Below are 48,970 nucleotides of genomic sequence, written 5' to 3'. Positions count from 1 at the left end.
ACGCCTTATGGCGGGCGGCATGGCGCCCGAAGCACTGATCGAAAAGATCGCAACCGACATGGGCCTTCGCGATCCCATACTGGTGCAATTCGGTCGCTATATGGGCGGTGTGGTTCGTGGCGATCTTGGCCAGTCCTTCGTGCGCCCGGCAAACGGCGCCTCGACCGGTGGCGCGACATTCAACGACTCAACTCGCGGCGAACGAGCGAAGGTCTTCGACCTGATTTTCGATGCACTTCCAATGACGCTTCAACTGGCGGCCGTGACGCTGGTGATTGCACTGGTCTTCTCGGCAATCATCGGCATTGCGGGCGGGCTTTCGATCGGCAGATGGCCAGACAAGCTTGCCTTCTACATCTCATCGATATTCATCTCGCTGCCGAATTTCTGGCTCGGCATCGTTCTGGCATTGCTTTTCTCGGTGAAGCTCGGATGGCTTCCTGCCATTGGCTATCAGGGCTTTGCCTACACAATCCTGCCGGCAATCGTGCTGGCGGTCGAATTGTCTCCGGTGCTGATCCGCACGCTGGTCAGTTCCGTATCCAGCCAGATGATGGAGCCCTATGTGGCGGTCGGACGCGTACGTGGCCTGAGCCGTTCGCGGATCATCTCCAACCATGCCCTGCGCAACGCCTCGGTGCCGCTTCTCAACCTGCTCGGTGTGCAATTCTCCAGCCTGCTCGGCGGGGTCATCATCGTCGAATATATCTTCGATTATCCCGGGCTCGGCCTTCTGACCATCAATGCCGTGCTGCAGCGCGACTTTCCGTTGATCCAGGGTATCGCGATCGTCACGAGCGCCATCTTTGTACTGATCAACATTGTCGTCGATCTCGTCGCAACAACCATCGATCCGAGGCTTGAATACTGATGTCCATCACATCCGCACTCGACACCCCGATCATATCGAAAATGGCAAGCCGCTCGATTGCGCGCCGCATATTCGATCGCGCCGCATCGACGCCCGGTTTTCGCATTGGCCTTACGATCTTCCTGCTGCTTGCGATTGCCGCCGCACTTTATCCGGAAATCAGTGGCGTCGACCCGACCAAGATGGATGTGAAGGCCCGCCTTCTGCCGCCACTTTTCTTCGGCGACAACTGGAGCTGGGGCCACCCGCTTGGCACCGATCAGATTGGCCGCGACATGCTGGTGAGGTCGCTTGTCGGCCTGCGTTATTCCTTCCTGATCGGGATTGCATCGGTTGCAGTGACACTCATCATCGGCTGCGCCCTCGGCACGATCGCCGGTTACTTCGGCGGTCGTATCGACATGCTGATCATGCGTCTGACCGATGCGCAGCTGTCTATCCCGATGATCATTCTGGCGATCGCCGTTCTTGGCGTGTCGCGCCCGACAATTCCGGCCATCGTCCTGGTGCTTGGTCTCTCAAGCTGGCCGGTCTATGCGCGCATCATGCGCAGCATTGTAATGACGGAAAGGCAGCGGGAATATGTGCGCGCTGCCAAACTTGGGGGCTCGACCGATTTCCGCATCATCGTCAGCCTGCTTCTGCCGCTGCTCCTGCCGCCGGTGATCTTCACCTCGGTGCTTGATGTGGCACGCATGATGATCTTTGAATCGACACTCGGCTTCCTCGGCCTGGGTGTCCAGCCGCCGACGCCGACCTTCGGCAATATCATTGCCGATGGCCGAAAGTATCTTCTGAACGCCTGGTGGATCGCTACCATGCCCGGCATTTTCCTCGGCCTCACTTTAACCAGCATCAATCTCATAGGCGCTTCGCTGGAACGGGCCCGCAACACCATTCACGGAGGGTCCGAGTGATGATCAAGCCGCTTCTTGAGTTGAAAAACCTCACCGTTAATGCCGGTCGCTCGGATAAGGCGAAGATTATTCTGGACAATATCTCCTTCAGCCTCGCGCCGCGAGAGATCGTCGGTGTGGTCGGGGCCAGCGGAGCCGGCAAGACGGTGCTGTCCAAGGCAGTCGTCAACTGGCTGGAACCGCCGCTTTCCGTGCGTTCCGGCAGCGTCCTCTTCGAAGGCAAGGATATTTACGGCATCTCCGAGAACGAGATGCGTACCCTGCGCCGCCGGGTCGCCTATGTCGGCGCCAATCCGATGGGTGCACTCGATCCGACGCTGCCGGTCGGCGTCCAGATCGTCGAGAAGCTGCGTGCGGTCGTTCCAGGCACCTCGCGGAAAGAGGCGGAAAAGCGCACGATCGAGCTTCTGGAGGCCGTCCGCATTCCCTCGGCTCGCAGCCGTTTCAGCGACTACCCTTCGCAGTTTTCCGGCGGCATGATGCAGCGCGCACTGATCGTTGATGCGTTGGTGACGAACCCGGCGCTGCTGATTGCAGATAACGTCACCCAGCCGCTCGACGTTACCGTCGCAGCCCAGGTCATCCGTCTGATGAAGGAACTGACCGACGGTTTCAATACCGCTGTGCTGTTCGTCTCCTCCTCACTTCCCGTTGCCCGCGAAGCCTGCAACCGGATTTTGGTGATGGAGAAAGGTCGCATCGTCGAGGAACAGGAAACCGAAAAGCTGATCGCTGCCCCTGCATATGCCTATACGAAAGAGCTTGTTGAACAGACGCCGAAGATCTGGATCGAAAAGACCGAGATGCCGCGTCTCAACGACAAACGCGACGTTGTCTTGAGCCTGCGCGACGCCTCACAGGTCTACAGGGTAAAGAAGAAGACCGGCTTCGGTGGCTTCAACCATGTGCGTGCGGTTCGCAACGTCACATTCGATGTCCGGCGCGGCGACAGTTTCGCGATCGTCGGTGAATCCGGTTGTGGCAAGTCGACGCTGATGCGGCTTCTGAGCAGGCTGGAATTGCCGAGCTCCGGCCAGGTTCTGTGCGGTGCCGACGATATCGCCATGCTCGGTGGCAAAGACCTTCTGACCTTCCGCAAGAAGCTGCAAATGGTACTGCAGGATCCGTTCGGCTCCCTGCCGCCACGCACATCGGTCGGGAAGATGCTGGAGGGCCCACTTCGCACGCACGGATGGAAGGAAAGTGCCAAAATTCGTGAGCGGGTGCTCAAGGTCATGGGCGAAGTCGGACTCTCCGCCGATCTCTACGAGGAATTGCCGATCGGCCTGAGTGCCGGCCAGCGCCAGCGCATCAACGTTGCCCGTGCGCTGGTTCTGGAGCCTGAAATACTGATCATGGACGAAACGCTTTCTGCCCTGGACCAGACAGAACAGTTCAAGCTTCTCGATCTTTTCCAGAAGCTGCAGAAGGAATACGGCCTCACTTACATCTTTATCTCCCACGACCTTGCGATGGTCCGCAAGGTCTGCAACCGCGTGGCGGTAATGTATCTCGGCGAGGTCTTCGAACTGGCTGATAACGAGCGGTTGTTCTTCGATCCCGGACATCCTTACACAATGGCGTTGCTCAGCGCGATGCCGACACTTGAAGAACGCCGCTACAAGGCGGAAGACTGCCTTCTGGAAGGTGAACCGCCAAGCCCGATCGATATTCCTCCAGGTTGCAGCTTCAAGTCGCGCTGTCCGCGTGCGATGGAGAAATGCGGCAGCCTGCAGCCCGCGCTTACCGCGCGTGGCAGCCAGGATTTCGCCGCCTGTCATCTCATCCAGCCATTGGCTCTCGATGACGCAACACGTCAAATGGCTTTAGCCTGACCATGGTTGCGGCGCCACAGACGGGGCCGCAACGATCACTAGAATCCAGGGTGCATTCATGAGTTTCACCGAACATCGCCTCAAGCTTATCCTCGACATGCTGAAGCAAACCCAGCGCGTCAATGTGAGGGAGCTTGCCGATTATCTGCAGGTCAGCCAGGAGTCGATCCGGCGCGACCTCAAGGAACTTGAGATGCGCGGTTATGCCCGCCGCGTCTATGGCGGCGCGGTCCTTGACCAGCAGGAAAGCGATCAGCCGTTTACCGACCGACTGCGCGTCAGCTCACGCGAGAAGGCCAAGATTGGCGAGGCGGCAGCGTCGCTAGTCGAGGACGGCATGAAGGTGTTCATCGATACCGGCACCACAACGATTGCCTGCCTGAAACATATCGAGACGCGCAAGGACTTGACCGTTGTCAGCAATTCGCTGGCGGTCGCAGCCCACTTCTTCAATCTGCCGCAGGCAAGTGTGCGGGTTCTTGGCGGTCGCATGCGCCCAGATTATCAGGCGACATACGGCCATGAGACCGTGGCCGCGCTGAAGGAGCATTTCTTCGATATCGCGATCATCGCCATCAGCGCCATTCACGCCGAACGCGGGTTCATGGATTTCGGCGAGGACGAGGCGATCCTGCGCCGCGTCGCCAAGGCCCAGGCAAAACGTTCGATCATTGTTGCCGACAGTTCCAAGTTTGGTCGTCTCGGCTCCATCCACACATTCGGCCTCAGCGAAATCGACGCGGTGGTGACCAGCGGCGTCATCGCGCGGGAATTTTCAGATCAATTCAATCAATCCAAAGTGGAAATCATACATGCCTGACGTCTCCTCCTCCCCTGTCCCGATCAATGCCGAGCGGCTCCAGATGCTGATGGAGACCCTCTCCACTTTTGGCGGCGGCCCCGATGGCTCGATGACCCGCCTGACGCTTTCCAGGGAAGACGGAATGGCGCGCGACTGGCTGGGGCACTGGTTTGCCGAAAACGGCTTCGAGCAGGCCGTGGACTCGATCGGCAACCAGTTCGGCAAGATGACCTTGGCGGGCGCAAATGCGCCCGTCGTCATGGTCGGCTCCCATATCGACAGCCAGCCGAACGGCGGCCGGTTCGACGGAGCGCTTGGTGTCATCGCCGCCTGCGAGGCGGTTTTGTCCGTCAGCGAACGTCTCAAGGCGGAAGGCAGGTTGTCCGCCTGCAACTTCCAGATCGTCAACTGGACCAATGAGGAAGGCGCCCGTTTCCAGCCGAGCCTGCTCGGCAGCAGCGTGTTTACCGGCGCCATTGACCTGGAATGGGCGCTCGAACGGGCCGACGGTGATGGCATTACGGTGCGCCAGTCGCTGGACGAGATCGGTTATGCTGGCAAGGAAAAGGTGGAAATTCCCGACGCATTGATCGAGCTGCATATAGAAGGTGACACGACGCTCAGCCGCGCCGGGGAGCGGTTCGGTATCTTCACGCGGTTCTGGGGCGCGACAAAATATCGGCTCGCCTTCCATGGACGCCAGGCACATACCGGCGCAACCCCGATGGCCGATCGCAAGGATGCGCTGCTTGCTGCTGCCTATCTGATCGCCGATCTCAAGCAGATATCGACCGAACACGGGCTGGACCTGCATACGTCGGTTGGCCGCCTGGAAGTCTTCCCCAATTCACCCAATGTCGTGCCGGCCGAAGCCGTGCTGTTCATCGAGCTGCGCTCGGGATCGCCAGACGTCCTGACGGAGGCGGAACGCAAGATGAAGATCAAGATCGAGGAAGCGGCGATGAAAGCCGGCGTCACCTCGGAGGTCCGCTCCATCGACCGCCGAAAGGCGGGAAGGTTCGCGCCGGGCCTGGTGACGCTTGCGCAAAGTGCTGCGGCGCATCTCGGCCAGAGCGCCCGTCACCTCGATACGATCGGCGGCCATGATGCCGTTGCCGTTTCCGATGTCTGCCCGGCGGTGGTTCTGGCGGTTCAGAGCCGTGACGGCGTCATCCACCACCCGACCGAGTATACCTCGCCTGAAGACCAGGCCCTTGGCACGCAGATAGTGGCGGACATGCTCTACAAGATCGCCTGTGAAGGTTTGAAAGTTGTCGAACTCAGCGAGGCTGCCGAATGAAGAGATCGGGCTCTCCTCAATCACCGATGGAAGCCCGCGCGGAGAAGGCGCTTTCAGTCTTTTCCGCAGTGATTGGCGACACCCCTTCCTATGCGCCGGGGACGGCAGCTGTCGCATCGCCGTCCTATCATGCCGTCGAATCCTGCGGTTTCGTGGTCGCGCCGACAGACGGGGAGGCACGTTATTTCCTGCGTCTCGGTGCCGATGAGGCAACCGATCTCGTGGATGCCGAGACCGCAAATGCTGCGGCACACCGTTTTCACAGCCTTGGTCTTTCGCCAGAGCCGATTGGTTACGATGCCGGGACGGCCAGCATGCTGTTTGCCCGACTTGGCGACGGCTGGCGAGCGGCAAGGATCGACGATCTGATGCAGCCGAAAACTGTTGCCCGCCTGATCGAGATGCAGACGACGATCGCAGGGAGTGTTTCCACTGGCCGAACATGGTCAGTCTTCGACGGCATCGATCAGCTCTGGGCGATCGTGAGTGCCGATGCCACCAGCCTGCCCGGCGATGTCGAATGGATGCTCTCCTGGATGACGCCGATCCGCGAGGCAGTTTCAGCGGCCGGCATGGACCTGAAACCGGCCCATGGTGATCCGCAGGCTTCGAATGTCATGCTGGGCCCAGACGGGAAAATGCAGCTCGTGGACTTCGACATGGCCGCCGACATCGACCCCTACTACCAGCTCGGCGTTCAGATGAACGAACTCTACCAGTTCGAAAGCCAGATGAGGCCCTTGCTGGAAATGCACGATGGAGGTTTCAGCGAAAGAAACTTCAACCGCTGCCGTGTCTATGCGGCGGCAGACGACCTCTACTGGGCGTTGCGCAGCCTCGTACTGGAGCTTCGTTCGCCTCCGCGGGGTGTCGAATTCCTGAAATATGCCGGCTGGCGGTTCCTGCGTTGCCGAATGCTGCTCGGCCAGCCGGATTTCGAGGCTAGGCTCAGAGCGCTCTAGGCATACGAGAACGATAACGGGCTAGAAACAATAACGGGAACAAGCCTATGAATGAACTGGGAATGGCACGATCCGATGCCGAACGGGCAGTTGAGGCTGCAATCATCCAGGTACCACCTTGGGAAGGACGGAGGCTGCGCTACAGTCCGGTTTCCGGCGGAATAAGCAACACCAATTTCCGCATCGAGGTCGAAGGCGAAGAGCGTGGGTATTTTCTAAAGATTCCCGGCCGCGGCACCGAGATGTTCATCGATCGCAAGGCCGCCGCTGCCGCCAGCAAGCAGGCGGAAGTGATCGGCATCGGCCCGAAGACATTCGACTATCTCGATCACCTCGACATCGAAATCGCCGAGTTCATCGACGGTCGCCGCGCCTCGACACATAGGGATTTTGCAGACCCGGCGATCCGCAACGAAGCGGTGCGCGTCTATCGGCAGTTTCACGATGCCCCTGCCCTGCCCCTGACAAAAACCGTCTTCGACATGATCGAGGAACATTTCGACCAAGTGCGCCAGCTTGACGGCCACTGGCCGCTCGACCACGACTGGCTCTTGCGCAACTACAGACAGGCGCGCGCCGCGCTTGAGGCATCCGGGCTCGATCTGGTTCCCTGTTTCAACGACCCGATGCCGGGCAATTTCCTGATCGGTGAAGACAAGTCGATCAAGCTGATCGATTTCGAATATGCGTCGAACAATGAGAGGCTCTACGATCTCGCGATCTGGAGTGGCGAGATGTTCTATTCCGAGGCGACCGACTGCGAGATAATCGAGGAGTATTTCGGTCGTTACGACAAGGCGCATCACGCACGCTTCATCGTCCACAAGGCACTCGCCGACATCAAGTGGAGCACCTGGGCGATGGTACAAAACCGGATATCGACCCTCGATTTCGACTTTTACAAGTACGGAATCTGGAAGCATATGCGCGCCCGCTCGATTATCCACGATCCCCGTTGGCCCCTGTTCCTGAAAGCCCTTTGATGCCCGTCACCGATATCAGCCCGCAAGAAGCTGCGACCTATATCACCTTCGCCGCGGAACTTGCCGACGCCGCGCGTCCGCTGGCGCTCTCCTATTTCCGGACCCCGCTCGACGTTATCTCAAAACTCGACGATAGCCCGGTGACAATCGCCGACCGGGCGATCGAAAAACATCTCCGCGAGATGATCGAGGCGCGCTTTCCCGATCACGGCATCCATGGTGAGGAGTTCGGCGTAAAGGAAGGTAACGCCTTTACATGGGTGCTGGACCCGATCGACGGCACCAAGAGCTTCATCACCGGTTTCCCGCTGTTTGGTACGCTTGTCTCACTGACATTTCAGGAAAAGCCATTCTGTGGTCTGATCGATATTCCAGCCACCGGCGAACGCTGGCAGGGCCGGCCGGGAGAGACACTCTTTGCTGGCAAGCCGGCCCACGCCAGCGGCTGCGAAAACCTCTCCAGCGCGCGTTTTTATACGACTTCGCCGGACATGTTCGTGGACAGCGAAGCTGAAAGCTTCGAGCGTCTCTCCCGCAAAGCCAGGCTGCGGCGTTTCGGTGGAGACTGCTACATCTATGGTCTGATCGCTTCCGGCCATTGCGACATCGCTCTCGAGACGGGACTTCAACCTTACGACTACATGGCTCTCGTGCCCGTTGTGACGGGTGCCGGCGGATGCATTACGGACTGGCGGGGCAATGCGCTTTCGATCCATTCCGACGGACGGGTTCTGGCGTCGGCCACCCCGAGACTTCATGACGAAGCCCTGGCCCTCCTCAACCGGTGACGTGAACAAATGCCCTATACGACGACAATCGAGCAGACTGTCTTCCGCTTTGATGATCTGAAAATGCTGCTGGCGAAAGCAACCCCGGAGCGCTCCGGCGACCAGCTGGCCGGCATTGCGGCGCAAGGCCCGGTCGAGCGCTTGGCAGCCCAGATGGCGCTGGCCGATCTCCCCTTGAAGGCATTTCTCGGCGAGGAGCTCATTTCGTCGGAGGCTGACGAGGTTTCCCGACTGATCGCGCAACGGCACGATCCGGCAGCCTTTTCCGCAGTTTCCTCGCTTACTGTCGGTGAATTGCGCGAATGGTTGCTCAAGCCCGAGACGTCGCATGAGCGGCTGGAGGCGGTGACCTTCGGACTGACGCCGGAAATGGTCGCGGCCGTGTCGAAGATCATGCGCCTGCAGGACATGATAGCTGTTTCTGCCAAGCGACGTGTCGTGACGCGATTCCGAAACACGATCGGGCTCGCCGGGCGGCTTTCCACCCGCAACCAGCCCAACCACCCGACCGATGACAGCCGCGGCATCATAGCGTCTGCCATCGACGGGCTGCTGATGGGGTCGGGAGATGCCGTGATTGGCGTCAATCCCGCGACCGATACGACGGATGACTATATCCGCATCGTTTCCTTGCTCGACGAATTGCGGGAAAAGCTTGCGATCCCGACACAGACCTGTTGCCTTGGCCATGTAACGACGGCGATCCAGGCAATCGAACGGGGTGCGCCGGTCGATCTCGTCTTCCAGTCGGTGGCGGGATCGGAAAAGGCCAATCGCGGCTTCGGCATCGATCTGGCGCTTCTGAAGGAGGCACATGAGGCGGGGCGGTCGCTTGGTCGTGGCATGCCGGGCGCAAACGTCATGTATTTCGAGACTGGACAGGGCGCGGCGCTTTCGGCCGATGCGCATTTCGGCGTCGACCAGCAGACGATGGAGGCACGTGCCTATGCCGTGGCGCGCGAGTTCGATCCACTGCTCGTCAATACGGTCGTCGGTTTCATCGGGCCGGAATACTTGTTCAACGGCAAGCAGATCATCCGTGCCGGCATCGAGGATCATTTCTGCGGCAAGCTCCTTGGCCTGCCGATGGGCGTCGACGTCTGCTACACCAACCATGCCGATGCTGATCAGGAAGATATGGATACGCTGTTGACGCTCCTCTGCGCAGCCAATGTCAATTTCGTCATCACCGTTCCCGGCGCCGACGATATCATGCTGAACTACCAGTCGCTATCGCATCACGATGCCGTCTATTGCCGCGAGACGCTGAAACGGCCACCCGCACCAGAGTTCGAGAAATGGCTTTTCGAAATCGGCCTGACCGATCCAGATGGCGCGCTGGTCGGCGAGCCTGTCGCGCTTTCCAATTATGTCCGCAACAGCGCATTGATCGGAGCCTGACATGGAAGAGGTGAGAGAACCCACTGCTGCCGGAAAAAACCTCACTATCAAGGATATGACCGATGCGCGTGTTTCGCTCGGCCGTCATGGCGCGGGTCTTCCGACACGCGCTCAACTTGCCTTCCTCCTCGACCACGCGCGGGCACGCGAAGCGGTCTGGACGAGCGTCGACCGGCCCTCGCTGGCAGACAGGCTCGATCGTCTCGGCCTTCCGGCTGTCAATGTCGATAGCATGGCAAGTGACCGAAGCACCTATGTGCGGCGGCCGGATCTTGGCCGGCGGCTTGCGGCGGAATCCGAAAAACGGCTGAAACATGAGAGAACGATCAATGGCTATGATGTCGCAATTATCGTCGCGGATGGCCTGTCGTCCCACGCGATCGATCTCAATGCCGTGCCGTTGATCGAGGCGCTTGTTCCGAAGCTCGCTATCCTGAACCTGACCGCTGCACCAATTGTGCTGGCGAGCCAGGCGCGCGTCGCGCTCGGCGATCCTGCCGGTGAGGCATTAGGTGCAAAACTGACGATCGTGCTTGTCGGCGAACGTCCGGGACTTTCAGCTGCCGACAGCCTCGGTGCCCAAGTCGGGAAACCTGGATTCCAGCCGAAATTGTGTCTCCAATATCAGGGATGGTGGTCTGCCGGTCTGCGAAGCTGCCGAGATCATTGCGACGCTGACCAGGGATATGATGAGGACCCGCGTCAGTGGCGTGGCGCTCAAGGCTGCCATGGTGGAGTTTCTCGAAAGACATGACAATTCGCTTCCAGCTAAAGACCTACTGACAATTTGAAGTCTTCGCGGTGCGAAGCCTTCGGGACGTGGCCCATCTGCTTTGGAAGGATTGCGGCCTGTCGTCGAAAGTCCAGTCGACTGCCTTGTGTTGAGTGCGGAGACAATAGTCCCTGCACTCAACATCATCGTTCGCAAGCTGCCGTGCTAGCCGGCAGAGAACTTCTGGACGGCGGTTACGTCGAAATAGTCCCGCCATTCGACAATCTTGTCGCCTTCGAGCTCGAAAATTCCCATGATCATCACGCGCCCGATTTCACTGCCGTCGGCGCGCTCGAACCGGTCAAGCCTTTCGGTGAGAACGCGGGATCCATCGGCGGCAATCGCGAGCATATCGATATGGACTGTCGATATTCCCAGCGATTTCTCCAGTCCGTCGATCATCGCAATGGCCTCGTCGGCGCCCGTCGTGACTGACACGCCTTCATTGACCCAGCGCGTGGCGGGTGTGAACCAGCGGCGCACGGCTGGCCTTCCGCCGTCTTCAACGAACGTGGCGCAAAAAGCCGAAACGGTTTCGATTGGGGTGGGCATGGCAGTTTCTCCTGGGCCATCAGAAGCCCCGTTGGCCTCTGTCTTGCCGCGATAGTAGGAGTTCGACCCCAATGCCACGATGCCGAAACTTCCGGCACTCTTGCCTGATCTTCCGGAATACTTGATAGAACTGGGCAATCGACTTAGGGTGACTCCATGAGCGAACTCGACAAAATACGCGCCATCGCCATGCGCCATGCTGGCCGTCCCAGTCTTAAATTGCCGCGACTGTTTGCGTATACTCTCGACCATACGACCGAGGTCGATCCGCTGATCTACGATCCTGCGGCGTCCCTGGTGATCCAGGGTACGCAGCGCATGTTTATCGGCGACAAGATGTTTGAATACGGACCCGGCCAGAGCATGATCGTCGCAGCCGAGATTGCCGCCTTGGGCCAAGTTTGCGAAGCGTCGCCAGACAGACCGTTTGTCGCAATCGGTTTATATCTGGACCCGCCTATGCTGTCCGACCTCGTCCTTGAGATGGCGGCGATGCCGGAGTTGCCGATGGAATCGGGATACGGCGTCAGCACCGCGAGTGCGTCGCTTCTCGGTGCTTGGGGGAGATTGGTAGAACTGCTCGATCGCCCATCCGAAATCCCGGTCATGGCTCAGTCTCTGGAGCATGAGCTGATGTTTCGGCTGCTGATGGGGCCGCATGGCGGCCTGCTGCGTCAGATTGCCGGGGCTGACTCGCGTCTGATGCACATCCGAAAGGCAATGGCCTGGATACGCGACCACTACGCCGAACGTCTCGATTTCAAGGCGGTCGCGGCACTTGCCGGCATGAGTGTATCCGTCTTTTACGATCGCTTCAAAGCCGTCGCCGCCGTCAGCCCGCTTCAGTATCAGAAATATATCCGGCTCCATGAGGCCCGCCGACGCATGATCGCGAACCAGGCAGGTGCAGCCGAAGTTGCGTTCGCCGTCGGCTATGAGAGCGCCTCGCAGTTCAGCCGTGAGTACAAGCGCCTCTTCGGAGCGCCCCCGGGTCAAGACACCAAGCGAGCAAAGGCTGGGCTGGGGGGCATCAATCCGCCAAAAGCACCCGGTGCGCGGCCAGATGTTGCTTGAACCGCTGACCGTAGTCCTGACTGACCGCTGCGACGACGCTCGCTCGTAGAGCCAAAGCCTCGCGCCATCGCGTGGCGCGCGGGAGACCCTGAAATATCATCTGCGTTATGGCGGGTCGATGAAACCGAAGTACCGGAAAAGAGGCGCGAACACCGCATCTACCCTGTCGAAAATCGCGATGCCAGCGGCATGAGCCGCGCAAGCCTGCATCGCCATTTTCTGGCGATAACAGGGTTCGTTCCTAGTCAGTACCAAAAGCATCTCAGCTTGCAGGAGGCCCGACAATTGTTGCTAGCAGGCGGCCATAGCGCCTCGCAATTCACGACTGGAATGCAGGCGCTTTGCCCAGTTGCCAGAGTCAACTCTGTTACAGTCGAAACTACGGCGTTGCCGTCCACGGAAAGCGGACGTATCAGTCGGCATAGATGATGGAAATGTAGCACCACCGGGAACATGCTGTTGGGACGTCAAGAACATGGCAACCAGCTCGCTCTCGATCTTAAATGCCTGATCGGGTGCAATCGTCGGGCACCGCAACTAACGAAACGTTTGCTCAAGGCGTTAGCCTTATGTGCATATAAAGACAAAAACAGCGGGCTTTCACAGGCGACGGCTCGATGGAACAATGGACGAGCCCATATCTCGGGTGTAAGCTCACAACACACTACACGCATGCGATGAATCTCGAGGGGGACGGGAGGCGGCTATGCAGACGACGGTGTCCACGGCTTCAACTGCAGCACGAGACCCTCCGGGAATAGAGGAAGTCCGGTCGCAACTCGAACGCATCGTCGCGAGCGCGGAGTTTCCCGGCTTGGGGCGAAGTGCCGCATTTCTGCGATATGTTGTCGAGGAAGCCATCGCCGGGCGGGCCGCCCGCATCAAGGGTTACTCCATCGCAATTGAGGTATTCGGCCGCAATGAAAGCTTCACGCAGGACGATCCGGTCGTGCGGATCGAGGCCGCGCGTCTAAGGCGTTCGCTGGAACGTTATTATCTGGTGGAAGGTCACAAGGACCCGGTCAGGATCGACATACCGAAGGGCGGATATGCCCCGGTGTTCTCATTGAATACTGCGGTCGTTTCCAAGAAGGTCGATAATGGGTCCGTTCCGGCATCACAGCTATCGCCGATGGTCCGATGGTGGAGCGTGAGGCGGCTTTCACTTACTTGCCTTGCCCTGCTTACGGCTGCGTCTGCCTATCAATTCTCAAGTCACTCAAGATTGGCGCCAACAGAACAGTTAGCCGAAAGCACGGCTCCCGACAGACCCGCCCTAATTGTGGCTCCTTTCGCCAATTTGGGCGATGGACCAAACGCCCAGTTATACAGCCTCGGGCTTACGGAGGAGCTTCTGACTGCCCTGCCCCGCTTCAAGGAGATCAAGGTCTTTGGTCGCGAGACGTCCAAAGCGCTGCCGTCGGACGTCGATGTATCCAAAGTTAGGGAAGAGCTTGGGGCCCGTTATCTTCTGACCGGGGGTGTGCGAACTGCTGGAAACAGCCTGCGCGTGACAGCCCGTCTTCTTGACACCGACGATGGCGAAATAGTCTGGTCGCGGGATTATGACAACGATCTCGGATCGAAAGACCTGTTTTCCATACAGGCGGACGTGGCCAGAAGAGTCGCCACCGCCATTGCGCAGCCATATGGTGTGATGGCACAGGCCGACACGGCAAATCCTCCACCGCAGGATCTTGGTGCATACGAATGCAGCCTGCGCTTTTACGCATATCGTAGCGAGCTCAGCCCCGAAGAGCATGCACACGTTCGCGAATGCCTGGAAACATCCGTTGCGCGGTATCCGACCTTTTCCACTGCCTGGGCGATGCTATCAATCATCTATCTCGATGAAGACCGCTTCAAATTCAATAGGGGCCAAGGTCCGGAGACACCATTGCAGCGGGCGCTTCGCGCGGCGCGACGGTCGACCCAGCTTGATGCGAGCAACACGCGGGGGCTTCAGGCGTTGATGATGGCCCTGTTTTTCAACCGGGAGCTTACCGAGGCGATTCGAGTAGGCGAAGTGGCCCTCGCTACCAACCCCAACGACACCGAGTTGATGGGCGAGTTCGGCACCAGACTAGCCCTTGGCGGCGAGTGGCAACGGGGTGCCAACTTACTTGATCAGGCTATCGCACTCAACCCAGGCGGCAGCGGCTATTATAACGGCACACGCGCTCTTGCAGCCTACATGCTCCACGACAATTCAACCGCCGTCCGCGAGATCACCAAGGCTGATATGCAAAAATTTCCGCTGTTTCATGCGGTTGCGGCGGTCATATACGCAGATGCCGGAATGATGGATCAAGCCCGGCACGAGGCAGAGATTTTCGTTCGAATGCGCCCGGACTTCCTGCCAAACGTCGTTGAAGAACTGGCGATGCGGAACGTACAGCCAGGTGATAGTGACCGACTGATAGAGGGACTTCGCAAAGCCGGAATGCTGCCTCCCAAGGTTAAAGACCCCGCCGCGATAACCATCAGTGCTTCGGATTTGCAGCCGCGCTAGCGCAGAGGCTTAATACGCTGAAAATCGAAATGCCGCCCGCTGCGACGTACCAAACGGGCAGGTAGGAAAGGTGACGCCAATATCTCTTTCCTTCAGGCCTTCTTCGAACGCCCACGTCTTACGCGGATACTTCCAGATCCACGCACCGCTGTAGAAATCACACTAGCTGCGTTTTCATGGGTTTATCCTTCTCAGGTGTGGCCTTCTGGGCCACAGAATGGTGGCGAGCAACAGAGTGTAGGTCAAAGCTACGGCGATATAGACAATGCGGGTGGCGAAGCTTTCCGCAGCGCTGCCAGGCAGGGGCGACACACCGAGCCCGAACAGGATAAGGAAAATCGTCAGGGCACCGGCAAACATCGGCGCCTCCCTGGTCCGAGCTGCTGCCCGACCTCCCAGAAAGAGGGCAACGACAAGGACAATCAGAAAGATCGAGAACAGGTTGGGGCGAAGCGTGAGGATCGCATAAGCTAAAGATGCGAGGACGCCGCCGAATAGATTGACCATTATAAGCCCAACAGCTGCCCGCGTGCTTGCGGCGACGTCGAGCTGGCCGAGTAAGGATGCAACGGTGATCGGAATGACCGCCGCGGCCGTCAGATTGTCGCTCGTCAGGCAGATCACGACAGATGCCAGCAGGATCAGCGTATTTGCCAATGCTCTCAGCAGAGCCGGCGGCTGGTCGAAGGATGGCGCGGCACTTCCGTCCAGAACTACCGGTTCGGGAAAGATCGCATGGGCGAGCCACGTCAAAAGCGTGCCCGACAACACGCCACCAACAAGGATCGAGAGGATGGAACTGGCCAACTCATCGTCCAAAATACCGAGCAGCGGCACGATGATCGCGACCACCAACACCAGAAAGACCGCAGGCCCGCCCTTTCCCGACGTCTGTAAGGCAAAACACAGGAAATAGGTCAGCCCCAGAAGCAGGAGAAAGGGAACAGGACGATTGCCGAGGCTGCTGGTCAAGATCATCATCGCCATTCCCGAGACCAGAATGACGAGCGCCGCGCCAAGTGTCTTGGCAAGCGGCATCGGTCGAGAGCTTCCCAGCAGAAATTGCGCGGCGAAAAGCGGCCCGAGGAACGGAACAAAGGCCCCCCAATACACCGCCAGCACAAAGCCGATCGAAACCGCAAGAGCGACCCGCAATCCTTTTCGTTTCTGCTCGGCGGCGGTGCTGTCAGTTGACATAGGTGAGCACCGACATGATACGGACCCAGAGTGATCCCCAAGCATTGGTGACCGGATTGTTACCGGTATAGATGATGACGGTCGCCTGCGAACCGTAGCGTACGCCGCCCTTAGGTCTTTGAGCTTCATCGATATTGAGACGGACCGGAAACCGCTGCGCTTCCTTGCCCCAGCCGCTGTCACTGCGCATGGTTGGCAACCCGGTGCTCGGATCCGTGCTCCCTTGCGAGACACCGAAGCCGACGCTTTCTACCGTGGCAGGGAACAGTCGGCCTGGAAGGGCATCAAAAAGGATTTCCGCCCTGTTGCCGACGACGACATTTTCGAGGCTGTTCTCCTTGAACGCGGCATTGATCCAGATGGTGCCCACATCGATAAAGGTCATGGCCGGTTGGCCGGCTGGCAAGACCTTGCCACTGGTGAGCTGAAGGTTTGTCACAACCCCGGACGAAGGCGCCCGCACTGTGGTATGCATCAGGTCCAGCCTGGCCTTCTCCAATCCAGCAAGAGCTGCGCGCAGTTGCGGATTGTCGTTTCCGGAAGGGCCGAGCTGCTCGCGAGCCTTGGTGAGATCAGCCTGCGCACCGGAAACCGAGGCCTCTGCCTGATCGAAGGCAGATTTGGCGGCGTCGAAACGGGCTTTTGAAAACACGCCGTTTTTGAGGAGTTCGGAGGCCCTGGCATATTGGTCGCGAAGGTTGTCCCTGTCGGCACGGATCTGGACAAGCTTTGCCTGGGCGGCATCCACTGCAGCGGTCGATGCGCCGATTGACTGGCCGACACTGGCCAGACCGGCCTCCGCCTCGTTCACGGCGAGTTGGTAGCGCTGGGGATCAATTCGGAACAGGACCTGGTCGGCCTCCACCCGCGTATTGTCGTTAACGCCCACTTCCACGACGCGACCTGTGACTTCAGGCGCAATACCAACGACATACGCCTGGACCTGCGCTTGAGATGTTGATGGTGTCCGCCGCTCCATGAAGACTGACAGCACGAACAGGACCAGCGCCAGACAAACGACAGCGAAAGCGATCCTCCGCAGGGGATTGCGGGGTGGCGGGGTAGTTACAGGCTCGTGTGATATCTCGGAAGCCACGATCTTGTTCCTTCGAAGTTAACTGCCCATCAGGCGGAGTTACACCGGGCGCGGACCGGGTGAGCGATGAAGAGAGACAACGGTGGCTCGGGCGAGAGCATCTTCAATCTCTCTGCCAAGGGCCGCCAACAATTCCTTGTATTCGGCCACACGGTCATCTCGGACCGGATCGGAAGAAGCCGCCTCCCATCTTGCCAACTCCGTCTGGGCTTCGGCAAAATCCTGGCAGATTTCACAGAATATGACGTCCCGCGACGCAAGCTCGTTGATGGCCTGAACTCTTGTGGGAAACCGCAGCCTGACCGCAGCCACACCTTCATCCATTGTCCTCTCCCACCGTCACAGCGTCACGGCGACGCCGAATGTCTCGATGGCATATTCTTTGATGAAGCGCGGCTCGTGCAGTATGTTACCGTAATATACGCTGGTGCGGTCAGCTTACCGGGGTCGGATTGCAGCACCGTCGAGGCCTCGCATGTTTTACCACGCTAGCGAGCGGGCGAGAAAGACGACGGTTACGGGGCCGCGTGTGATTGTCTCTGGCAACTTCCACACTTTCACGCATTCAGATGACGGCATCGTCCGCCGGATGCCCGTAACATACCCGATGTTACGGGAAAACAGCCCGTCATTCGCATAGGTTTTTTGTGCGCCGACGTGGCGAGGACAAAGCTGTGACAAATGGCGGCGGGCGATCTGGTGAACGGCAACGATACAAGGGACCTCCGTAACGGACGCTTTCCATATCGAATGGGAAGGCTCCCTTTTTGTGTGATGTTCGCAGCTCTCGTTGGTTGCGGCGGCCACGCGACAAACGTTCTTGTCCCTGTTGCCGATAGCGCCCCCACATCCACCAAGGTGGACATGCTGATCACAACAACGCGTAGTCGCTCCGCGAACAAAGGCGAGATGTTTACGGGTGAACGCGCAAGGGATGCGGCCTTCGCGGAGATCACCGTGTCCATCCCTCCGGGAAATGTCCGCAAGATTGGTAATGTTGCCTGGCCGAAAAGGATTCCTCCCAATCCAGCCACTGATTTTGCGACGTTAAAGGCACAGGAAATCAGCCGCGACGATGCCCGGAAATGGCTGAGCGCTTCCGTCAGAAAGAGCCGTGACGGCAGCGTGCTGGTCTTCATTCACGGCTTCAACAATCGATTTGAAGACTCGGTCTATCGCTTTGCCCAAATCGTCCAGGATTCCGGCGTAGCGAGCGCTCCCGTACTGGTCACCTGGCCGTCGCGCGGAAGCCTACTTGCGTACGGCTACGACCGCGAGAGCACCAACTATACGCGCAATGCCCTGGAGTTGCTTTTTCAATATCTGGCCAGGGATAAGCAGGTGAAGGAAGTTTCGATCCTTGCTCATTCCATGGGTAACTGGCTCGCGCTCGAGGCGCTTCGTCAAATGGCCATTCGCAATGGAAGCCTTCCGGCCAAGTTCAAGAATGTGATGCTCGCATCTCCCGACGTCGACGTCGACGTCTTCCGGCAACAGATCGCCGACATGGGCAAAAAGCATCCGAAATTCACTTTATTTGTCTCCCGGGATGATCGGGCATTGGCCGTGTCCCGCCGAGTGTGGGGCAACGTCGCGAGGCTTGGCGCTATCGACCCTGAGCAGCCTCCCTACAAGAGTGAATTGGCCGAAAGCCAGATCTCGGTAATCGACCTCACCATGATCAAAGCCGGGGACAGCCTCAACCACGGGAAGTTCGCGGAGTCGCCAGAGATCGTCCGGCTGATTGGAGCCCGGATTTCTGATGGACAGACTTTGACGGACAGCAAGATTGGCCTTGGAGATACGATCCTTGCAGCAACAACCGGCACGGCAGCGGCAGTGGGCAGTACCGCAGGGCTGATCCTTGCCGCTCCGGTTGCCGTCGTCGATGCCGACACCAGAGACAATTATGCCGGGGGCGTTCAGTCCCTTCTTGGTTCAGGTGGCACGACACGGAAATCATCGCACTGCAACACACCGAACACTTCGACTGAAGCATGTCATCACTAGCGGGTCGAGCGTCCTTCGGAAGGGCGCCGAGGTACCACAACAGGGACAGACAATGGTAATGCGCCTGAAATTTTTGCTGATGAAAATATCTCGCACGTCTATTGCGGCGATGCTCATCCTTTTCGTTGGCATCTCAGCCGTAGCAGCGCAAATGCCTGGCGCGCCCGCTCCGGCGGAACAACCACCCAATGTCCAGCACTTCATCACCCTAATGTCGGATCCCGATGTTCAGAAATGGTTGCAGCACGTTGCTCGTGGAGCGAATCCTGAAGCGCCGCCTTCGACCAGCGCAGAGGCGGGTCCCTCGTTTGCCGCATCGACAATGCGTTTCCGCGCCCATGCCGCCGCAATGGTCGACGCTGCACATTCTTTTCCGTCCGAAGCAATGCGTGGCGCCGATTTACTTGAGCAGGACATCAAGACGATTGGCGGGACCCGGCCCATCGTGCTGGTGGTCGCGTTTGTTGTCGCAGGACTTGCCGCTCAATGGGTATTTTGGTGGATCAGTGCTGGCTGGCGGTCATGGATGGCGGAAGCCTCGTTCACGACCGTTTGGCACAGGATTATTGCCATAACCGCCCGGCTGCTCTGGGCGGCTTTTTACGTGCTGTCGTTCGGGCTGGGCAGCATCGGTTTCTTCCTGCTTTTTGAGTGGCCACCGATCGTCAGGGAAATCGTCGTCGGCTTCCTGTTCGCTGTCGTCATTTACCGCCTCGCCAGCGCAGTACTGGATGTGTTTTTGGCGCCACGCTCGAACGAGAAAGGCCATTTCCGCGTGGTTCCGATCTCTGACGAGACGGCAGGTCACTGGGCAAAACGACTGAGCTATCTCGTGGGTTGGTACGCCTTTGGCTGGGTGACCATCCGGCTTCTCGGTACGCTTGGCCTATCGATCCCGGCGCGGCAGCTCGCGGCCTACTTCCTGGGTTTCATTCTTCTCGGCATTGCTATCGAGGCCATATGGCGACGCCCGCCTCATTCCTCCACGTTACAGGGCAGCCGGATTGGATTGAATGGTCGCAACTGGCTTTGGACTGCCTATTTAACCGGTATCTGGTTGCTCTGGGTGGCGGGCGCGACGACGCTTTTCTGGATTATGGTCGTCTGCGCCGCATTGCCAGGCGCGATCGTTCTTACCAAAGCATCTATAAACAACATTCTGCGCCGCTCCGGCGCTGAAGAGGATGGTCATAAACGTGTCACAGTGGTTTCGGTTGTCGTCGAGCGTGGGATAAGGGCAGCCCTGATCGTTGCAGCCATCCTCTTCCTCGCCGATGTCATGGACGTTCGACTGACCGAGATGACGATGCAGGATTCACCCGCGCTACGGCTCTTACGTGGAGTGCTAAGCGCCGGCATCATTCTCCTCGTCGTCGATCTGGCATGGAATGTCGTTAAAGTGCTGATCGATCGGAAAATGGGAGACACGGAAGCCGCGCTTGAGATTGGAAGCGAGCGGGAGCGGCGGCGTACCCGTTTGAGAACTCTTCTACCGATCCTGCGCAACTTCGTCATGATCCTTTTTGCAGCGATTGCGATCATGATGGCCCTGTCTTCACTCGGAATCGAGATCGGACCATTGATCGCCGGTGCTGGCGTCGTAGGCGTCGCCATTGGCTTTGGTGCGCAGACCGTCGTCAAGGACATCATCAGCGGCATGTTCTATCTACTCGACGATGCATTCCGGATTGGTGAATACATTCAGAGCGGCAGTTACAAAGGAACCGTCGAGGCGTTCAGTCTCCGCTCGGTCAAGCTTAGGCACCACAGGGGCCCGATATTCATCGTCCCATTCAGTGAACTGGGTGCCGTCCAGAACATGAGCCGCGACTGGTCAGTGGTCAAATTCCTGCTGTCCGTGTCCTACGAATCCGACGTCGCCCAGGTCAAGGCAATCACCAAAGCCGTGGGCAAAGCCCTGTACGATGACCCCGAATTCCAGCCGTTCATTATTGAGAACCTCAAAATGAAAGGCGTCGAAGAGATCACAGACATTGGAATAAAATTGAGCTTTGGGATGACGTTGAAACCTACCCAACTGCAATCGGCCATCCGTCGCAGAGCTTATGCAATGCTGCGGGAAGCATTCAACGCCCAAGGCATCAAGATCGCCGTTCCGACCGTGCAAGTCGCAGGCGGAAAGGAAGAGGGTCTTGCTGCCGCTGCCCAACAGGCGCTGGCAAAACACAACGCCGTGACCGTGCCCGGGCCAGCTTGATCACGAAGTGAACCAGGCGAAACGCCATCAAAGATCACAAGGAGGATATGAAATGAAAACCTCAAAAATCGTATCACACCTACTCAGCCTGATCGCCGTGCTGATGCTGATCAGCATACCGGTTCTTTTACCCTCGACCGCTGAAGCCCGTCGTGGGGCTGCAGCCTGCGGCCCCCGAGGCTGCGGTGTGGCGGCGTGCGGACCGCGCGGTTGCGCTGCTGCCGGACGTCGTCATGCACCCGCATATCGCCCTGCCCATCGGCCTGCGGCCCCGGCCTACCGGCCAGCGCGGCGCGGCGTTGTCGTTGTTGCTCCCCGCCGCTACTGGCGGCCGGGCGCCGCGATAGCTGCAGGCGCAGCCATTGGCGTCGTCACCGGTGCAGCAGCTGTCGCACTGGCTGGTACACCGCCGCAGCCCGGCCAGTGCTGGTATTACACGTCTCCGGCCAAAACGACCGGCTTCTGGGACGTTTGCCCGCACTGAAACTGCTTGGCTGGGACAATCATGCTGCTCGCGCACGCGCAGATCATCAACGAAGGGGATCTTCCATGGACTTCAACACCATCGACGCCACGCTTGTCGGAAAGCTTCTTCTTTTGCTTTTGATCGGCATGGGTCCAAAAATTGCCCTCGTGCCGTTTCTTGAGAAAACCCATAGTTTCGACACCGCGACCAAAGTGCGCATCGGCCGCCAGATGGTACTGACAGCACTCGTCACAGCACTGATCCTCTTTGCGACCGGCGCGCTTCTGATGCGACTTCTCCACATAACCGGCGGCGCCGTCGCTGTGGCAGGTGGCATCATCCTTGCGCTCATAGCGATCAAGATGGCATCCGGACCGACGGAAAAGCCGCATGACGAGCTTGCCGATCCGATCGATCCGGACAAACTCGCAGTGTTCCCGCTTGCGGTTCCCTATTTGCTCAACCCCGTCGGCATAACCGTCATAATCCTGGCGTCTGGCGAAGTTGTCTCAGTCGCCAGCGCGGTAGTTGTCGCTGTTCTGATCCTGATTGTCGCTGCTTTCGACTATGTCGTTTTTACCAATACCGACAAGCTGTCCAAACACATGAAGCCAGCGAGCATGGTCGTCTCAGAGGTCGTGTTCGGGATTTTGCTGACCGCTGTCGCAGTCCAGCTGATTGTCAGTGGGCTAGGGCGTCTAGGGATCATTGCGCCGGCGGTGGGCCATTGACCCATAGGGCGCAGCCTCTCCAGGCGGCTCGAACGGAATGCGCATGATGACTGATCGAAGGAAAAATGCTCTCGCTTACGGATCACTCATCGTGCTCCAGTCCCTGGCGGTCGCATTCCTGCTCCGGGCTATCTTCCCGATCTTTTACGCCGTCGTCACCCATCTTGGCGAACGCCAACAAGTGCCCGTGTCGACATTGCTCACAATCCTTGCGGTTGCGCTGCTTTTACAGGCAAGCTACTGGACAAGAATGCGTTGGGTCGAGGTCCGCGCACCGTTCCACTCCATATTCGTATCTCACCTCTTATCGTTTGCCGCACGCCTGGCCTTCCTGTTCGGAGGCGTCTTGTTCTCAACGATCTTCTTTCGACACTTGCCGGAATCCAACACGCTGCCTCCGCTTGGTCACACGGTTCTGCAGGGGGCTTTGATCCTGTTGGTACTGTTCAGTTTTTTTTGCTACTCCGTCGAACTTGAACGCCTTGCGAAGGCGATCGAAGATCCAGCTGAGACATAAATTGCCTCCGGTTACAGCTCAGCAATGTGGTGTTGGCCGCCGCTGTCGAAGCCGACTTGGCGGTGGAACCGATGTCCATATCGCGTTCCATCCAGGCTACCGAATAGCGCCGCGCGGATGAAGCGTAGTTAGACATCGCTCGGTGGAGCAAAGAGGGTGTGTGCGTATTCTCGATGCTCAGGCGAACACGCGGAAGAATTTTGATCCCATGATTTTAGATTTGCGAGTGTTTTCAGCTCTCCTCTATGTTGCCACCGGACAAGGAAACTGACATCATCGTTTTGCAGGCTTCAACGGGCCGCTGATATTCCATGAGCAGGGTAGCTCTCGACCGGAAACGGGCGGGAGCTTTTTTATTTTTTGGTGGGCGATGATGCATTCAGAAAGCTGGCGGGTCGGTGTGCTGTTCTCCGAGACGGGTGTGACCGGAGCCGTCGAAAAAACCCAGAGGTTCGCGACCTTGCTGGCGATTGACGAAATCAATGCGGCTGGCGGCGTCCTCGGCCGGATGATCGAGCCTGTCGCCTATGACCCTAAATCGACGCCCAATCTCTATAAGGAACTTGCGGTCAAGCTTTGCGACGAGGATCGGGTCCGGGTCGTTTTCGGTTGCCATATGTCTAGCACCCGCAAAGCCGTACTGCCCGTCATCGAAGCTCGAGATGCCCTGCTATTCTATCCGACACTGTATGAGGGGTTTGAATACTCTCGGCACTGCATCTACACCGGGGCCGCACCCAACCAAAACTCCGTGCAGCTGGTCGACTTCCTCACCAAGCATTATGGAAAGCGGGTTTTCCTTGTGGGTTCGAACTACGTCTACCCTTACGAATCCAACCGGACGATCAGCGATCTCTTTCTTCAGCTGGGCGGTCAGGTGCTGGACGAAATATATGTTCCTCTCAACCTAAAACCCGAAGATGTCGCCAAAATCATCCGGCATATTCGCGCGGCACGGCCGGATGTCATCTATTCGACAATCGTCGGCGACGGTATCATTCCCTTCTACACGGCGTTCAAAGAGGCGGGTTTTGATTCAGCGACGATGCCAATCGCCAGTCAGTCGACAAGCGAGGCCGACGTGATCCGGATGCGGCCGGAAGTGGCCGAGGGGCATATCACCGCGGCCCCGTTTTTCGCCTCCCTGGATACGCCTCGCGCGCGTGCCTTCGTCTTGGCTTACCAACAGCGATACGGCCAGCAGATGCTGCCGACCGCGCCGGCCGAAGCGGCCTATTTCCAGGTCTATCTCTATGCGGGAGCTTTGCAGCGGGCCGGTGGCGACGGGCTGGAGCAGCTTCTTCCAGCCCTTTACGAGGTCGAGTACGACGCTCCGCAGGGCGCTGTGAAGATAGACCGGCTGACGAACCACACCCATCTGTGGCCAAGGGTTGCAAAAGTAAATGCGCAAGGCAGCTATGACATCGTCCATGACCCGTCGCTGCGCGTGGCGCCAGATCCCTTCATGCGAGAATATCGCCCGGATCTGACGCAGCCGTTCCCACATCGTGTTCAGGTCTGAGAAGGAGCGACGATGTCTTTCGCCCTTCTTAGAGATTTGCGGGACCTCAAGGTTCTGGTGATTCATCCCCGGACATCCGAAGGAGAGTTTCTCGTTGATCACCTGCGCCGTATCGGTTGTACGGTCAGTTGCCTCTGGCCGGTCCCTGCCGAGTTGCCACACGGCACGGATGTCGTCTTTCTTGCCATGGAAGACGAAGCGCGACCGGAAATCGAACGCCTGCTGAAGTGCCTCCCCAATCCCGCTCCGACCATGCTCGCCATCGTCGGTTACGAAAATCCCTCCACATTGCAGATCGTTCTGGAAAGCGGCGCGCTTGCCATTGTCGAGAGACCGATCAAACCGTTCGGCCTGCTGACAAATCTCGCCATAGCGCGCAGTCTCTGGCTTGAGCGCCAAAGGCTCGTCAAGGAAGCCCGTAAATATAAGCGCAAGGTCTTGGGAGACCAGAAGCTTGCTCGGGCAAAGGCCATTCTCATGGCCAATCGCGGCACGAGCGAGAATGAGGCGTATCGTGAAATGCGCGAGCAAGCGATGGCTCGGCGGGTCCCAATCGATGAAATCGCCAATTCGATTATCAACGCCGAACAGCTCTTGCGCCCTTCCCAAAAACATGATTAGTTTTTGATGTGTTCCAGATGAACACCTCCGGCACATCCCTTCGTTTCGCGAAGCCATGTGCCGCTGTTGCACGCGGCGCAGCCGTGATGCGATGATGGCAAGGGTGCCCGCAGGCTGTGAAAAGCCTCGCGGGTTTTTTGTTATCTGCTGACAGTGAAGTCGGCCTTCCAGTATTTTTTCGGCATGAAAGCCTCGCCGTAGAGCCGGGCAGTGCCGTCGCGTGCGCCAATCAAAAAAAGGGGAACCAAGATGGTGTTCAACAGACGTGACTTTCTGAAAACCGCAGCCACAGCTTCCGCCGCACTCGCCTTGCCGGCGCTGGGCGGCCGGGCATTTGCAGCCGATGCTATCAAGGTCGGTGCGCTCTACTCCCAGACGGGCGGGCTTTCTGTCGCCGAGAAGCTTCTCGCCAACGGTGTCATGATGGCCGTGGCCGAAATCAACGCAGCCGGCGGCGTTCTTGGCCGCCAGGTGGAAGTCGTCGTCGAAGACGGCGCTTCCGATCCGAAGACCTTCAGCGAAAAAGCATCGAAACTGATCCTCAAGGACAAGATTTCCACCATCTTCGGCTGCCACACCTCTGCCAGCCGCAAGGCCGTGCTGCCGATCTTCGAACGGCGCGGCGCGATGCTGTTCTACCAGACGCACTATGAGGGCTTTGAGTGCTCGCGCAACGTCGTCTATTCCGGCGCCGTTCCAAACCAGCAGCTCTCCAACTACATTCCCTGGATTGTCGAGAAACTGGGCAAGAAGAAGTTCTTCATCGTTGGCTCCAACTATGTCTATCCGCGCGAGATGGCCAAGGTTTCCAAGAAACTGATCGAGGCGGCGGGCGCAGAATGGGTGGCGGACGAATATCTGGAACTTGGACACTCCGAATGGGCTGTCATGGTCAGCAAGATCAAGGAATCGGGCGCCGACGTGGTTCTTTCCAACGTGGTTGGCGACTCGATCATCGCCTTCTACCGCGAGTTCAAGAACCAGGGCCTCTCGCAGGAGGTTATCCCGATCTGCGCGACAGTGACCTCCGAAATCGAGATCGCCGCCATGGGCGCCGAATATGCGGCGGGCAGCTACACATCATTTCCATATTTTATGTCGATCGAAACGCCGGCCAACAAGAGCTTCATCGAACGCTTCAGGACCTTCGTCAACGATCCGAAGGCAGTGACATACCATTCGCTCGAGGCCGCCTATTTCCAGGTATTCCTGTGGAAGCAGGCAGTGGAGAAATCCGGCGATCTGTCCGCCGATTCTATCCGGGCCGGCATTCGTGGCCAGACCTATGACGCGCCCGGCGGCAAGGTGACCACCGACCCCGACAACCTGCATTGCTGGCTGACGCCGCGTATCGGCCAATGGCAGCCGGATGGACAAAGCAAGGTCGTCAACGCCTACCCGGCACCGATCAAGCCGCTGCCCTATTCGGCCTATGGCGAGACGGAAAGCAATCTTTTCTGCACCAGCAACGGTCTCGACGCAGCAAAGCTCAAGGGCTGACCCCTCTTTCCGCGTCCTCCCGCCAGCCATGCCTGGCGGGACCATGTCTCGGCAAGGCGGATCTGCGTTTTTTCCTCTGCTCGGTGCCAACCCGATTTCGGGGCAGGCAAGGAGCAGGACAAAGTCTGGTCCGCCCTTCTCACGAACGGTGGCGTTATGCTCGACATTCTCTTTATCGGCCTCAGTCTCGGCTCAATCCTTCTTCTGGTGGCACTCGGTCTTGCCATCACCTACGGCGCCATGGGCGTCATCAACATGGCCCACGGCGAAATGGTCATGATCGGTGCCTACGTCGCCGTCCTCTCGGGCATCTGGCTGAAAACAGGCCTTCTGTTCGCAATTCCCCTGGCTTTTGTCGTGACCGCCCTGCTCGGCCTGGTGATCGAGCGGGTGGTGGTGCGCAGGCTTTACGGCCGCCTGCTCGACACGCTTCTTGCCACCTGGGGCATTGCCATCCTTTTGCAGCAGGCCGTAAGGCTCGAATTCGGCCTCAGCTTTTTCGGCATTCATATCGAGGGCCTGGGAGCCGGACTGCAAAACGTCGCCGTGCCTTTGTATCTCCAGGGCACCTTCAGGTTCGCCGGCGCCGACATCAACGCGTATCGCACCTTCATCATCGCGGTGACGGCCGCGTTGACGCTGGCGACATGGTTCATTCTCTACCGGACGACAGCGGGCATGCAGGTGCGCGCCATCATCCGTAATCCAAAAATGGCTGCCGCTTGCGGCATCGATGTGAAACGCATCAATGCCCTGACTTTCGCCTTCGGTTCCGGCCTTGCGGGCGTCGCCGGCGTAATGATGTCCGGCTTCAAGACCGTTTTCCCCGACATGGGCACGACGATGGTCGTTGACGGTTTCATGGTCGTGGTGACGGGCGGGGTCGGCAGCCTTTTCGGCACGGCCCTGTCGTCAGGGCTTCTGGGCGAAATCAATGCGCTGGTGGCGATTGGAACGAACGACATTCTGGCGCGCGCCGTCGTCTTCGGGGTCGTCATCCTCGTCATTCTCGTCAAGCCCAGCGGGCTATTCTCGTTCAAGGGGCGCTAACATGAGCATCGAACGAAAATTCCAGATCGCCGCCTATGTGCTTTTCATCGCGGTGATTTTTGCAGCGCCGGTTTTCGGTGACGAATTCTGGCTGAACCGCATTTCGAAATATCTGGTCTACGGCATGCTCGGCGTCGCCATTGCGCTCACATGGGGATATGCCGGCATTCTCAATCTCGGCCAAGGGCTGTTTTTTGGCCTGGGCGCCTACATGCTCGCCATGTCGCTGAAACTGTCGAGCCTGACCAGTCTGCAACAGGGCTCCGACAGGCCGGTTCCGGATTTCATGCTGTGGAATGCCGAGCCCGGCGCGCCGACGGAACTTTGCTGTATCAACAAGGGCTCCTTCCTCTGGCTTCCGTTTCAGAGCCAGTCCGTAGGTCTCGTGCTTGGCATCGTGCTTCCCGTCGTGATTGCCGGGGCACTCGGAATGCTGGTTTTCCGCAAGCGCATTTCCGGTGTCTTTGTCTCGATTATCACCCTGGCGCTTGTTCTGCTTGTGCGTCTCGTCATGGTCGATGCGCAACCGGTGACGAACGGCTTCAACGGCCTGACCGATCTTGGCTGGCTGACGATCGGCGGCATCGAATTCGACCCCTACAGCCGGGCAACCTACTATCTGTGCGCCGCATGCCTGTCCCTGACGCTCATCGGCGCGCGTCTCATCGTGGAGACCCGTGCAGGTATGATCCTACAGGCGATCCGTGACGATCAGCTTCGCGCCCGCTATCTTGGCTTCGACGTCTCGCTTTACCAGGTGTTCTTCTTTGTCATTTCTGCAGGCATCGCCGGCGTTGCCGGCATGCTCTATGTGGTCGTCGCGGAGTTCGCCTCGCCGACCTTCATGGACCTGTCTTTCTCGGTGACGATGGTCGTCTGGGCTGCCGTTGGCGGCCGTTCCTCCCTGCTCGGCGCCTGCATCGGCGCGATCCTGATCAACATGATCGAGGCCGAGGTCAGCGAGACCGAAGCGCTGGTCGAGGCCTGGAAAGCGATCATCGGCCTCATCTTCGTCCTTGTCGTCCTGTTCATGCCGCGGGGCCTTGGCGGCGTCGCGCACGATGTGCTGCGGCAGTTTATCCGCCGTGTCAAACCAGGCCCGGCATCCTCATCATTACAGCAACAAAGCGAGGCATTGTAATATGAGTGCAATCGCATTGACCATCGACGGTCTCAGCGTCGATTTTGGCGGATTCAGAGCCGTCAACAATGTCAGCATTACCGTTCGCGATGGCGAGTTGCGTGTGTTGCTCGGCGCAAATGGCGCCGGAAAGACAACTTTGATGGACCTGGTCAGCGGCAAGACCCGCAGCACAAAGGGCAGGGTCTTCGTCTACGACACAGACATCACCAACTGGCCGGAACACAAGATCGCCCGCGCCGGGATCGGTCGAAAATTCCAGATCCCCAGCATTTTTCGCGATCTCAGCGTGCGGCAGAATCTGGAGGTGGCCAATTGCCGCAATCCATCGGTGTTTGCCAATCTCCGGTTTGGATTTTCGCGCGCCGAAGCCAAACGCGTCGATGAGGTACTCGCCCTCACCGGCCTCGACGCGCAGGAGAATGTGACTGCGGCTTATCTCAGTCATGGCCAGACGCAATGGCTGGAACTGGGCATGCTCATCGTCCAGGATCCCAAGGTTGTTCTGCTGGACGAGCCGACGGCGGGCATGACCCAGGCCGAAACGCGCAAGACGGCCCAGATCATCAAAAATCTCAAAGGCCGCCACACCATCCTCGTCGTCGAGCACGACATGGGGTTCGTCCGTGAAATCGCCGAACGCATCACCGTTCTGCATCTGGGAGAGGTTCTCGCCGAAGGAAGCGTCGGGGATATCGAGAGCAATCCGAAGGTCCGCGAGGCCTATCTCGGTTCGAAAGGAATATCCTGATGCTGACATTGAAAAACGTACACAGTTACTACGGCCGCAGCCATATCCTGCACGGCGTCACGCTTGATATCCCGGCGGGAAAGGTAACCAGCATTCTTGGCCGCAACGGTACCGGCAAGACGACCCTGTTGAAAACCCTGATGGCGCTGACCGACCGTATGACGGGCGAGATGCATCTGCAGGGGAAAGACATAGGCTCATCTTCGACGCATATGAGGGCACGGGCCGGGATCGCCTATGTCCCCCAGGGCCGGGAGATCATTCCCGATTTCACCATCCGCGAGAACATCCTGATGGGCGCCTTTGCGCGTACCGATCGCAAACGCGAAATTCCGGCACTGGTGCCGGAGCTTTTTCCATACCTGATGGCCAACCTCGATCGGCCGGGCGGTGTGCTTTCGGGCGGCCAGCAACAGCAGCTCGCCATCGCCCGCGCACTGACCGCGGATCCGAAGGTACTGCTTCTCGATGAACCCAATGAAGGCATCCAGCCCTCGATCGTCGAGGAGATTGAAAAGATCATCATCCGGCTCAATCGCGAGATCGGCATGACGATCATCCTCGTCGAGCAGAACGTTGCATTTGCGCGGCATGCCTCTCACCACTTCGCCATGCTGGAGAAGGGAGGTGTGGTCGCGGCCGGCGCCATCGACGCGCTCTCCGACGCGCTGGTTCATAGGCATATGGCTGTTTGAAAAGACGCATCCTTTCATAAGACAATGGGAACAATCATGACACCGACACAGAGCTACACCGCCGCCGCTATCCAGTTCGAACCGACCATGTTCGAAAAGGCGCGCAATATCAGCCGGCTGAGCGCCCTTTGCGAGGAAGCGGCGCAGGCCGGCGCCCGCCTGATCGTCACCCCCGAAATGGGGACGACAGGCTATTGCTGGTTCGACAGGGCCGAAGTGAAGCCCTTCGTCGAGGCGATCCCCGGACCGACCACCGATGTTTTCCAGGCGATTGCCCGCAAACACCGCTGCTACATCGTCGTCGGCATGCCGGAAGTCGATCCGGAGAGCGATCTCTATTACAATACGGCAGTTCTGATCGGTCCGGATGGCATCGTTGGTCGGCACCGCAAGTCGCATCCCTATATCGCCGAACCCAAATGGGCCGCAAATGGCGACATCGTGCACGAGGTCTTCGAAACGGAGATCGGACGTATTTCAATGCTGGTGTGCATGGATCTGCACTTCTTCGAGACAGCGCGGCTGGAGGCTCTGGCCGGTGCCGACATCATATGCCACATCTCCAACTGGCTACAGGAGCGCGCGCCCGCTCCCTACTGGATCAACCGCGCCTTCGAAAATGCCTGCTATGTCATCGAAAGTAATCGGTGGGGTCTGGAAAGAACCGTGCAGTTTTCCGGGGGAAGTTGCCTGATCGAGCCCGACGGAACGGTTGCCTCATCCATCGACACAGGCGACGGAATTGCCTATGGCAAGGTCGATCTTGCCCGTGCCCGTCGCCGCGAGGTCTTAAGCGAACCGGTCTTCAAGACGCGCCGGCCCGAGCTCTACATGAACATGATGACCAACAGTTTCACCTGGAACCCTGGCGATTATTTCCGCCTCTATGGCTATCAGCCAATCCCGCGCGGACGCAGATCGCGTGCAGCCGTTGCCCAGTTCGCGCCAACCTCGGTCATTGCAGACAATATTGCCCACATAACAAGGCTCGCAAACGAGGCTAAGGCGACAACGGCGCCGGACATTCTGGTGTTCCCGGAACTGTCGCTGACCGGACTTGAGGCCCCGCAAACGCGGGCGGAGCCGCTGTCTGGTCCAACCGTATCCGCCTTCGTTCGTCTGGCCATGAAGCTCGGCTTTTATCTCGTCGCCGGATTTGCCGAAGCGGACGAAGACAGGATCTATAACAGCGTGGTCCTTGCAGGGCCGGAGGGGCTGGTCGGCAGCTATCGCAAGACGCATCTGGGTGTCGCCGACAGTTGGGCAACGGCCGGCGACGAATGGAAAATCTACGACCTTGCCATTGGCCGGGTGGGCCTGGCGATTGGCCACGACGCGCTTTATCCGGAAGCCATCCGTTCGCTTTCACTCATGGGATGCGATCTTGTTGCCTGCCCTTCGGCGATCGCCGGCACCTTCACCGGCAGTCATGGCGGTACGAAAATCCCGCACAACTATCCGATCCCAAAGGGCGCCGATCCCTACCACTGGCATGCGCTACGCGTGCGCGGCGGCGAGAACAACGTCTATTTCGCCTTCGCCAATGTGCTGGACCAGGAAAAGGGTTATCTGGGCAAGAGTGCGGTGTTCGGGCCGGATTCCTTTGCTTTTCCACGTCAGGAATCGGCGATCCTGGATGAGGAAGGGATTGCCGCTGCGGCTGTCGATACCACCAATCTCGACACGCCATACCCGACGAACATCGTCCGGAGAAAAGACCTTGTCGTCATGCGTCAGCCGCATCACTATCAGCCTCTCGTCAAATGGCATCAGTAAACGGCGGCAATGTCGACATCTGTCAGGTCATATCGGCTCACGGTGAGCCTCGAATCAGGAATCGGCGCGATGTGAAACCGTAAAAGTGCCAAACAGCAGGCGACCTGGCATTGGAGGCAGCCCAATGCTATTGTTAGTGCAATAGAAAACGGGGTAAAGTAATCATGGATTTGGTAATTCCAAGTGCAACAAATCTCAGCCTGTTCGTCAGCGCCACACTGGTGCTGCTTCTTGTGCCGGGACCGGCTGTTCTTTACATCTTCGCGCGCTCGGTCGAGCAGGGTCGCTCTGCGGGGCTCGTTTCAATCCTTGGCATCCATACGGCCACGCTTGTGCATGTCGCCGCCGCCGCTGTCGGGTTGTCGGCGCTCCTGGCATCATCCGCGCTCGCCTTCAGCGTCGTAAAGTATGCCGGCGCGGCCTATCTGATCTGGCTTGGCCTCAAAAAGCTTTTCGGCCCCTCGGATATTCCCGGCGTCGAGGGCGATTTACCGACACGGAGCCGCATGCGCCTCTTTCGTGAAGGCTTTATCGTTAATCTCCTCAATCCGAAGACCGCACTATTCTTTCTGGCTTTCTTGCCGCAGTTCGTTGAGGTCAACCGTGGCCATGTGGCTATGCAGATCGCTTTTCTCGGGTTTGTTTACACAGCGATTGGCGTTCTGACGGACAGCTCTTACGCACTTGCCGCCGGCACGGCCGGCAAGTGGCTGAAGCGCAGTCCCGCGTACCTGAAGGCTGAACGCTGGGTCAGTGGTTTCGTGTATATCGGTCTTGGCTTGACGGCCGCTTTTGCTGGCAATCAGAAGAAATAGGCCATCCTGTTGTACCTCGGGACTCGCCCTGAACGGCTAGCCTATTGGAGAAAACGGGGCGTCCCTTTTGTTCGATTTTTTGTCGGCGTCGCTTTCAAATGAGATTTCGTAGCGAGCCGCAATTGGCTGTGGCGCCAGAGCGGCGCCAAGGCCGTGAGCGATCTTTACTAAATTGACGGTTTCCAACCGTTCATCAGCTTGCTCGTTACGCTCGAAACCCAGAAGTTGCGCCAATGACGTTTCCAGGTTGACCAACAGGGCACAGATGCGGTTGCAGCAATTAGTATAACTCAAAAAACCTACGGAGACCGTTGGCCTCCGTAAGCCATCTTGTCAGTTGTCGCCCATGTACGATGCCGGTCAGGCTCCGTATGGCACCCAGATGTTCTTCACCTGGATCGCCCTGCGCAGATAATCGCGACCCTGCGCTTCGGTGCGATTTAGCCAATCGGGCTGACGGCCATTGTTGACCCAGGTGGCCTTCAGGTTGCCCGCAGAAGCCCGCTCGACCATCGCGCTTCCCTCGGTCGAGCCGAAATACCACACAGCCGCAACGTCATCATGCTCGGCCAGTGTCTTTGCAAGCAGATCGCTTTCACCGGTCACAATGTTGATGACCCCGCCGGGCATATCCGACGTGTCCAGCACCTGGTAGAAATCACCGGCAATCAATGGATGGCGAGACGACGGGACCACCACAACGCGATTGCCCATGGCGATTGCAGGCAGCACCAGCGACACCAGCGACAGGAGGGGTGCCTCATCGGGGCAAACGATCCCGACGATGCCCCAAGGCTCGTTCATGGCAAGCGTGACGTGACGTGACTTGGTGGAGTGCACGGCGCCATCGAACTTGTCTGCCTGGGCGGCATAATAGGAAATACGGCGCAGAGATGCGTCGACTTCGTCCTTCGCCTTCTTTTCGCTGACACCGGTGCTATCGATGATGCGGGCGACAAATTCGTCACGCCGTGCATCGAGGTTCTCTGCAAAATAATAGAGCACTTGAGCACGGTTATGGGCGGTTGCGGAACTCCAGCTGCTTGCCTTGGACGCTGCTTCCACAGCATTGCGGATGTCCTTGCGGCTGCCTATTCCGGCCATCCCAATCACGGCGTTGCCCTTGCCGGTCACCGAATAACTGTAGCCACCGTCGGGGCGGGCTTGCGTGCCGCCGATATAGTTCTTCATGGTTCGATCAAGGCCATCAATCGCCATCTTGCTGTCAGCGTTCGGCAATGCAGATGGCGTGAAGGCTTCAGCGGGCTTTGTGACCGGCAGGCTCTTTTCCCAGTCTGCCGCCAGATATTCGTAAAGCCCCTCACGCGCACCTTCGCGACCGAAGCCACTTTCGCGGTAGCCGCCAAATCCTGCACCGGCATCGAGCATGTTGGTGCAGTTGATCCAGACCACACCTGCCTTGACGCGGGCGGCCAGATCAACCGCGACATTGATGTTTTCCGACCAGATGGAGGCGGCGAGGCCGTAACGTGTGTTGTTGGCCAGCGAAACAGCTTCATCCGGCGTGCGGAAGGTGGTCGCCGCGGCGATCGGGCCAAAGATTTCGACCTGGCAAACCGTCGATGCCTGATCGACTTCGGTGAAGAAGCCGGGAGCGACGTAATTGCCGGTGGCCGGCAACGGGTTGGAACTCTGCCAGAGTTCACCGCCCTCTTCCACGCCCTTGCGTACCAGATCCGAAATGCGTTTCACCTGCGTGGCCGAAACAATCGCGCCGACATCGGTCGACTTGTCGAGCGGATCGCCGACCCGCAGGGTTTCCAACCGCTTTTTCAGCCGTGCATAAAATTTATCGGCAATACCTTCCTGCACCAGCAGGCGGGAACCGGCGCAGCAGACTTCGCCCTGATTGAACCAGATCGCGTCAACAACACCTTCAACCGCCGCATCGAGATCTGCATCCTCGAAAACGATGAATGGTGACTTGCCGCCCAGTTCCAACGACAGCTTTTTGCTCGAACCGGCAATCTGCTCGCGAATAACGCGACCGACCTTGGTGGAGCCGGTGAAGGCAACCTTGTCGACGCCGTCATGGCCGCAGATTGCAGCGCCTGTCGAGCCATCGCCCTGCACGATGTTGACGACACCGGCGGGAAGGCCGACCTCGTGGCAGATTTCCGCAAAGGCGACAGCCGTAAGCGGTGTCAGGTCGGCAGGCTTAAGCACCACGGTATTGCCGGCAGCAAGCGCTGGTGCGATCTTCCAGGCCAGCATCAGTAGAGGGAAATTCCAGGGGATCACCTGACCGCAAACACCGACGGGCGAGAAACCACGAAACTCGTCTTCCATCATTTCGGCCCACCCGGCGTGATGGTAAAAGTGCCGAGCGACGAGTGGAATGTCGATATCACGGGTTTCGCGAACCGGCTTGCCATTGTCCATCGTTTCCAGAACGGACAGGAAGCGCTCGCGCTTCTGTACATGTCGGGCAATGGCATAGAGGTAGCGGGCGCGTTCGTGACCCGACAGCTTCGACCATTTTGCGAAGGCCGTGCGAGCGGCCTTGACCGCCTGATCGACGTCTTCCTCATTGCCGCAAATGATTTCCGCCAGCTTATCCCCGTTTGCGGGGTTTGACACGGAAATGGTCTCGCGGGCTTCCGGAGAGACGAACCGGCCGTTGATATAATGTCCGAACGAGCGTCCATGCGCGTCGAGCCACTGTTTCACATCACCATTGGCCTCGGGAGAAGGTCCATATTCCATGGTTTCCAAAATGTCCTTGATGGGTCGCATTTTTTCGGTCCTTATGCGGCAGCGTGATGGTGAGCGCTGGAATAGCGACCGGTAACGAAATGTTCGAGCTGGCGCTCGATATCGCCAAGCATCGAGCTGGCGCCGATGCGGAACAGGTCCGGTTCCAACCAGCGATTGCCCAGCTCCTCCTTCATCAGCGTCAGCCATGACAACGCGTCCTTCGCTGTCTTCAACCCGCCTGCAGGCTTGAAGCCGACCATCTGGCCAGTCAGTTCGCCGTAGTCGCGCAGCGCACGCACCATGGTGAGACTGACCGGCAGAGTGGCGTTGACTTCCTCTTTGCCGGTCGAGGTTTTGATGAAGTCCGACCCCGCCTGCATCGCCACCATCGCGGCGCGATAAACATTGGTCAGCGTATTGAGATCACCCGTCGCCAGGATAGCCTTCATATGGGCGTCGCCACAGGCTTCACGCATCGCGGCGATCTCATCATAAAGTGCTGGCCAGTTCTGCGTCAGAACGAACTCGCGAGTAATGACGATATCGATTTCCTTAGCGCCCTGCTCGACGGCATAGCGGATTTCTGCCAGCCGCTGCGGTAGCGGAGTTAGGCCGGAGGGAAAGCCTGTCGCCACCGATGCGACCGGAATAGTCGTGCCTTCCAGCGCCTTGACGGCATGGGGCACCATGGTCGGATAGACGCAGACGGCACCGGTTGTGATGCCGGCGTCCGCAAGGCCGAGTGCTTCAAGAATGTCGTCCCTGACCGGACGTCGTGCTTTCGCACACAGGCGGCGCACACGACCGGGCGTGTCGTCGCCGGACAGCGTTGTCAGATCGATGCAGGTAATCGCCTTGATCTGCCAGGCAACCTGATATTCCTTCTTGACCGAGCGCCGTGTGGTGATTGTTGCTGCCCGCCGTTCAGAGGCACTGCGATTGACCGATACATCTTCAAACCATTCCGGTTTGAGAGCCGTGCCGTTGTTTCTGGGGAATGCTTCGCTCATTTTCTGTCCATTCTTCTGGTCAGGCTGCGGCATGGTCATGTTCGCGGCAGAATGCCTCGAACTCTTCGATGCTGGCATAAGCCTTCTGTGTTCCGGGACGGGTGATGGAATGCGCCGCATAGAGAGATGCCTTCTTCAGTGAGGACACGACCTCTCCCGTTTCGGCATAAAAGCGAGCAAAGGAGCCAATAAAGGCGTCGCCAGCGCCGGTGGTGTCTTTCGGCGTTACCTTGACGGGCTCGATATTGACGATCTCATCTGACGTAATTACGCGCGCGCCACGTCCGCCCAGCGTCACGATGACGGTACGGATACCGCGTGCGATCAGGGAACGGGCGGCAGTGATGATTGCTTCGTCGGTCTCGGTCGGCAAGCCGGACAGTAATGCCAGCTCGCTCTCGTTCGGAACGAGGAACGTTACCTGGCGAATACGCTCCGGATCGAGATTGGCAGCGGCGGGCGCAGGATTGAGGATCGTCTCGATACCGTTTTGGGCCGCAAGTTCGATGGTGTGATAGACTGTCTCAACCGGCACTTCCATCTGCATGAGGATCAGACCGCACTGTTTCAGATCGGCGGCCGCCTTGTCGACCTCTGCCGGCAGAAGATCGGCATTGGCGCCCTTGACGATGAGGATCGAATTCTCGCCCGACTGCTCGACGAAAATCGGCGCGACGCCACTGGACTTGCCGGCAACCTTCACCACGTGACGCGTATCCACGCCGAAGCTCTCGAGATTGCGAATGGTATTGTCGCCGAAGACATCGTCACCGACCCGGGTGACCATCATGACATCAGCGCCAAGACGCGCCGCAGCCACCGCCTGATTGGCGCCCTTGCCGCCGCAACCCATTTCGAAGGCGGGAGCTTCGAGCGTCTCGCCCGGTCCGGGCATACGGTTCACATAGGTGATAAGGTCGACCATGTTGGAGCCTACGACCCCGATTTTCTTGCTCATGCCGAAATTCCCTGGATATCCTGTTTCAAAGGGCGCTGATCCTGGCGCCGAACTGATCGGCGGCAGCGCAATCGAGATAGCCGAGCCGTACCGGAAACGCCCTGCGTTCGCCCGGTGCCAGGCTCTGCACGTTGTTCTTGGCCTTCTCCGCCAGATAGCCCTCCGGCTCGCAGGTCGACGGCAGGGCAAATGCGGCAACTTGCGAATCCCCATTGACCAGGATCCAGCGCACCGTCTTCGGGAAGGCGGCAAGCGGATAGGAGATGGCAAAGCCATCGCCCTCACGCCGCTGCATCATCAGATGCGTAAGCCCCTCGCCGTCCGTCGGCAGGCCGTTAATGTAAAACACCTGTTCGGGGTCGTAACGTTGCGGCTCGTTAAGCACTTCCATGGCTGAAGGCTGCTTTGCCAGCGTCTCCAGCAGGGAAAGATAATCGGGGTTTGGCGTCACATGGCCGGGCACGGCCGTGCGCACCTTCACCTGCTCCGGCGTATACGGCACGGGCTGAACGATGCGTGCACCTTCGGCATAGGCGAAGTTCACATGGCACATATACATGAGGTCCATGGGCGCTGATGACAGGTTCTGGATATCCATGACCATGTCAAAAAGCGTGTCTTCAGCGTGCAAAGTCACGCTGGGGCGGGCCAGATAATTGGCGCCGAAGCCCATGACATATTCAACTTCGCCTGTTACCCGAACATAGGCGCCGCGCGCGTCGTGGCCGACGACAAAACCGGCCTTGTCCATGGCGGCACAGGGCATTTCACCATGCAGGGGGTGATTGTCCTGCGGCGACGGGCAACCATTGCGCAGCATGCCACTGTGGAATGCAAAACACCCATAGGTCTCGACGATTGAACCTGCCGGTCGTGGCATGGCAAAGCGGCTTCCCATGGTCAGGTCGACGCCGTTGAACGCCACGCTCCAGATCATCTGACCCATGAAGGGCAAGATAACGATCCGGCCGTGGCGATTGTCTAACTGCAGCGCCTCGATGCCGGTAGGATACCGGAAGGCTGTAATCTGCAACCCGCCCGTTGCCGCCAGAAGATGCGGGACGTCTGTAAAGTCCTGCCTGCGGAGATGAAATTCCGTCGCCTGCATGAGATCACCTGCCGGGGTTGCGCCACGCATTGATGGCGATGACGAGAATGAGGAATGCCCCCCAGATGAAGTCGATAAGGTGGTTGGAGAACCGCATCATCTGGAAGCCGGAGGAAAGCAGCATGAGGGCGATCAGCGCGATGGCGATGCCAAGAACCCGCCCCTTTCCGCCTGCGGGATTGGTGCCGCCAAGTACCGCGATCAGCACCGCCTGCAACAGATAGGACGCACCGTAGTCGGATTTCGCTGCGTTGGTTCGGCCGGACAGAATGATCCCCGCCAGTGACGCCAGAACGCCGGTCAGCATGTAGGAATACAGCATCATGCGATCTTTGCGGATACCGGCAAACACCGCTGCCCGCGGATTGGTCCCGATCAGCATCAGGTTGATGCCAAGCGTCGAGCGCGTCAGCAGGATAGCCACGATGATGCACACGGCGACGAACAGCAGGAACGGAGTCGCGATGCCGAAGATTTTACCGTTACCGATCCAGTTCCATGCATCGGGAAAACCGACGATTGCCGGCCCGCCGGTCATCACCAGTGCCAGTCCCATCAAGACCTGGCCTGTGCCAAGCGTCGCAAGGATCGGCGTAATGCGCAGTTTCGCGACCAGCAGGCCGTTGACCAAACCGGCCAGCAAGCCGACTGCCATGGCGAGCAGGATGCCAAGACCGGTGTAGAACACCATGCCCGACGTAGAGGACTGCCCTGCCTGAACCATGGTGGAATGGAAATAGACGCCGGCGATGATACCCGCCAGATTGGCAATCCCCACCACGGAAAGATCGATGCCGCCGGTCAGCATGGCAATCATCATGGCGATGGAGAGGATCCCCAGTTCGGGCATGATATAGCTGATGGACTCGAAGTTGTAATAATTCAGGAACTTGCCGGGGTTCATCCAGGTCATCAGCGCGAAGACGATGACGGTGATCACAAGGAGCTGAAGGATGTTGTTGTCGTTGCCGAGAAGCCGGCGCATATCGAACGAATTTTTCATGATGCGCTCTCCCGCTACGCTATGCTTTTGCGATCGCGCCATGCGGTGATGGCGGTGGCGACGATGATGATCAGGCCGACAACGACGCGCTGCCAGGTGGTGTCCACCTTCATGATGATCAGTGAGTTTTTGACCATCACCAGCATGAACACGCCCATCAAGGTGCCGAGAACCGTGCCGCGTCCGCCAAAGATCGATGCCCCGCCCAGAACCACGGCCGCTATCACGTCGAGTTCGAGACCGACAAAGTCACGCGGGTTGGCAAGCCAGATCATCGATGAGTGCAGCAGCCCTGAGAAACCTGCCAGCGCACCGGCAACGCAATAGACAAAGAAGATCGTCGCGCCCGTATTGAAGCCAACGCGCTTGGCCGCTTCGGGCGAGCCGCCATAGGCATAAACACTGCGCCCGATCATGGTGTAGGTGAGGACGAGATGGATAACCAATGCCAGACCCATATAGACCACAAACATCGCGGTCAGGCCGAAAGTCGATCCCGTTGCCGACGTCAGCGAGATGACGTCGGTTTTGCCGAACCCGATCAGTTCCTTTGGCATCTTGTTGATGTTGACGATGCTGGTGCCGACGAGGCCGAGAACCAGACCGCGCACGATCGATCCGGTTCCAAGCGTCACGATCAGCGGGATCATCCTAAAACGGTGGATAATGAAACCGTTGAACGCACCAAGAGCCAGCCCAATCAGCGTTGCTGCAACGAAGGGAACGAGCACGCCGTCATAACCGAGATAGACCATTGCGCGCACAGTCAGATACATCGCTGCAATGGCAAAGGCCGTGAACGAAACATCGATACCGCCCGAAATCATCACCAGCAGGACGCCGAGCGCCATAATGCCGATCACGACATTGGAACGCAGCAGCCCGAAAATGTTGTCCAGCGACCAGAATGCCGGGTTGATAGTACCAATAATGACCATGGCCGCCAGCAAGACGCCGGCTATAATAAACTCTGTGCTTCTGAAGAATTTCATGTTTTGCCGTCCCTCAATTCAGCGTCTTGAGCCGGTCATTAACGGCGTCTTCGGTCATGCCTTCTCCGGACAATTCGTCAACGAAACGGCCGCGGTGCATAACCACCACGCGATTGCAGTTCTGCACCAGTTCCGGGACATCGTCGGAAATCATCAGCACGGACAGGCCTTCCTTTTCGGCCAGTTTGCGGATGATGTTATGAATCTGTGCTTTGGAACCAACATCGACACCGACGGTCGGGCCGTTCAGGATCAGCACTTTGGCGCCCGTCAGCAGCCAGCGGGCCAGAACCACGCGCTGTGCGTTGCCGCCGGACAGATGGTTGACCGGCGTGTGCGGTCCCGGCGCCACGATCTGCATGGCCGAGAACATATCGCGGGTCGTTTCGTCGGCCTTTTTACGATTGATGAAAAGACCGCGGACAAATTTCTCAATCGACGTGACAATGATATTGCGCTCGATCGATTGTGTCAGGAATAGCCCCTCGGTCAGGCGGTCCTCCGGAACATAGGCGACACCGCAGGCAATACCCTCCTGAACGGTCCTCGGGTGAACCTCGCGGCCTGCAAGGCGCACTGAACCTGTAAAGTCAGGGCGCATGCCAAACAGCGCCAGTGCAAGTTCGGTGCGACCCGAACCGATCAAGCCCGAAATACCGACGATTTCGCCCGGCCTCAGCGTCAGGTCGGCATTTTCCACCGAACCCGGAACCGAGAGATTGCGCACTTCCAGCACCGGCATGTCGGCGCCCTCCCGAGGAGCCCACTGGTAGCTGTGGGCGGTCAGTTCCTGCCCCGTCATCGCGCGTGTGATTGCCGGCTCGTCGAATTCGGCAATCGGTCCTTCGGCAACCTTCTTGCCGTTGCGGAAAACGGTCAGGCGCTCGCTGATTTCGAGCATCTCGCGCATCTTGTGGCTGACAAAGAGAACGGCAATGCCCTGCGCCTGAATATCGCGCACGATCTTGAACAGGGCATCGACCTCGTGGCGCGTTAGCGCCGTCGTCGGCTCATCCATGATGATCAGGCGCGCATCGGCCATGAGAGCGCGGGCGATCGCCACGATCTGCTTGCCCGACGTGGGCAGGCTTTCGACATCCGCATCAAGATCGATGCTCACGCCGAGGCGGTCCAACGCCTTTTGAGCCAGCTGACGAACCTGTCGCCAGTCGACCGTCTTGCGACCTTCCATCAGGAAGGTATTGATGGCCAGGTTTTCGGCCACCGTCAGGTTACCGAACAGCGAAAAATCCTGATAGATCACCTGAATACCGTGGTGAACGGATTTTACCGGATCGAGTTTGCCAACAGGCTTCCCGTCGATCAGAATCTCGCCGTCCTCGGGCGTGTAAACCCCGGACATGATTTTGATGACGGTGGATTTACCGGAACCGTTTTCACCGGCAAGGCAATGGATTTCTCCCGGGCGAATGCTCAGCGACACGTCGTCGAGCGCCTTCACGCCGCCAAACCGCTTGCCGATATGGCGCAGCTCGATCAGATTTTCAGTCATAATGGCCTCGTGCAAGGCTGGAAAACACGGGGTGTAAGGAGAGAGGGTTGCCCCTCCCTCCGTGGTTCGGATCAGAAGTCGTACTTGTCCATGTTTTCTTTGGTCACGCCGACCCAACCTGCGCCATAGAGCAGATGTGGCTTGGAGGCGTCAGGAACCAGCAGGCTTTCGTAACCGGGCAGGCCCATATTCAGGCCGGCCTTGATCTGCTCGTTCTTCTTCTCGAGAACCGCGACAGCCAGCATGTTCATGGCATAACCGGCAACGGCCGGATCCCAGAACTGAATGTACTGGATGTTATCGTTCTTGATGTATTCGCCGGCAACGGAAACCAGGCCCGTGCCCGAGAAGAAGACCTTGCCCGACAGACCGCCTTCGGCGATCAGGCGACCCGCGCCTGCCGATGTCGGCATCGGCGCGCCGAGAATACCGGTGATATCAGGATAGGCGGTCATCGCTTCCTTGAGTTTGGTATAGTCGGTATTGGCGTCGTCATAGGTTTCCAGCCGCTCGGTCGCCTGCGACATTTCCGGGAAGTTGGCCTTCTGGTACTCGACGGCGCCATCGATCCATTCCATCTGCGACTTGGACGTCAGACTGCCAACGGTGGCGACATATTTGCCCTTGCCGCCCATGGATTTGCCGAGCTCCTTCATCAGGTTCGCGCCATAGGCCTTGTTGTCGAAGGCTTCGATGTCGAAATCGACGTTCTGGATATTGGAAGCCTCATGGCTGATGACGACAATGCCGCGATCGCGGGCTTTCTTGAGCACCGGTTCCACCGCTTCCACCGAGAACGGCACGATGGCGATGGCGTCAACGCCCTGCGCGATGAGATTTTGAACAATCTGCACCTGGGCGGCGGCATCGGCCTGACTTGGGCCAACCATCCAGACATCGTTTCCGGTATCGCCCTTGAACTGCTCGACGCCATCGCGCATGCGGTCAAACCACGCGATGCCATCCACCTTCACGACGGTCGCAATGGTGTATTTCTTGCCACTCGCCGCGGTGATCAATTCCTTGTTGACCTTCGATGTATCGACGGCGCTCTGCGCAAAGACAGCCGACGCCGAAAGCGTGGCAGCAAGCGCGATGGTTGCGAAAATCTTGTTCACGGATAACTCCTCCCTTTGAAACTGCACTGTGCCGGACCTATTCCAGTCGCAGCACCCGACAATGGTCGATCCCTAACGCCGGTATCCGCTCCTCACGCGTCCGACGCCTCCTCATTCTCCCGGAAAAGGCTTCCTACGCCCCGGTAGATGGACCACGATGCGACCCAGAAACCTGTTGTCTTCCTCTCCCGATAATGCGAACTATTATGATACAATCCGATCATTATGTTTCGATCGTTTCATGTTTGTTGTTCTTCTGTCAAGCGTAGAGAGGGGCGATTGCAAGGAAACTAACACCGAAATATGAAGCGCAGGGACAAACGGAAAGCGGAGATAAGGTGAGCAGAATAAGTGCACACAATGCCAGGTTGGACGCACTGGCCGGGCTGGTTCAGGAAACGGGTGTCCTGAGGCTGCGGGACGCAGCGTCCCGGCTTGGCGTATCCGAAATTACCATTCGCCGCGACATTGCCGCCGACGGTCAGCGGCTTAGCTGTCTTGGCGGCTACATCATTCCGGTTCAGGATGGCGCCATCAGCAGCGACTATGTGCTGGAGCAGGAGAAGGACAGCCATGCAACTGCCAAGGCGCGCGCCTGCACGCAGGCGGCAGCTCTAATCGAACCATATGACACTGTATTCATCGATTGCGGAACGACGATGCCGCATCTGGCGCGGCAAATTCCGGCAAACGCCCATGTCACGGTCATCTGCTATTCCCTCAATGTTGCAGAGGAGCTGGCGAGCAGAAACGATGTCCGCCTGATCATGCTCGGGGGGGTCTATCATCCGGAAGCGGCTTCGTTTTCGGGTGATGAGGGTATCGAGGTGCTGAAGCGCATCAATATCAACAAGGCATTTTTGTCTGCCGGTGGCGTGGACGAACAGCATGGCGTCACCTGCTCACATTTTCATGAAGTGCCGATCAAGCAGATGGTTATGCAACGCTCGGTTCAAAAGCATCTGGTGGTGGACAGCAGTAAATTCAGAAAGGTGCGAGCCGCGCGCTACGCTGCCATAGGCGACTTCAACTCAGTTATTGCGGATCAGCCTTCACCCTGGGCTTGAGACAAACCGACAACGAGGGCTCCCAAATAAGCCTCGGGAGAGAGAGCTCAGCGATATCTTTCGCCCCACCAGGGCGAACTCCATTGCAGTATGGCCAGAAGCCGGCAGAACGCCCCTGCTGCTACACCATTCCTGCGCAGCTTGATGGAAGATTTAAGCAATATGAAGGGAGAGGAAAGATCGGCTGATGTTCATCAGACTTGCCTTCATGCCTCGTAGCAAGTTGGCAGAGTGCACGAGTGCTATCAATTAGCTGTTTGACTTGAACGCGTTGAAATACCATCTGTGCCAAATGCCGAAGCATGAAAAACATCACATCGAACTGATCAGGACATGGACCCTGCCGGCTACCGTGACAATGGGGTCGGCCGTTCGCGCCAAAGGCGTGCTTCAAGAAATACAGGCAAGGCTGCCCGCTAGTGTAAAAAAGTTGATCTCGCTCGAAGGAGTAGATCTCACACTGTCGATGGCGGCCAGTGAAAAGTCCGCCTTCAATGCAGCGGCGACCATCGTCACAAAAGTGGTGACGGAGGCCGCTGCACTGCCGGTAATCCCGCGCGAAATCGAGGACATCCTGACTATCAAGACGAGCGAGCGGCATCGTTGGCTTGCCGACGGTCGCTTGCCGAGCGGGGGGACGCGAACCGTCAGACTGAACGGGCGCGCACGTCAGATCACGTTTCATGTCTTCGACCCCAAGGTGGTCGAAGACCTTCTCGACCGCGGCGTTGTAGACGAATGGCGGGTGGAGGATGCAGAGGCGAAAGCCGAAAAGAGGCGGCGCACGGCATATCAGGCGAAGCTGACGCGGTCGCTCAAGAAGAAGGTTGCGAAGCGGCCAACGACGTCTGAAGATGGTTCCGATGATCCGGCCTTGAAGCTCGGCGGCTGGGAGGAGTTCGACGTGGACGGACTGCTTCGTTGAGCACTTTATGCCAGCGTCGCCTTAACTTGGTTCGTGCACAGGATGGCCACGGTGGGGGCTCGTTTATGCCGCGGTTGACAGGGTGATTTCGCTCCATGTGTTCATGGCGACGTTTGGCAGTTTGCGATGATCAGCAGTGCTGCGTCGTAGGATTTAAGCTTATCGGTGATCATGACACGCGGTGTGACGCATTTGCCCTTCCGGAGCTTTCGCATCGACTTCAAGGCCGTCTGCTTGTTCCGGCGGCTCTGAAGCGATTGAACACCCGAAGTTGGTGTAGCTTCTTCGCCTTGGAGAGAATCGAACCGTCACCGCCTGGCTTTCGGGACGATCAACGGTGTGCCTGAGACCGGATCGGGAATGATCATGCAGGGCAGGCCGAAGACGTCTTCAACCAACCGTTCGGTGATGATGGCGGGCGGAGGGCCATGTGCGATGATGGCGCCATCCCTCATGGCGATGATATTGGTGGCATAGCGGCAAGCAGGGTTGAGATCGTGCAGCACGGCGATGATCGTGCGACCGGCCGCGTTAAGCTCCTGACAAAGATCAAGCAGGTCAACCTGATGGGCGATATCCAAGAAAGTGGTTGGCTCGTCGAGGAGCAGGATCGGTGTTTCCTGTGCCAGCACCATGGCGATCCACACTCTCTGGCGCTGGCCGCCGGAAAGCTCCTCGACAAGACGGCTGGAAAGCTGCGTCGTCTGCGTCGCGGCCATTGCCGATGCGACCGCCGCTTCGTCCTCGCTCGACCATTGCCGGAAGAGGGATTGATGCGGATAGCGACCGCGAGCGACAAGCTCAGCGACGGTGATGCCGTCGGGGGCGATCGAGGTCTGTGGCAGGAGGCCAACCGCGCGGGCAAGCTGTTTTGCGGGGTAGCCGGCGAGCGCCTTTCCGTCGAGAATAACCTCGCCAGCTGAAGGCGTTAGCAGCCGCGACAGGGCACGCAGCAACGTGGACTTGCCGCAGCCATTGGGTCCAACGATAACGGTGAAGGAACCGTCCGGAATCACGACAGACAAATCCTCAGCGATGATCCGTTGGTTATAACGCAGCGTGGCATTGTGAACCTCAAGCCTTCCGCGTCGAGTATCCGGCCGATCTGTCATTGTCTTGCCTCACGGATCAGCAGCCAGAGAAAATAGAGCCCGCCGAGGCTGACGGTTATGACGCCGACCGGCAACTGCACACCGAATGCATGTTGGGCAACCCAGTCAGCGGCGATGAGCAGCAATCCGCCTGTGAGCGCCGACGGGATCAGCGTGGCGCCAACCGAGCGAGATAGGCGCCGGGCAATCTGGGGTGCGGCCAGAGAAACGAAGGCGATCGGCCCAGCCGCTGCCGTGACGATTGCCGTCAGCGCAACACCGCAGATCATCAGAAACAGGCGGAGACGGTTTACATGGATGCCGGACGCCGTTGCCGTCTCGTCGCCCAGTTCCAGCTGCAGCATCGGCCGCGTGATCACCAGAACAAACGGTATGATCGCCGCCAGCATCAGCAAGACCGGCCGGACCTGTTCGAAACCGAGACCATTCAGCGAACCCGCTGCCCAGATCGCCGCCGACATGGCAACCTTAAGATCGGCCTGGCGGATCATCCATGCATTCAGCGCACTAAGCATAGCCGATATCCCGATGCCGATGACGATCAGCCGGAAACTCTGGGCACCGCCCCGATAGGCCAGGAGATAGATAGCGGCTGCCGTGAAGATGCCACCGGCAAGGGCACCCGCCGCAGTCTCGTAATAACCGCCGGAACCAACGAAAATGACAACCAGCGCGCCGGTATAGGAGCCGGCGGAGAACCCGATAATATCCGGCGATCCCAGCGGGTTGCGCGTCAGCGACTGGAAGATCGCCCCGCTCAAACCAAGGGCGGCGCCAAGTAGAAAGGCAAGGAGCAGGCGCGGTAGCCGCCATTCCATCACGATCATCTTCATCGTATCGTCAGCGGTACCGAGGAGCGCCCTGAAAACATCGGCAAGCGGGACCGGAAACTTTCCGCTTGCTAGCGATGCGGCCCCGATCATCACTGTTAGCGACAGAAGGATCACACCAGCAACAAGGCTGCGTGGATCGAGCCGCATCGACAGCCGCCCGCCAAACAGCCTGAGCACGGCGATCCTGTGGCCGAAGTCGATTTGGCTGGAGCTTGAGACAGCAAGGCGATGAGCACCGGTCTTGGAAGGATCATGGTGATGTCCGCTCATAGGCCACTCGCCCGCTGGCGCCGGGCCAAAGCGATCAGCACCGGCGCCCCGATGAAAGCTGTGACGATCCCGGCTTCCAGTTCGCCGGGAAACAGCACCAGCCGCCCGGCAATATCGGCGGTCAAAAGAAGAATAGGCGAACAAAGGACGGTGAAGGCGATGATCCATCGCTGATCGGGTCCGCTGAGCCATCGTACCACATGCGGAACCATCAGCCCGATAAATCCGATCGGCCCTGCGGCTGCCGTCGCGGCGCCCGCCAGGAGAGTCACGGCGATTACTACGAGGATGCGGGTGTGCACCAGATTGACCCCGAGAGCGCGGGAGGGATCATCACCCAAGGCGACGGCATTGAGGGATGGTGCCACGCAGAGCGAGAGGACGAGCCCGCAGATGATGAACGGCGCCACCGTCAGCACGACATCCATATTGCGTCCGGAAAGCGAGCCGATCGACCAGACCCGCAGACCGTCGAAGGCGCGAGGATCAAGCAGCGTGATCGCAGAACCGATGCCACCGAGCACGGCGGAGAGCGCGACGCCGGACAGAACGAGCCGCGCCGGGCTCGCCCCATCGCGCCCGCGCGATCCGACCGCGTAGACCACTAGCGCCACGGCAATTGCGCCGAGAAACGCAAACCAGAGATAGCTGGAGATCGCGTGAAAGCCTAACAGCCCAACTGCCAGTGTCACGAAGAAGGCAGCGCCCGCATTTACACCGAGGATACCGGGATCGGCGAGCGGATTGCGAGTAACAGCTTGGATCAACGCACCGGAGACGCCGAACGCCGCACCACACAAGAGGCCAAGCAACGTTCGCGGCAGACGGTAATCGCGGATAATGATGTGTTCCGCAGATGCCGGGTCATAGGCGAACAGCGCATCGAAGCCGGTCGAGGGCGCAACGGCGCGTGCACCCGTCAGGAGGCTCGCGATACACAGCAGGATCAGGATGGTTGTGGACAGAGCAAACAGTACGGGCAGCCGCGACCGTAATCGCCAGGCATGCCCGCCTGACGGGTTTACAGCAGGCGGTCTGCCGATTGGATCGGTACCTGTCTGATCCACAGCTTGCGTGGTCATACGCGCGCCTGCCCCTCAATCCAGTAGCCGATCGCGTCGATCCGCGTCTTGTCGAAGCCGAGCCGGTCGCGAAAATGCTTGCGGCATTCGGAGGCTGCCCGTGCTTCGCCGGCGATGTAGATATAGCCCGGTCCTTCCGGCAAGCTGTCGATCGCCGAGGCGATCTGCGGCAGCTGCGTATAGCCGTCACGGTCGGCTCTTGGACCATGGGTCTCGTACCACTTGATCGAAACGTCGCCGTCACTGTTGATCACCTGGCGGTCGGCAGCCGATGGAATCTCGACATGCACGATGGCGCGCTCATTCGTGTCCAGTTCCTCCAAAATCCGACCGACTGCCGGAAGCCCCGTGATGTCGGTGACAAGCAGCATCCAGTCCGTATCTTC

The 48,970-nt window shown here is 58.6% G+C and carries 44 protein-coding genes and 3 pseudogenes; 29 read left to right on the top strand and 18 right to left on the bottom strand.

What is annotated here, in order from left to right; genetic code table 11:
* From T18_RS24750 to eutC, 10 genes and pseudogenes are all read left to right on the top strand, one after another.
* On the top strand, positions 1-871 hold an 871-nt coding region (locus T18_RS24750; RefSeq protein ID WP_323455279.1), incomplete at its 5' end, for an ABC transporter permease.
* Positions 871-1,788 carry an ABC transporter permease gene (locus T18_RS24745; protein ID WP_038497239.1) on the top strand — a complete coding sequence of 306 codons (918 nt, stop codon included), beginning with the start codon at positions 871-873 and terminating at the stop codon, positions 1,786-1,788. The genes T18_RS24750 and T18_RS24745, both read left to right, overlap by 1 nt.
* A complete protein-coding gene (locus T18_RS24740) occupies positions 1,788-3,623 on the top strand; it encodes an ABC transporter ATP-binding protein (RefSeq protein ID WP_038497242.1) in 1,836 nt (611 codons plus the stop codon). Before T18_RS24745 ends, T18_RS24740 begins: the two co-directional genes overlap by 1 nt.
* Positions 3,624-3,681: 58 nt before the next feature.
* Complete coding sequence (locus T18_RS24735) at positions 3,682-4,443, top strand: DeoR/GlpR family DNA-binding transcription regulator (protein WP_038497245.1); 762 nt, start codon at positions 3,682-3,684, stop codon at positions 4,441-4,443.
* Positions 4,436-5,725 (top strand): Zn-dependent hydrolase, encoded by a 1,290-nt coding sequence (locus T18_RS24730; protein ID WP_019565881.1) that lies wholly within the window; start codon positions 4,436-4,438, stop codon positions 5,723-5,725. The genes T18_RS24735 and T18_RS24730 overlap by 8 nt, the downstream gene beginning before the upstream one ends.
* On the top strand, positions 5,722-6,687 hold the full coding sequence (locus tag T18_RS24725; RefSeq protein WP_038497248.1) for a phosphotransferase: 966 nt from the start codon (positions 5,722-5,724) through the stop codon (positions 6,685-6,687). Before T18_RS24730 ends, T18_RS24725 begins: the two co-directional genes overlap by 4 nt.
* Before the next feature lie 47 nt (positions 6,688-6,734).
* Positions 6,735-7,670: a choline/ethanolamine kinase family protein gene (locus T18_RS24720; protein WP_003516958.1), complete on the top strand. Its 936-nt coding sequence runs from the start codon at positions 6,735-6,737 to the stop codon at positions 7,668-7,670.
* Entirely contained in the window at positions 7,670-8,458 is a 789-nt protein-coding gene (gene hisN, locus T18_RS24715) for a histidinol-phosphatase (protein ID WP_003516959.1), read from the top strand. Before T18_RS24720 ends, hisN begins: the two co-directional genes overlap by 1 nt.
* 9 nt (positions 8,459-8,467) lie before the next feature.
* Positions 8,468-9,859: an ethanolamine ammonia-lyase subunit EutB gene (locus tag T18_RS24710; protein WP_003516960.1), complete on the top strand. Its 1,392-nt coding sequence runs from the start codon at positions 8,468-8,470 to the stop codon at positions 9,857-9,859.
* Position 9,860: 1 nt separating this feature from the next.
* Positions 9,861-10,650, top strand: a pseudogene (eutC, locus tag T18_RS24705) (ethanolamine ammonia-lyase subunit EutC).
* A gap of 146 nt (positions 10,651-10,796) precedes the next feature.
* On the opposite strand, the gene T18_RS24700 reads toward eutC, so the two are convergent.
* Positions 10,797-11,183 carry a limonene-1,2-epoxide hydrolase gene (locus tag T18_RS24700; protein ID WP_003516962.1) on the bottom strand — a complete coding sequence of 129 codons (387 nt, stop codon included), beginning with the start codon at positions 11,181-11,183 and terminating at the stop codon, positions 10,797-10,799.
* Positions 11,184-11,339: 156 nt separating this feature from the next.
* On the opposite strand from T18_RS24700, the gene T18_RS24695 reads away from it, so the two are divergent.
* The 3 genes and pseudogenes from T18_RS24695 to T18_RS24680 all read left to right on the top strand — a co-directional run bounded on the left by T18_RS24695 (position 11,340) and on the right by T18_RS24680 (position 14,769).
* Complete coding sequence (locus T18_RS24695; RefSeq protein WP_038497251.1) at positions 11,340-12,257, top strand: AraC family transcriptional regulator; 918 nt, start codon at positions 11,340-11,342, stop codon at positions 12,255-12,257.
* A 177-nt stretch (positions 12,258-12,434) separates the two neighbouring features.
* Positions 12,435-12,614 (top strand): annotated as a pseudogene (locus T18_RS28095) (helix-turn-helix domain-containing protein); the annotation flags it as partial.
* A gap of 349 nt (positions 12,615-12,963) precedes the next feature.
* Positions 12,964-14,769, top strand: coding sequence for an adenylate cyclase (locus T18_RS24680; RefSeq protein ID WP_038497254.1), 1,806 nt, complete (start codon positions 12,964-12,966; stop codon positions 14,767-14,769).
* A 174-nt stretch (positions 14,770-14,943) separates the two neighbouring features.
* On the opposite strand, the gene T18_RS24675 is transcribed toward T18_RS24680, so the two are convergent.
* Genes T18_RS24675 through T18_RS24665 form a run of 3 tightly spaced genes read right to left on the bottom strand, consistent with a single transcriptional unit; the run spans position 14,944 to position 17,386 of the window.
* Entirely contained in the window at positions 14,944-15,966 is a 1,023-nt protein-coding gene (locus T18_RS24675; protein WP_038497257.1) for a DUF2955 domain-containing protein, read from the bottom strand.
* Positions 15,956-17,062 carry an HlyD family secretion protein gene (locus tag T18_RS24670; protein ID WP_038497260.1) on the bottom strand — a complete coding sequence of 369 codons (1,107 nt, stop codon included), beginning with the start codon at positions 17,060-17,062 and terminating at the stop codon, positions 15,956-15,958. The genes T18_RS24675 and T18_RS24670 overlap by 11 nt, the downstream gene beginning before the upstream one ends.
* Positions 17,063-17,101: 39 nt before the next feature.
* Positions 17,102-17,386 carry a hypothetical protein gene (locus tag T18_RS24665; RefSeq protein ID WP_020808308.1) on the bottom strand — a complete coding sequence of 95 codons (285 nt, stop codon included), beginning with the start codon at positions 17,384-17,386 and terminating at the stop codon, positions 17,102-17,104.
* A gap of 426 nt (positions 17,387-17,812) precedes the next feature.
* Between T18_RS24665 and T18_RS24660 the strand changes: the two genes are divergently transcribed.
* From T18_RS24660 to T18_RS24595, 14 genes are all read left to right on the top strand, one after another.
* On the top strand, positions 17,813-19,072 hold the full coding sequence (locus T18_RS24660; RefSeq protein ID WP_038497570.1) for an alpha/beta hydrolase: 1,260 nt from the start codon (positions 17,813-17,815) through the stop codon (positions 19,070-19,072).
* A 52-nt stretch (positions 19,073-19,124) separates the two neighbouring features.
* Positions 19,125-21,290, top strand: coding sequence for a mechanosensitive ion channel family protein (locus T18_RS24655; protein WP_038497267.1), 2,166 nt, complete (start codon positions 19,125-19,127; stop codon positions 21,288-21,290).
* Between the two features lie 52 nt (positions 21,291-21,342).
* The gene (locus T18_RS24650; RefSeq protein ID WP_013637556.1) at positions 21,343-21,774 is read left to right on the top strand and encodes a hypothetical protein; all 432 of its coding nucleotides are present in this window, start codon (positions 21,343-21,345) and stop codon (positions 21,772-21,774) included.
* Between the two features lie 65 nt (positions 21,775-21,839).
* Positions 21,840-22,487, top strand: coding sequence for a MarC family protein (locus T18_RS24645; RefSeq protein ID WP_003516981.1), 648 nt, complete (start codon positions 21,840-21,842; stop codon positions 22,485-22,487).
* Between the two features lie 43 nt (positions 22,488-22,530).
* Positions 22,531-23,004: a hypothetical protein gene (locus tag T18_RS24640; RefSeq protein ID WP_038497271.1), complete on the top strand. Its 474-nt coding sequence runs from the start codon at positions 22,531-22,533 to the stop codon at positions 23,002-23,004.
* A gap of 370 nt (positions 23,005-23,374) precedes the next feature.
* Positions 23,375-24,526 carry a transporter substrate-binding domain-containing protein gene (locus tag T18_RS24635; protein WP_013637554.1) on the top strand — a complete coding sequence of 384 codons (1,152 nt, stop codon included), beginning with the start codon at positions 23,375-23,377 and terminating at the stop codon, positions 24,524-24,526.
* Positions 24,527-24,538: 12 nt separating this feature from the next.
* Positions 24,539-25,147, top strand: coding sequence for an ANTAR domain-containing response regulator (locus T18_RS24630; RefSeq protein ID WP_003516987.1), 609 nt, complete (start codon positions 24,539-24,541; stop codon positions 25,145-25,147).
* Positions 25,148-25,396: 249 nt separating this feature from the next.
* Positions 25,397-26,647, top strand: coding sequence for a transporter substrate-binding domain-containing protein (locus T18_RS24625; protein ID WP_038497277.1), 1,251 nt, complete (start codon positions 25,397-25,399; stop codon positions 26,645-26,647).
* A gap of 156 nt (positions 26,648-26,803) precedes the next feature.
* Complete coding sequence (urtB, locus tag T18_RS24620) at positions 26,804-27,697, top strand: urea ABC transporter permease subunit UrtB (RefSeq protein ID WP_038497280.1); 894 nt, start codon at positions 26,804-26,806, stop codon at positions 27,695-27,697.
* A 1-nt stretch (position 27,698) separates the two neighbouring features.
* A complete protein-coding gene (gene urtC, locus T18_RS24615; RefSeq protein WP_013637551.1) occupies positions 27,699-28,838 on the top strand; it encodes an urea ABC transporter permease subunit UrtC in 1,140 nt (379 codons plus the stop codon).
* A 1-nt stretch (position 28,839) separates the two neighbouring features.
* Positions 28,840-29,589 (top strand): urea ABC transporter ATP-binding protein UrtD, encoded by a 750-nt coding sequence (gene urtD, locus T18_RS24610; RefSeq protein ID WP_038497283.1) that lies wholly within the window; start codon positions 28,840-28,842, stop codon positions 29,587-29,589.
* On the top strand, positions 29,589-30,284 hold the full coding sequence (gene urtE / locus T18_RS24605; RefSeq protein WP_038497284.1) for an urea ABC transporter ATP-binding subunit UrtE: 696 nt from the start codon (positions 29,589-29,591) through the stop codon (positions 30,282-30,284). The genes urtD and urtE overlap by 1 nt, the downstream gene beginning before the upstream one ends.
* 24 nt (positions 30,285-30,308) lie before the next feature.
* A complete protein-coding gene (locus tag T18_RS24600) occupies positions 30,309-32,060 on the top strand; it encodes a nitrilase-related carbon-nitrogen hydrolase (RefSeq protein ID WP_046205678.1) in 1,752 nt (583 codons plus the stop codon).
* Positions 32,061-32,224: 164 nt separating this feature from the next.
* Complete coding sequence (locus T18_RS24595; protein ID WP_038497287.1) at positions 32,225-32,875, top strand: LysE family translocator; 651 nt, start codon at positions 32,225-32,227, stop codon at positions 32,873-32,875.
* Between the two features lie 36 nt (positions 32,876-32,911).
* Here T18_RS24595 and T18_RS24590 read toward each other — a convergent pair whose 3' ends face one another.
* The 9 genes from T18_RS24590 to T18_RS24550 form a co-directional block, all read right to left on the bottom strand.
* Entirely contained in the window at positions 32,912-33,109 is a 198-nt protein-coding gene (locus T18_RS24590) for a hypothetical protein (RefSeq protein WP_038497291.1), read from the bottom strand.
* A 126-nt stretch (positions 33,110-33,235) separates the two neighbouring features.
* Entirely contained in the window at positions 33,236-35,632 is a 2,397-nt protein-coding gene (locus T18_RS24585) for an aldehyde dehydrogenase family protein (protein WP_038497294.1), read from the bottom strand.
* A gap of 11 nt (positions 35,633-35,643) precedes the next feature.
* Entirely contained in the window at positions 35,644-36,603 is a 960-nt protein-coding gene (gene deoC, locus T18_RS24580) for a deoxyribose-phosphate aldolase (protein ID WP_038497575.1), read from the bottom strand.
* Between the two features lie 19 nt (positions 36,604-36,622).
* The gene (rbsK, locus tag T18_RS24575; RefSeq protein ID WP_003517003.1) at positions 36,623-37,561 is read right to left on the bottom strand and encodes a ribokinase; all 939 of its coding nucleotides are present in this window, start codon (positions 37,559-37,561) and stop codon (positions 36,623-36,625) included.
* 25 nt (positions 37,562-37,586) lie between these two features.
* The gene (locus T18_RS24570; protein ID WP_038497577.1) at positions 37,587-38,669 is read right to left on the bottom strand and encodes an aldose 1-epimerase family protein; all 1,083 of its coding nucleotides are present in this window, start codon (positions 38,667-38,669) and stop codon (positions 37,587-37,589) included.
* Positions 38,670-38,673: 4 nt separating this feature from the next.
* Positions 38,674-39,672, bottom strand: a complete 999-nt coding sequence (locus tag T18_RS24565) for an ABC transporter permease (protein ID WP_003517006.1) — start codon at positions 39,670-39,672, stop codon at positions 38,674-38,676.
* Positions 39,673-39,686: 14 nt separating this feature from the next.
* Positions 39,687-40,664, bottom strand: coding sequence for an ABC transporter permease (locus T18_RS24560; RefSeq protein WP_003517007.1), 978 nt, complete (start codon positions 40,662-40,664; stop codon positions 39,687-39,689).
* A 13-nt stretch (positions 40,665-40,677) separates the two neighbouring features.
* Entirely contained in the window at positions 40,678-42,177 is a 1,500-nt protein-coding gene (locus tag T18_RS24555; RefSeq protein ID WP_003517010.1) for a sugar ABC transporter ATP-binding protein, read from the bottom strand.
* A gap of 71 nt (positions 42,178-42,248) precedes the next feature.
* The gene (locus tag T18_RS24550; RefSeq protein WP_038497298.1) at positions 42,249-43,295 is read right to left on the bottom strand and encodes an autoinducer 2 ABC transporter substrate-binding protein; all 1,047 of its coding nucleotides are present in this window, start codon (positions 43,293-43,295) and stop codon (positions 42,249-42,251) included.
* A 338-nt stretch (positions 43,296-43,633) separates the two neighbouring features.
* Between T18_RS24550 and T18_RS24545 the strand changes: the two genes are divergently transcribed.
* Positions 43,634-44,362, top strand: coding sequence for a DeoR/GlpR family DNA-binding transcription regulator (locus T18_RS24545; protein ID WP_038497301.1), 729 nt, complete (start codon positions 43,634-43,636; stop codon positions 44,360-44,362).
* Between the two features lie 292 nt (positions 44,363-44,654).
* Positions 44,655-45,287, top strand: coding sequence for a hypothetical protein (locus tag T18_RS24540; protein WP_038497304.1), 633 nt, complete (start codon positions 44,655-44,657; stop codon positions 45,285-45,287).
* A gap of 137 nt (positions 45,288-45,424) precedes the next feature.
* Here T18_RS24540 and T18_RS28090 read toward each other — a convergent pair.
* The 5 genes and pseudogenes from T18_RS28090 to T18_RS28085 form a co-directional block, all read right to left on the bottom strand.
* Positions 45,425-45,541, bottom strand: a pseudogene (locus T18_RS28090) (IS6 family transposase); the annotation flags it as partial.
* Between the two features lie 54 nt (positions 45,542-45,595).
* On the bottom strand, positions 45,596-46,399 hold the full coding sequence (locus tag T18_RS24530; protein ID WP_046205679.1) for an ABC transporter ATP-binding protein: 804 nt from the start codon (positions 46,397-46,399) through the stop codon (positions 45,596-45,598).
* A complete protein-coding gene (locus T18_RS24525; RefSeq protein WP_236760446.1) occupies positions 46,396-47,502 on the bottom strand; it encodes a FecCD family ABC transporter permease in 1,107 nt (368 codons plus the stop codon). Before T18_RS24525 ends, T18_RS24530 begins: the two co-directional genes overlap by 4 nt.
* A complete protein-coding gene (locus T18_RS24520) occupies positions 47,499-48,584 on the bottom strand; it encodes a FecCD family ABC transporter permease (RefSeq protein WP_038497307.1) in 1,086 nt (361 codons plus the stop codon). Before T18_RS24520 ends, T18_RS24525 begins: the two co-directional genes overlap by 4 nt.
* Positions 48,581-48,970, bottom strand: a 390-nt coding sequence (locus T18_RS28085; RefSeq protein WP_323455278.1) for a siderophore-interacting protein, incomplete at its 5' end; no start/stop codon positions are given. The genes T18_RS24520 and T18_RS28085, both read right to left, overlap by 4 nt.

Source organism: Rhizobium sp. TBD182 (assembly GCF_001950375.1).
In the GTDB taxonomy this organism is placed as follows: Bacteria; Pseudomonadota; Alphaproteobacteria; order Rhizobiales; family Rhizobiaceae; genus Agrobacterium; species Agrobacterium tumefaciens.
Note: the sequence above shows the minus strand (reverse complement) of the source record. Positions and strands in the feature narration are given on the sequence as shown.

Bases quoted from the DNA above. Each gene is read 5' to 3' on its own strand.
- T18_RS24700 (WP_003516962.1), bottom strand. From the start codon at position 11,183: ATGCCCACCCCAATCGAAACCGTTTCGGCTTTTTGCGCCACGTTCGTT.
- T18_RS24645 (WP_003516981.1), top strand. From the start codon at position 21,840: ATGGACTTCAACACCATCGACGCCACGCTTGTCGGAAAGCTTCTTCTT.
- T18_RS24730 (WP_019565881.1), top strand. From the start codon at position 4,436: ATGCCTGACGTCTCCTCCTCCCCTGTCCCGATCAATGCCGAGCGGCTC.
- T18_RS24735 (WP_038497245.1), top strand. From the start codon at position 3,682: ATGAGTTTCACCGAACATCGCCTCAAGCTTATCCTCGACATGCTGAAG.
- T18_RS24640 (WP_038497271.1), top strand. From the start codon at position 22,531: ATGATGACTGATCGAAGGAAAAATGCTCTCGCTTACGGATCACTCATC.
- T18_RS24570 (WP_038497577.1), bottom strand. From the start codon at position 38,669: ATGCAGGCGACGGAATTTCATCTCCGCAGGCAGGACTTTACAGACGTC.
- T18_RS24650 (WP_013637556.1), top strand. From the start codon at position 21,343: ATGAAAACCTCAAAAATCGTATCACACCTACTCAGCCTGATCGCCGTG.
- T18_RS24555 (WP_003517010.1), bottom strand. From the start codon at position 42,177: ATGACTGAAAATCTGATCGAGCTGCGCCATATCGGCAAGCGGTTTGGC.
- T18_RS24665 (WP_020808308.1), bottom strand. From the start codon at position 17,386: ATGGATGAAGGTGTGGCTGCGGTCAGGCTGCGGTTTCCCACAAGAGTT.
- T18_RS24520 (WP_038497307.1), bottom strand. From the start codon at position 48,584: ATGACCACGCAAGCTGTGGATCAGACAGGTACCGATCCAATCGGCAGA.
- T18_RS24625 (WP_038497277.1), top strand. From the start codon at position 25,397: ATGGTGTTCAACAGACGTGACTTTCTGAAAACCGCAGCCACAGCTTCC.
- T18_RS24585 (WP_038497294.1), bottom strand. From the start codon at position 35,632: ATGCGACCCATCAAGGACATTTTGGAAACCATGGAATATGGACCTTCT.
- T18_RS24675 (WP_038497257.1), bottom strand. From the start codon at position 15,966: ATGTCAACTGACAGCACCGCCGCCGAGCAGAAACGAAAAGGATTGCGG.
- urtB (WP_038497280.1), top strand. From the start codon at position 26,804: ATGCTCGACATTCTCTTTATCGGCCTCAGTCTCGGCTCAATCCTTCTT.
- T18_RS24695 (WP_038497251.1), top strand. From the start codon at position 11,340: ATGAGCGAACTCGACAAAATACGCGCCATCGCCATGCGCCATGCTGGC.
- T18_RS24710 (WP_003516960.1), top strand. From the start codon at position 8,468: ATGCCCTATACGACGACAATCGAGCAGACTGTCTTCCGCTTTGATGAT.
- urtD (WP_038497283.1), top strand. From the start codon at position 28,840: ATGAGTGCAATCGCATTGACCATCGACGGTCTCAGCGTCGATTTTGGC.
- hisN (WP_003516959.1), top strand. From the start codon at position 7,670: ATGCCCGTCACCGATATCAGCCCGCAAGAAGCTGCGACCTATATCACC.
- T18_RS24635 (WP_013637554.1), top strand. From the start codon at position 23,375: ATGATGCATTCAGAAAGCTGGCGGGTCGGTGTGCTGTTCTCCGAGACG.
- T18_RS24745 (WP_038497239.1), top strand. From the start codon at position 871: ATGTCCATCACATCCGCACTCGACACCCCGATCATATCGAAAATGGCA.
- T18_RS24525 (WP_236760446.1), bottom strand. From the start codon at position 47,502: ATGAGCGGACATCACCATGATCCTTCCAAGACCGGTGCTCATCGCCTT.
- T18_RS24725 (WP_038497248.1), top strand. From the start codon at position 5,722: ATGAAGAGATCGGGCTCTCCTCAATCACCGATGGAAGCCCGCGCGGAG.
- urtE (WP_038497284.1), top strand. From the start codon at position 29,589: ATGCTGACATTGAAAAACGTACACAGTTACTACGGCCGCAGCCATATC.
- rbsK (WP_003517003.1), bottom strand. From the start codon at position 37,561: ATGAGCAAGAAAATCGGGGTCGTAGGCTCCAACATGGTCGACCTTATC.
- T18_RS24540 (WP_038497304.1), top strand. From the start codon at position 44,655: ATGCCGAAGCATGAAAAACATCACATCGAACTGATCAGGACATGGACC.
- T18_RS24630 (WP_003516987.1), top strand. From the start codon at position 24,539: ATGTCTTTCGCCCTTCTTAGAGATTTGCGGGACCTCAAGGTTCTGGTG.
- T18_RS24720 (WP_003516958.1), top strand. From the start codon at position 6,735: ATGAATGAACTGGGAATGGCACGATCCGATGCCGAACGGGCAGTTGAG.
- T18_RS24595 (WP_038497287.1), top strand. From the start codon at position 32,225: ATGGATTTGGTAATTCCAAGTGCAACAAATCTCAGCCTGTTCGTCAGC.
- T18_RS24600 (WP_046205678.1), top strand. From the start codon at position 30,309: ATGGGAACAATCATGACACCGACACAGAGCTACACCGCCGCCGCTATC.
- T18_RS24680 (WP_038497254.1), top strand. From the start codon at position 12,964: ATGCAGACGACGGTGTCCACGGCTTCAACTGCAGCACGAGACCCTCCG.
- T18_RS24655 (WP_038497267.1), top strand. From the start codon at position 19,125: ATGGTAATGCGCCTGAAATTTTTGCTGATGAAAATATCTCGCACGTCT.
- urtC (WP_013637551.1), top strand. From the start codon at position 27,699: ATGAGCATCGAACGAAAATTCCAGATCGCCGCCTATGTGCTTTTCATC.
- T18_RS24740 (WP_038497242.1), top strand. From the start codon at position 1,788: ATGATCAAGCCGCTTCTTGAGTTGAAAAACCTCACCGTTAATGCCGGT.
- T18_RS24530 (WP_046205679.1), bottom strand. From the start codon at position 46,399: ATGACAGATCGGCCGGATACTCGACGCGGAAGGCTTGAGGTTCACAAT.
- T18_RS24660 (WP_038497570.1), top strand. From the start codon at position 17,813: ATGGGAAGGCTCCCTTTTTGTGTGATGTTCGCAGCTCTCGTTGGTTGC.
- T18_RS24560 (WP_003517007.1), bottom strand. From the start codon at position 40,664: ATGAAATTCTTCAGAAGCACAGAGTTTATTATAGCCGGCGTCTTGCTG.
- T18_RS24565 (WP_003517006.1), bottom strand. From the start codon at position 39,672: ATGAAAAATTCGTTCGATATGCGCCGGCTTCTCGGCAACGACAACAAC.
- deoC (WP_038497575.1), bottom strand. From the start codon at position 36,603: ATGAGCGAAGCATTCCCCAGAAACAACGGCACGGCTCTCAAACCGGAA.